Below are 57,671 nucleotides of genomic sequence, written 5' to 3' on the forward strand. Positions count from 1 at the left end.
GAGCATGTGCAGGTTTTGCATGAATATCACTCATGTTGGTACGAGCGTCAGAACTGTAGAATCGCAGCGTTTTTCTTCAGGATCGGGATTCCGGGCATGTCATACCGCGTCATCAGCATTTTCTTGCTGTTCATAAGCTGGGGCGCCGCTGCGCAAGATCCTTCGATCTCATCCTCGATTTCATACAGCCGCGACATTCAGCCGATCTTCACCGAGAAGTGCGTGGCCTGCCATGCGTGCTACGACTCTGCCTGCCAGCTCAATCTGGGCAGTGGCGAGGGCGCCGGGCGTGGCGCGAGCAAAATGCCGGTGTACGACGGCGAGCGCAGTCAGGCGGCGCCGACCACGCGATTGTTCTACGACGCTTTCGGCCAACGCGCCTGGCAGCAGAAAGGCTTTTACTCGGTGCTCGACGCCCAGGGCAGTCAGGCTGCACTGATGGCGCGCATGCTGGAGCTGGGGCACAAGACCCCGCTTGAGCCCAACGCCAAACTGCCGGAAAACATAGTCCTGGGTCTCAACCGCCCGAACATGTGCGCGATGCCCGCGGAATTTGACGGCTATGCAGGGGCTCACCCGAAAGAAGGCATGCCGCTGGCCGTCACTGGCCTGACCGATCAGCAATACCAGACCTTGCAGCGCTGGCTGGCCTCCGGTGCGCCAATCGACGAACAAGGCCTGGCGCCGAGCGCCCAGGAAGCGATGCAGATTGTGCAATGGGAGAATCTGCTCAACCTGCCCGGGGCACGGGAAAGTCTGGTCGGCCGCTGGTTGTTCGAGCACTTGTATCTGGCCCACATCTACTTCAAGGGCGGCGAGCCCGGGCACTTTTTTCAGTGGGTACGCTCGCGTACGCCGCCCGGTCAGCCGATCGACCTGATCGCCACCCGCCGCCCCAATGACGATCCCGGCACGCGGGTGTATTACCGCTTGTGGCCGATACAGGGTGTGATCGTACACAAGACCCACATCACCTATCCGCTGAGCGCGGCGAAGATGGCGCGGGTAAAAAGCCTGTTCTATAGCGGCGACTGGCAGGTCAACGCGCTGCCGGGTTACGGGCCGCAGAGCCGGGCCAATCCGTTTGTCACATTCGAGGCGATTCCGGCGCAGGCGCGCTATCAGTTCATGCTCGACAACGCTGAATACTTCGTCCGCACGTTTATCCGCGGCCCGGTGTGTCGGGGGCAGATCGCGACCGACGTGATTCGCGATAACTTCTGGGCACTGTTCCAGGCGCCGGAACATGACCTGTACATCACCGACCCCAACTATCGCGGCCAGGCCACGCCGTTGCTGGCCATGCCCGGGCAGAACGACGATGTCGGCAGTGTGCTGAGCCTGTGGCGCAACTACCGTGACAAACGTAATGAATACGAGGCGCTGCGTCGCGACAGTTACGCCGACTTGCCGGCGCCGAGCTGGTCGACCCTGTGGGCGGGCAACGACAACGCGTTGCTGAGCATCTTCCGCCACTTTGACAGTGCCTCGGTGACCAAAGGCCTGATTGGTGAAGTGCCGCAAACGATGTGGCTGTTCGACTACCCGCTGCTGGAACGCACCTATTACCAGTTGGCGGTCAACTTCGATGTCTTCGGCAATGTCTCGCATCAGGCGCAAACCCGCCTGTATTTCGACCTGATCCGCAACGGTGCCGAGCAGAACTTCCTGCGCCTGATGCCGGCCGATTCCCGTGAGGACTACCTCAACGATTGGTACCAGAGCGGTGGCCAGTTCAAGATGTGGCTCGATTACGAAGCCATCGACGACGACAAACCGACCGCGCTGAAACTCGATGAGAAGGATCCGAAACACGACTTCGCCATGCAGTTGCTCGCGCGCTACGGCGACCTCAATGCGCGGCCAGACCCGATCAACCGTTGCGCCGGCGCTTATTGCTCGCGGCCGAATATCGATCCGGCGTTGCAAAATGCCGAGCAGGCGCTGAGCCGTCTGACTTCACGCCCGGCGGCCGGTTTGAAGGTCATCGATCAATTGCCGGAAGCGACCATGCTGCGTGTCGAAACGGCCAGTGGCAAACGCGAGGCCTACAGCCTTATGCGCAACCGCGCGCACAGTAACGTGGCGTTTCTGCTGGGTGAGTCCCTGCGCTATCAGCCGGGGCTGGATACGCTGACCATCTATCCGGGTGTGCTCAGCAGTTATCCGAACTTCATTTTCAACGTTCCCGCTGATCAGGTGCCGGCGTTCGTCGATGCGATGGAGAGTGCCAAGGATGCCAACCGTTTCGAAAAAATCGTCGAACGCTGGGGTATTCGTCGCAGTCATCCGCAATTCTGGTTCTATTTCCACGATTTGAGTCAGTACATCCACGAAACCGATCCGGTGGAAGAGGGCGTGCTGGACATGAACCGCTACGAGAATCTTTGATCATTTGAGTAATACCTGCTGTCCCAGTTTTCAAGCAGCATCGCAAAACCCCTGTGGAACTGAGCCTGCTCGCGATTGCCCCGGCCCCTTGAGCATTTCTGGTGCCAGACCTTCCGTCATCGCGAGCTAGTCCACTCCACACGGGTTTTGCGGTGGTTTGAGGGGTTGGACAGGAGTGATCGATGTTGATTTCAGTGCAGGCCTTGCGGGCGCTTGCCGCGTGGACGGTGGTCTGCCATCACTTCATGCAGATTTTTTTCGGCTTCCAGGCGCGCGGGCCGATTGGCCAGTTGTTCATCGACAAGGGCGCGGTGGGGGTCGACATCTTCTTTGTCATCAGCGGTCTGGTAATTTTCCTGTCCACCGAAGACAAGGATCTGCGACCCGGAAAATTCCTTCTGTATCGGCTGTTTCGCATCGTCCCGGCGTACTGGCTGTACACGCTGTTGATGGCGCTGCTGGTGGTGTTCGCCCATCCGTTGTTGCCGGATCAGACGCTGGAATGGCGTCATCTACTGTCATCGTTACTGTTTATCCCGACGCAAAACCCTGGTGGTTACGGCATCTACCCGACGCTAAATGTCGGCTGGACACTCAATTACGAAATGCTTTTCTACGTGCTGTTTGCCTGCGCGCTGGTGTTTCGCTGGCAGGTGCGCCTGCTGGTGGTCGCGACGCTGTTGTTTGCCGCCTGCCAGGCGTTCGGCTTGCTCAACGAGTTTTACCGGGCAGACATCGTCTATGAATTTTTGCTGGGGATCGGCATCGGCGTGCTCTACCGCCGGGGGCTGATCGGGGCGGGGTTATGGCTGCCGCTGTTGGGCATCGTTGGTGCATTAACAGCGATCTATCATCTTCCTCCTGGGCCGAGACTATTGAACTGGGGCGTGCCGAGCGCGGTACTGGTCATGGCGTGCATCGCGCTGGAGCGCTACGTCGAGCGCAGCAAAGCGCTCAAGCTGCTCGGGGATTGTTCATATTCGGTGTATTTGATGCATGTGCTGGTGCTGTCTGCAGGTGGATTTATCGCTCAACGATACGCCATCAACCCGTATCTGATGTTTATCGTATGTGTGCTGGCCATTGGTGCGGGCTCGTGGCTGAGCTACGAATGGGTGGAAAAACGCAGCTATCGTTGGCTCAAGGCGCAAATAGATGAGCGTTCCGTCGAGAATCATTCCCGACAAAAATACTAGGACTTTGTCCGGCGCAATGATTGGCGTAAACTCCGCCACAAGCCTGCGAGGAGTTTCCATGACCGCTATTACCATTACTGACGCCGCCCACGATTACCTGGCCGATCTGCTTTCCAAGCAGAACACCCCGGGCATCGGCATCCGCGTCTTCATCACCCAGCCTGGCACCCAATACGCCGAAACCTGCATTGCCTACTGCAAGCCGGGCGAAGAAAAACCTGAAGACACCGCGCTGGGGCTGAAAAGCTTCACCGCTTATATCGATTCGTTCAGCGAAGCGTTTCTCGATGACGCCGTTGTCGATTACGCCACCGACCGCATGGGCGGCCAACTGACCATCAAGGCGCCAAACGCCAAAGTACCGATGGTCAACGCCGAAAGCCCGGTCAACGAGCGCATCAACTATTACCTGCAAACCGAAATCAACCCGGGGCTGGCCAGCCACGGCGGTCAGGTCAGTCTGATTGATGTGGTTGAAGACGGCATCGCTGTTTTGCAGTTCGGTGGTGGTTGCCAAGGCTGCGGCCAGGCAGACGTGACCCTGAAGGAAGGCATCGAGCGCACCTTGCTTGAGCGTATTCCGGAGCTAAAAGGCGTTCGCGACGTGACTGACCATACGCAGAAAGAAAACGCCTACTACTAAGTCAGGTGTTCACTGCGAGCATAAAAAAACGGCACCCGTGAGTGCCGTTTTTTTTGTGTGAAATTCCAGGACGCCTTCGCGAGCAGGCTCGCTCCCACATTGAAGCCATGTCGTTCACCAACCGTGCTCGCGAAGCGGCCGTCATGGGCGATACAGATGCGCATGCCCGGCGCGATACAGCGATGACTCGCTGAACACCTCACTTCCCAGCACCCGCCCAACCAGAATCAACGCTGTGCGGCGAAAGCCTTTGGCGGCAACCTTCTCGGCGATATCCGCCAGCGTCCCCACCACCCAGTCCTGATCCGGCCAGGTCGCTCGGTGAATCACCGCGATCGGGCAGTCGGCGCCGTAATGCGGCAGCAGTTCAGTCAGGATCTTTTCCAGATGATTGACCCCCAGATGAATCGCCATCGTCGCGCCATGCTGCGCCAGACTGCCCAACTCTTCGCCGGCGGGCATTGCCGTCTTGTCGGCATAGCGGGTCAGGATCACGCTTTGCGACACGTCAGGCAGTGTGAGTTCTGCGCCCAGCAACGCCGCGCATGCCGCGGTCGCTGTCACTCCGGGGATGATTTCAAACGGGATATTCAGTTCACGCAGATAGCGGATCTGCTCGCCAATTGCGCCATACAGACTCGGATCTCCGGAATGCACCCGCGCCACATCCTGACCTTGGGCATGGGCGGTTTTGATCAGATCGATGATCTGCTCCAGATGCAATTCAGCGCTATTGACCAGTGTCTGTGCCTGATGACCGTCGAGCACCGCCGCCGGTACCAGCGAGCCTGCGTAGATGATCACGGGGCAACTGCGAATAAGCCGCTGGCCTTTTACGGTGATCAATTCCGGGTCGCCTGGGCCGGCGCCGATGAAGTAAACGGTCATCGTTGAATCCTTGGGAAATAGGCGCGGCAACGCTTCAGATGAAGATTGCTCATGATTGATGGCGGGGATTATCGGGAATTTACGCGGCGCCGGCCAATGCCAGCGTTGCCTGTGCGTATTTTTGTCGGGAAATCAGGAGCTTTGCCGGTGCCTGAATCAGCTGTTCGGCGAGCGCCAGTGCGGCGCTTTCCGCTACGCCATAACAACCGGTGCGTTCGAAGGCAATCTGCGAATGGTGGCTGAGTTGCGGTTCATAACTGGCCAATTCCTCACTGCTGAAGTACAGCAACGGCAGGGCCAGTTGATTCGCGAGTTCCTGCAGGCCTGGCTCATCGCGCTTCAAGTCGATACTGGCCAAAGCCTTCACCGCATGCAGTTCGATGCGATTGGCTTGCAAGGCTTGATCGAGTAACGCGCGCAGCGTGCTCGCAGGGCAGCCGCGCTGGCAGCCCAGACCGACCACGAAAGTCGGCGCTGCGCTGTCAGTCGTCATGCGTGGTATTGACCGTCGTTCTTGCGGCGGAACAACCAGGCGCTGATCACGCCCAAGGCCAGCCAGAACGCTACGTTGGTCAATTGCGAGGCGATTTTGAACTGCGCTTCCAGTGCTTCTGGAGCGAGCATCGAATGCACTTCCGGTTGCGGCGCGCCGATCACGTGCGGTACAGCGAGGATGGCCACACCGAGGATTTTCATCAGCCAATGACGGCTGAACGCAATCAACGCCAAACCGGCAGCGGTTGAAGCGGCGGTGCTGATCCACCACAACTGCCGCGAAGCCAGATCCGCTGCGGCAGTGCCCGGCAGTTCAGGCGGCAAGCCCAGGGTCGGTGCGAGGACGAACGTCGCGTAACCGGCCAGACCCCACAGCAGACCTTGCGAGGTTTTGGTCGGCGCGCGCAGGGTGTAGAGGCCGGCCAGCATCAGGGCAAAACCCACGGCCACCACCAGATTGCCACCCGTGGTCGAGACCACCCGCTGCCAGCCGTCTTCCGGCTCCCAGGCTTCGGCATCATGGGTGTGCGCGGCAGTGCCGGCGGCGTGTTCGTGAACGGCGGCAACAGGTTCGGATTTTTCATAGGTTTCGGCTTGAAGAATCAGCGGCGACACCCAGAAACTTTGCAGCAGCGTGAGCAGCAGGGCGGCCAGCAGACCGGTGAAACCTGCGGTTTGAGCAATTCGCTTGATCATGTCGGCAGGTCTCAGTGGCACGGGAACGCGGCGCTGTGGCGGGTGTCGTGAGCCGCGTTGTGCACGGCTTCGATGTGCGAGAAACCCGCGAAATAGACGAGGCCTGCGCCCAGGATCGCCGCGAAAATGGCGGCGGTCAGGCGCTGGCTCAGGGTGGCGGTGCTGGAGATTTTGTCCGTGTTGCTGCCGGTGCTGGTGATGATTGACATGGCGCTTCCCTCTGGAATGTCAGCAGGTGAATAGAGCGCATGAAAACCCCTGCGGCGCGGGCACGCAGAGGTTCAAACAGCGCCCGCCCACCGCGGGTTTGTTATGTTCAGCGACGCAGGTGCGCGCTGGGTGTTGCGGGCCGGTCTCCGGGCTCACGAGGGGTTGGCGTCAGGCCGACCTGCAAGCGTCACCTTCCCATGCCGCAATGGCACAGTGGATCTGACGCTTCGCTCGCTTACCGTTGCGGGGGCAGCACCGGACTGACATGGCTCTGAGTAAAGCACATGATTCACCGGTTTCCCGTTTCACCCTGTGAAGGGCACCCGTAACAAGTTGTGTAGGAGAGCATGGTGTGGGGTTTTTAGTCAATTTGCTTTGGGGGCTTATCCGTTGCTGCGGGTGTGGCTGATTACGGTTCCGCCCTTACGGCGGGTCACTTTTGACAAACGCCTCAAAAGTAACCAAAAACGCGGCAAAACCTTGTGGTTTCTTTTTGGCGTTTGAAAAAGGGACTCGCTGTAAGAGCGAAACCGCCAGCGGCAGCACCCGCAGCAACGGATGCCCCGTATCCAAACATTGACCCACCACTGCACCATGCGTAGCCTTGCGCCTTCGAGGTTCTTCGGCATTGCCGAAGCTAAGAAGGGAACGCGGTCAATGCCGCGGCTGCCCCCGCAACTGTGAACGGTGATATTCGCTGCCACGCCACTGCAAGCTCAATCCACAGAGCCCGCGGGAAGGCGCAGCGAATGCCAGGCCCAGCGCCTGAACACCGTCAGCCAGGAGACCTGCCTCGTCACAGATTCTCAATTCAACCGGGCGGGGTGATCCGGTGGCGAACTCTCCAGGCACGCACGCGCGGTGCCGGTTCTCGTCCCGTATGCCCGCCACTTTGCCAAAGGGCATACCGATGAAAACACTGGCCAAACTCCCTGTCACCATCGTTACCGGCTTCCTCGGCTCGGGCAAAACCACGCTGCTGCGGCACATGCTCGACAACGCGCAGGGCCGCCGTATTGCGGTGATCGTCAACGAGTTTGGCGAGTTGGGCATCGACGGTGAAATCCTCAAGCAATGCACCATCGGTTGCACCGAAGAAGAAGCCACCGGCCGCGTCTATGAACTGGCCAACGGCTGCCTGTGCTGCACCGTTCAGGAAGAGTTCTTTCCGGTAATGCGCGAGCTTGTTGCCCGTCGCGGTGACCTCGACCATATCCTCATCGAAACCTCTGGCCTGGCCCTGCCAAAACCGTTGGTACAAGCCTTCCAGTGGCCGGAAATCCGCAGCGCCTGCACGGTTGACGCGGTGATCACCGTGGTCGACAGCCCGGCCGTGGCCGCTGGCACCTTCGCCGCGTTCCCGGATCAAGTCGATGCCCAGCGCAAACTCGACCCGAACCTGGATCACGAATCGCCGCTGCACGAATTGTTCGCCGACCAACTGGCCAGCGCCGACCTCGTCATCCTCAACAAATCCGATCTGATCAGCCCTGAAGACCTGGCGCGCGTACGCCTGGAAGTTGCCGAAGAGCTGCCGCCAGCGGTGAAGATCATCGAAGCCAGCAGTGGTCGCGTGCCGCTGGACGTGCTGATCGGCCTCGGCGCCGGTTCCGAAGAACACATCGACAGCCGTCACAGCCATCACGACCATCACCACGACGGTGATGACGACCACGATGACCACGATCACGACGCCTTCGATTCGATCTCCATCGAACTGCCGCAAGCCGACGAAAGCCTATTGCTCGACGCGCTGACGCAACTGGTGGTCAAGCACGGCATCCTGCGTGTGAAGGGCTTTGCGGCGATCCCGAACAAGCCGATGCGTTTGCTGATTCAAGGCGTGGGTACGCGCTTCGACAAGCATTTCGACCGTCAGTGGGGCGCCGATGAAGCGCGCGTCACGCGTCTGGTGTTGATCGGTCAGGAGCTCGACGCCGCGCAACTCGAAGCGCAACTGCGCGCTGCGCTCAGCGTTTAACCCATGCACCTGCTCAGGACCCAGCCCGGCGGTTTCGTCTCGGATGACAACATCGCGGACCTGGGGCAAACCCCCGCCGAGCTGGTGATTCTGTGCAGCGGCGATTCCAGCCTGGCGCTGCTCGCCGAAGCTGCGCAGCAATTGCCCGAGGATTATCCGAGCCTGCGCCTGGCCAATCCCATGCAGGTGCAGAATCACGCTTCGGTCGACCTCTACGTCGATGAGGTGCTGCGTCACGCCAAAGTCATTCTGATCTCGCTGCACGGCGGTATTGCCTATTGGCGTTACGGCGTCGAGCGTTTGATCGAGTTGTCAGAGCGCGGCGTGCACGTGATTCTGGTGCCGGGTGATGATCGTCCCGATCCGGAGCTCAGTGACCTGAGCACCGTCAACGCCGAGGATCGTGACCGGCTCTGGCAGTTCCTGCGTCAGGGCGGCATGGGCAACGCAGTGGATTTCTTTCATTGCCTGGCCAGCCGTTGGCTCGCCCGCGATTACCCGTGGGGCGAACCACAATCCCTGCCACGCACGGCGATTTACCATCCACAAAAAATCAGCGCTGCACTGAGTGACTGGCAGGCCGATTGGCGGCCCGATCAACCGGTCGCGGCGGTGCTGTTTTACCGCTCGCACTTGCAGGCGGCGAACACCGCGTTCATCGATGTTTTCTGCCAGCGCTTGCAAGCGGCAGGGCTGAACCCTTTACCGATTGCGGTGGCGAGTCTGAAAGAACCCGGCTGTCTGTCGGTGGTCGAGGATTGGCTGGATGAAGTCGAGGCGGGGGTGATTCTCAACACCACCGGTTTTGCTCAGTCGAGTCCCGAAGCGCCGCACTTGCGGCCGTTTCGCCGCAACATCCCGGTGATTCAGGCGATCTGCGCTCAGGACAACGAACCCGGTTGGCGCGAGAGCGAGCAGGGCCTCGGCCCGCGGGATCTGGCGATGCACATTGCCTTGCCGGAACTCGACGGACGCATCATCAGCCGCCCGATCAGCTTCAAGGATCTGGCCTGGCGCAGCGAGCGCAGTCAGTCCGACGTGGTCTGCTATCGGGCGCAACCCGAACGCATGGATTTTGTCGCAGAACTGGCACGACGCTGGATCGATCTGGCGCGCGTACCGAATGCCGAGAAACGCATTGCGCTGATTCTCGCCAACTACCCGACTCGCGACGGGCGCATCGGCAATGGTGTCGGCCTCGACACGCCGGCGGCAGCGCTGAATATCTTGCGGGCGTTGCAGGCCGAGGGTTATCCGCTAACGGCCGAGTTGCCGGACAGCGGCACCGCGCTGATCCAGCAATTGCTCGGTGGCGTCAGCAATGACTTCGACACGATTGATCAGCGCCCGTGCCAGCAAAGTCTGGCGATGGACGATTACCTGACGATGTTCAACGCACTGCCCGAGGCCAATCGCGCGGCAGTGATCGAGCGCTGGGGCCCGCCACAAAACGATCCGATGTGCCGCGACGGGCGCTTGATGATTGCCGGGTTGCGCTTTGGCCTGACGTTCGTCGGCATCCAACCGGCGCGCGGTTATCAGGTCGATCCGAGCGCGGTGTACCACGACCCGGATCTGGTGCCACCGCACGGTTATCTGGCGTTCTATTTCTGGCTGCGCAACACCTATGGCGCCCACGGCGTGATCCACGTCGGCAAACACGGCAACCTTGAATGGCTGCCGGGCAAGGGCGTCGGCCTCTCGGAACACTGTTGGCCGGATGCGCTGCTTGGGCCGTTGCCGAATATCTATCCGTTTATCGTCAACGATCCGGGCGAGGGCGCCCAGGCCAAACGGCGCACGCAAGCGGTGATCATCGATCACCTGATGCCGCCGCTGACCCGCGCCGAAACCTATGGCCCGCTGCGCAATCTGGAACTGTTGGCCGACGAATATTACGAAGCGCAGCTGCTCGATCCACGCCGCGCCCGCGAATTGCAGCGCGATATTTTGCAACTGGTGCGCGATACGCAGATCGACCGCGAATTGCAACTGGATGCCGCGATGGACAGCGATGCCGATGCCGCGATCTGGCTGCCGCGTCTGGACACATATCTGTGTGATTTGAAGGAATCGCAGATCCGCGATGGCTTGCACATTTTTGGCGAATCACCCTCCGGGCGTTTGCGTATCGATACCTTGCTGGCGTTGCTGCGCATTCCGCGCGGCGATGGCAAAGGGGCGCAGTCGAGCCTGTTGCGGGCACTGGCCAAGGCGTTTGAACTGGGCTTTGATCCGCTGGATTGTGCGCTGGCTGAGCCGTGGGTTGGCTCGCGTCCCATCGAACTGCAAACCGTGACCGATGAAGTCTGGCGCACCGCCGGCGACACCCGCGAACGCCTCGAGCTGTTCGCCGCCGAACTGATCTCTGAAACCCTGCACCGTACCTGTGGGAGCGAGCCTGCTCGCGAAGGCGCCGTGTCAGGTGTCATAGATTTAACTGACCCACCGCTTTCGCGAACCGGCTCGCTGCCACAGGGGCCGGGGTGGTCTGATGTGCATCTGATCATCCAGGGCCTGCGCGAAGTCGTCGCCCCGCGCCTCGACGCCTGCGGTCCGGCAGAAATGCGCGGCCTGCTCGATGCCCTCAGCGGCCGTTTCGTCCCGGCCGGTCCGAGCGGTGCGCCGAGTCGCGGCCGTCTCGACGTACTGCCGACAGGGCGCAACTTTTACTCGGTGGACGTGCGCAACCTGCCGACCACCACCGCGTGGCGCATCGGGTTCCAGTCGGCCACGCTGATTCTCGAACGACATTTGCAGGACCACGGCGACCATCTGCGCCAACTCGGCCTGTCGGTATGGGGCACGGCGACGATGCGCACCGGCGGTGATGACATTGCCCAGGCCATGGCGCTGATGGGCGTGCGCCCGGTATGGGCCACAGGCAGCCAGCGAGTCGACGATTTCGAGATCCTGCCGCTGAGCCTTCTGGACCGACCGCGGGTCGATGTGACGCTGCGGGTCTCCGGATTCTTCCGCGATGCGTTTGCCAACCTGATCCGTTTGTTCGACGCCGCCGTGCAAGCGGTGGCGGCACTGGACGAGCCCGACGATCTGAACCCTCTGGCAGCCAAAGTGCGCGCCGAACGCGAGGCCTTGCTGCAAACGGGCGTGGATGAAGAGGCCGCACGGCGCCAGGCCGGTTGGCGAATCTTTGGGGCCAAACCCGGAGCTTATGGCGCCGGTGTGCAAGGCGCCATCGACGGTCGTCTATGGCAGACCCGCGAGGATCTGGCCGAGGTTTACCTGAACTGGGGCGCTTACGCCTATGGCGGTGCCGATGAAGGCACCGCTGCCCGCGAACAGTTCGTCCAGCGCCTGAGTCAGGTGCAAGCGGTGCTGCAGAATCAGGACAACCGCGAGCACGACTTGCTTGATTCCAACGACTATTACCAGTTCCAGGGCGGCATGCTCGCCGCCGTGGAAACCCTGCGCGGTGAAGCGGCGGCCAGTTATCACGGCGATCATAGCCAGCCGGACTTGCCGAAGATCCGCACTTTGAAAGAAGAGTTGAATCGGGTCATCCGCTCGCGTGCGGCCAATCCGAAATGGATCGACGGGGTCAAGCGTCACGGCTACAAAGGTGCGTTTGAACTGGCGGCAACGGTCGACAACCTGTTCGCATTCGATGCCACCACGCAGTTGATCGATGATCATCAATACGCATTGCTGGCTGACGCTTATCTGCTTGATCCGGCCACTCGCGATTTTGTCCGCGAGCATAATCCACATGCACTGCGGGACATGACCGAGCGCATGCTGGAAGCGCAGCAACGCGGGATGTGGCAGGAACCGGGGGCGTATAAAGAGGCGCTGGAAAACTTGTTGCTGGATATAGAGGAAGATGTGTAGCCGTTCAAAAACTACCCTCACCCCAACCCTCTCCCGGAGGGAGAGGGAGCCGACCGAAGTGTCTTGTGCCATGGCCGAGTCGATTATGGATTCGGCAGGGCGTTTCAGGTCGGCGTATTTTCACAACATCCCCCGATCAGACCCCTCTCCCTCTGGGAGAGGGCTAGGGTGAGGGCAACACCACCTGACACACCCAAATGCTCAAGCACACCAACGACTACGAAAGAGAAAAGCCCAAATGACCGACACCCCGCATTTCCCACTCTCCGCCGTGGTCGGCGCCGATGACCTCAAACTCGCCCTGTGTCTCACCGCCATCGACCCGAAAATCGGTGGCGTGCTGATCGAAGGCCCACGCGGCATGGCCAAGTCGACCCTGGCCCGGGGCTTGGCGGACCTGCTCGCCAGCGGTCAGTTCGTCACTTTGCCGCTGGGCGCCACCGAAGAACGTCTGGTCGGCACCCTCGATCTCGACGCCGCCCTCAGCGAGGGTCGCGCGCAGTTTTCCCCCGGCGTGCTGGCCAAGGCTGACGGCGGCGTGCTCTACGTCGACGAAGTCAATCTGCTGCCCGACCACTTGGTGGATCTGCTGCTCGACGTGGCGGCCAGCGGCACCAACGTGGTCGAGCGCGATGGCATCTCCCATCGGCACTCGGCGAAATTCGTCCTGATTGGCACGATGAACCCGGAAGAGGGCGAGTTGCGCCCGCAGTTGCTCGATCGCTTTGGCCTGAACGTCGCGCTCAGCGGCCACACAGCGCCGGCCGAGCGCGGGCAGATCATTCGTCGACGCCTCGACTTCGACAGCGACCCGCAAGCGTTCTGCACGCAGTGGGAAACCGCCCAGCAAGGTTTGCGCGAACGCTGTGAAAACGCTCGTAGCGCGTTGGCCGGCATTCCTCTGGACGATGCTGCACTGGCGCAAATCACCGAGCGCTGTTTTGCCGCCGGTGTCGACGGCTTGCGCGCCGATCTGGTGTGGCTGCGTGCGGCGCGTGCGCACGCAGCATGGCGCGCAGCGGAGGCGATTGGCGAAGAAGACATCGACGCAGTGGCCGAATCTGCCTTGCGTCATCGTCGTCGTGAACAGCCATCCTCAAGCCCTAAACAACCGGCGCAATCCCCGGAAAACGCTGCAGCCAACCCGAGCGAAGGGCAGGGCCAGTGGGGCGACATGCCGGCGCCGGCGCTCGCCACGGGCAGCCGCCGCGAAATCCCGAGCTGGCCAAAAAAGCCCTAGGCATTCGCCCCCGATCCGACGTGGGGGCGAATGCCAGACCTCGTGCCGGTCGGCTCGACAACGGACGCCAGGGCAAACGTCACGCGTCTCGCAGTGGTTCAGTGAACTGGCCGGGAACGCTGCTCAAGGGGCGTCCGCAACGTCGTGAAGACCTGCTGTTCCAACTGCGCACGCGCACGCCCCATGAGTTGTGGCTGGTGATCGTCGATGCCTCGGCGTCGACGCGCCGTCATCAGGCATTGAGCGATGCCAAAGGCCTGCTCGCGCAGCTGTTCGATGACGCCTATCGACAACGTGCGAGGTTGGCATTGCTGACCGCCAGTGGTGCAACACCGAAGTGGCAGGTGCAGGGTTTGAAAGCATCCCGCGATTTGCGCACCTGGCTTGATGGCTTGGGTGCGGGCGGCGGTACGCCGTTAGTCGCGGCATTATCGCAGGCGCAGCAATGGCTGACGGTCCGGCGCAAGCGCTTCCCGGCCGAGCAACAGCGCTTGCTGGTGGTCACGGATGGACGTTTGAAAGCGTGGACAGGTTTGCCGGCGCTGGAATGCCCGGGGCTGTTGATCGACATCGAGCGTGGGCCCATCCGGTTGGGGCGGGCGAAAGATCTGGCCGGGGCGCTGGATGCGGATTATCGGCATATTGATGATCTTATCCCGGCCTGAAGTCCCGCTCTGAATTCACGGATTCAAACCTGTAGGAGCTGCCGAAGGCTGCGATCTTTTGACTTTGATTTTAAAAACAAGATCAAAAGATCGTCCGATCGCGGCCCGAGCCTGCGGCAGCTCCTACATGGGGATTTGGGGTTGTTACAGATTTTGAAATGATTTCGAGCTGTAGGAAAAGTCACTTCAGGCTGTACGCTTCAAGGCCTTTTTTCATTCAGGATTTACATGAACACCCGCTCGGAGCCTCCCAGTCTTCAGATACGAAGAACGTTCCCCTCGCGCCATGGCGCGGTCTTGACGCACTCGCAACATCCGGTTTTCCGATACACGACTATGGTTGATAACGCGGCCCCAGAGCCTTCGCGTTGCGCTTTGCCGTGCCCGGCAGCCTGAATTTACTGAATAGAGATCGAGACGTTTTATGGAATGGTTAGCGGATCCCACGGCCTGGTTAGGCTTGTTGACATTGATCGTGCTGGAACTGGTGCTGGGTATCGACAACCTGGTGTTCATCGCAATTCTTGCGGACAAACTGCCGCCGCATCAGCGTGACCGTGCGCGGATCATCGGTCTGTCGCTGGCATTGATCATGCGCCTGGGCCTGTTGGCGAGTATCTCCTGGCTGGTCACCCTCACGCAGCCGCTGTTCGAGGTGTTCGACAAGAGCTTCTCCGGTCGAGACCTGATCATGCTGTTTGGCGGTGTGTTCCTGTTGTTCAAGGCCACCATGGAGTTGCACGAACGGCTCGAAGGTCATGTCGGCGAGCGTACGAGCAACACGGCGTACGCACTGTTCTGGCCGATCGTTGCGCAGATCGTCGTGCTCGACGCCGTGTTCTCCCTCGACGCGGTGATTACTGCTGTGGGCATGGTCGATGAGCTGGCGGTGATGATGATCGCAGTGATCATCTCCATTGGCCTGATGATCGTTGCGAGCAAGCCGCTGACGCGCTTCGTCAACGCTCACCCGACGGTCATCATGCTGTGTCTGGGCTTCTTGATGATGATCGGTTTTGCCCTGACCGCTGAAGGTCTGGGCTTCCACATCCCGAAAGGCTACTTGTACGCGGCCATCGGTTTCTCGATCCTGATCGAAGTGTTCAACCAGATTGCCCGCGCTCGACGCAAACGCTCGATGCAGGGCCTGCGCCCGATTCGTGAGCGCACCGCCCACGCAGTCATGCGTCTGTTGGGCGGTCGCACACTGGCGGCGGAGGAAGTCGGCGAGGAGATTTCCGATTTGCTGGACAACGGTGATGCGCCAAGCGCCGAGCTGTTCGACCGTCGCGAGCGAGTGATGATCAGCGGTGTGCTGCAACTGGCCGAGCGGCCGATCCGCCAACTGATGACCGTGCGGGCCGACGTCGACAGTATCGACCTGGCAGACGATGCCGAGGCGATTCGTACCAAGTTGATGCACTCGTCCTACTCGCGTCTGCCGCTCATCCGTGATGGCGCTGTGGATGAACCGCTGGGCTTCGTGCACAAAAAGGAATTGCTCAAGGAATACCTGGCGGGTACCGAGCCGAATCTGGAACACCTGGCGCGCAAGACGATCAATCTGCTCGACAGCTATTCGATCCTCAACGCGCTGGAACAGATGCGCGCGGCATCGACCCACATTGCATTCGTGGTCAATGAATTCGGCGATTTTGTCGGCGTGCTGACCATGACCGACATCCTCGAGTCGATTGCCGGTGAGTTGCCCGATGCCAGCGAAATCGAAGGCCCGGACGTGGTCGAGGAGCAGGGCGGGTTTATTGTCAGCGGCGCATTGAACCTGACGCGTGTGCGTCAGCGCACCGGGTTCGGCGCCGAACCCACCGAGGATTATCAGACCATGGCCGGGCTGGTGATGAGTTTGCTTGATCGGTTGCCGATGAAGGGCGATCGCCTGGAATATGCCGGCTGGCAGATGACGGTCAAAGCGGTCGAGGAGCGGCGGGTTACGCGGGTGTTGTTGGTGCGTGAAACTGCGTAAATCTGACTGTCTGCGCTGACTCTATCGCCAGCAGGCTCCCACAGGTCCCCTGAACGACGCAAAACCCTGTAGGCGCAGCGTGCCGCAGCTCCTACATGGGTACCGCGCAGCTTCGAAGTGACCGCCCACGGGGAATGGTGCAAAGCTGTCGCAGGAACTGACGCAACCACGCAACGTCATGTCGCTGCTTGCGCTGCACCGCCGGTGCCTTGGTCTTGCCGATGTGCCGGGCAAAGTCCGCTGCCAGCGTTTCCTCTGTACCAATCCCCTTGAGCTTCTTGACCAGCCTGCCGTGCTTGTAGAACAGCACGGTCGGCGTGCCCGTAACCAGCGGATGGCGCGGCGATTCACGGGTGTTCAGCATGTAGATATCCGCCCGCAGCCGATACGGCGCGGCAATCTTGCGAAACACCGGCCCGGCCGATTCACAGGCGGGGCAGTGCTCGCTAGCGAAATACAGGATCACCGGGCGCCAGGTTTTCAGGGCTTTGCGGTAGACCGGAGCCAGATCTGAACTCGGGATGACGGCGTTCATTGAAATCTCCTTTTCAACGACCTCGAAGGTTCATGACGTTAAAGGAGGTCGAAAGGACCGTCTACTGTCAGAAATTACAGGTGTATCTCTCCCTGCCAAGCGTTTTCCCACGGATAGGCAAGACCAACCCGACGCGAAACGCAGAAATGCGGAATGTTGCGAAAACGCGGCCTTAAACACCCTCTCAGAAGATATCCAAGCCTTTTGACAATGCATGTTTTTCGCCCGCCGGCGCACCAAACGGGAACCCACTACCCGCACCTTGTGGCCTACGGTAGCGCGCCAAAGCGCAACCTGCGTAACGCCCCCTTTTTGCACTTTGTGCATGTGCTTGATTCCAAAAACATTTAAACCCATTGCAGATTCTTCCCGAGTCCTGTGGCACACTTTCTGCTGTCTATTCCGTAGTAACAAACCATCTTCCGGTATAGCGGAATAAACATCATCCTGGAGTGCTTGCCATGCATCGCCGACCTTCCTTGTTCAAAGCGTGTATTTTTGTTCTCGCGGCTTCGTCCTCTGCCATGGGCCTGGCCCAGGCCGCCGATGGCAAGCTCGACAGTGTCCTGGCCCGTGGGAAATTGATTGTGGGCACCGGCAGCACCAATGCGCCGTGGCATTTTCAGGGGGCGGACGGCAAGTTGCAGGGCTTTGATATCGACATCGCCCGGATTGTGGCCAAGGGTTTGTTCAACGACCCGAGCAAGGTCGAGTTCGTTGTGCAGTCGTCCGATGCGCGGATTCCAAACCTGCTGACCGACAAGGTCGACATGAGCTGTCAGTTCATCACTGTCACCGCCAGCCGCGCCCAGCAAGTGGCGTTCACCCTGCCGTATTACCGCGAAGGCGTCGGCCTGCTGCTGCCGAACAACAGCAAGTACAAGGAAATCGAAGACCTGCAGGCCGGCGGGGACGGTGTCACCGTTGCCGTTCTGCAAAACGTCTACGCCGAAGAGCTGGTGCATCAGGCACTGCCCAAAGCCAAGGTTGATCAGTACGACAGCGTCGATCTGATGTATCAGGCAGTCAACTCCGGTCGCGCCGATGCCGCCGCCACTGACCAGTCTTCGGTCAAATACCTGATGGTGCAGAACCCTGGCCGTTATCGCAGCCCGACTTATGCGTGGAGCCCACAGACCTACGCCTGTGCGGTCAAACGCGGCGATCAGGACTGGCTGAACTTCGTCAACACCGCGCTGCATGAAGCCATGACCGGCGTTGAGTTCCCGACTTACGCCGCTTCATTCAAGCAATGGTTCGGCGTTGACCTGCCATCACCCGCGATCGGTTTCCCCGTCGAATTCAAATGATCCCGTGAGAGCGGGGCGATTCAGATCGCCCCGCTCAAGGTACTGCTGACCATGAACTATCAGTTGAACTTTGCCGCCGTGTGGCGCGATTTCGACACCTTGCTGGCGGGGCTCGGTCTGGGCTTGCAGTTGGCACTGGTGTCGATCGCCATCGGCTGCGTGATCGGCCTGCTGATGGCGTTTGCCTTGCTGTCGAAGCATCGCGCCTTGCGGGTGCTGGCATCGGTGTACGTCACGGTGGTCCGTAACACGCCGATTCTGGTGTTGATTCTGTTGATCTACTTCGCGTTGCCAAGTCTTGGGATTCGGCTGGACAAGATTCCCTCGTTCATCATCACGCTGTCGTTGTATGCCGGCGCCTACCTGACCGAAGTGTTCCGGGGCGGTTTGCTGAGCATCCCCAAAGGGCAGCGCGAAGCCGGGTTGGCGATCGGCCTCGGCGAATGGCAGGTCAAGGCCTACGTCACCGTGCCGGTGATGCTGCGTAACGTGCTGCCGGCGCTGTCGAACAACTTTATTTCGCTGTTCAAGGACACTTCGCTGGCCGCCGCGATAGCGGTGCCGGAGCTGACTTATTACGCGCGCAAGATCAACGTCGAAAGCTACCGGGTGATCGAAACCTGGCTGGTGACCACGGCGTTGTATGTCGCGGCCTGTTACCTCATCGCCATGCTGCTGCGTTATCTCGAGCAGCGTCTGGCGATCCGCCGATAGGAGGCTGTGATGTACGAATCCCCCAGTTGGCTGAATGAATTGTGGATTGCCCGCGAAACCTTGTGGCAGGGCTTTCTGACCAGCGTGCAGGTGTCGGCGCTGGCGATATTGTTCGGCACGTTGCTCGGCGTCGTCACCGGCCTGGTGCTGACTTACGGCAGGTTCTGGATGCGTGCGCCGTTCCGGTTTTACGTCGACATCATTCGCGGTACGCCGGTGTTTGTGCTGGTGCTGGCCTGCTTCTATATGGCGCCAGCGGCCGGCTGGCAGATCAGCGCGTTTCAGGCCGGTGCGCTAGGGCTGACGCTGTTCTGCGGCTCGCACGTTGCGGAAATCGTGCGCGGTGCATTGCAAGCGTTGCCGCGCGGGCAGATGGAAGCGGGCAAGGCGATTGGCCTGACGTTTTACCAGTCGCTCGGTTACGTGCTGCTGCCACAAGCGCTGCGGCAGATCCTGCCAACGTGGGTCAACTCGTCCACCGAAATCGTCAAGGCCTCAACCTTGCTCTCGGTCATCGGCGTGGCCGAATTGCTCCTCAGCACCCAACAGATCATCGCCCGGACCTTCATGACTTTGGAGTTCTATCTGTTCGCCGGTTTTCTGTTTTTCGTCATCAACTACGGCATCGAATTACTCGGCCGGCACATTGAAAAGCGGGTGGCCTTGCCATGACTGAAGCTCAACTTTCCAACGCTGCAAACGGCCAGCCGTTGCTGGATATTCGCGGTCTGCACAAGCAATACGGGGCAGTCGAAGTGCTCAAGGGTGTCGATCTGAGCATGCAACGCGGCAACGTCGTGACGCTGATCGGTTCCAGCGGTTCGGGCAAAACCACCTTGCTGCGCTGCGTGAACATGCTCGAAGAGTTTCAGGGCGGGCAGATCCTGCTCGACGGCGAGTCCATCGGTTACGACGAGATCAATGGCAAGCGCGTGCGGCATGGCGAGAAAATCATCGCTCGTCATCGGGCGATGACGGGTATGGCATTCCAGCAATTCAACTTGTTCCCGCATTTGACTGCGTTGCAGAACGTCACCCTGGGCCTGCTCAAGGTGAAGAAAATGCACAAGGACGAAGCCGTGGTGCTGGCCGAGAAATGGCTGGAGCGGGTCGGCCTGCTGGAGCGCCGCAATCACTTTCCCGGTCAGTTGTCTGGCGGCCAGCAACAGCGCGTGGCGATTGCCCGGGCGATTGCGATGAACCCGAGCCTGATGCTGTTCGACGAAGTCACTTCAGCCCTCGACCCCGAACTGGTCGGCGAAGTGCTCAGCGTGATCAAAGGGCTGGCCGAGGACGGCATGACCATGCTGCTGGTAACACACGAGATGCGCTTCGCTTTCGAGGTCTCGGACAAAATCGTATTCATGAATCAGGGGCGAATCGAGGAGCAGGGACCTCCCAAGGAACTGTTCGAACGCCCGCAATCGCCGCGTCTGGCTGAGTTCCTCAAAAGCACGCGGTTTTAATCTTTATCAGGAGAAACACCCATGAGCATTACTCGTTACGGCACCGGCAGCACCGCCGCAGGCGGCCAGCCTCGTCCATTCGCGCGCGCCGTTGAAGCTGACGGCTGGCTGCACGTTTCCGGTCAGGTGCCAGCGGTGGATGGCGAGATCATTGTTGGCGGCATCGTCGAGCAGACCCACCAGACCATGAAGAACCTGATCGCGATTCTCGAAGAGGCCGGGTATGGCCTTGAAGATGTGGTGCGTGCCGGGGTGTGGCTGGATGATCCACGGGATTTCAGCAGTTTCAACAAGGTTTTTGGCGAGTACTTCAAACCGGAGCACGCGCCGGCGCGGGCCTGTGTGCAGGCGAGCATGATGGTTGATTGCAAGGTTGAAATTGACTGCATTGCGTACAAGAAGAAGGTTTGAGTGAAGGCTGCCCCTCACCCTGGCCCTCTCCCGGGGGAGAGGGGACTTATTTGTGTCGATGCAGGATTTGGTGTCAGGCGAAGGCATCTGCATCAATACGGTTAGGCTCCCTCTACCTCCGGGAGAGGGCGGGGGGTGAGGGCTGCGATCCGACTGACACAACAACGCGGGCCAGTTACCATCCCGGCAACTTTTATGGGAACCCAATGACATGACCGAAGACACCATCAAGCGCCGGGCACGCGGTCTGGACCGGGCGTTCGATATTCTCGATTTCCTCAAGGAGATCGGCCAGCCACTGCGTCCGAACGACATCGCCAACGGTATCGGCAGCCCGAAATCCACGGTCTACGAACTCGTCGCGTCCCTGCTGGAGCGACGGATTCTGGAGCCGGTGGGCAAGGACGGTCACGTCTATCTGGGCCGGCAGTTGTACTTTCTCGGGCAGGCGCACTTGCGTCATTTCGACCTCAGTCGAGAGGCCGATCATGCCTTGCAGGAGATCGTCAGCCAGACCCGCGAAACCGCGCAGATGTGCCTGCTCAACGGGCGCAAATACACGGTGGCGTTGATGAAGGAGGGCGAGCGGCATTTCCGTATCTCTTCCGATATCGGCGAAAACGCGCCGATCCCCTGGACCGCGTCCGGGCGTCTGTTGCTCGCGCATCTGAGTGACCAGCAAATCATCGACCTGATCGACGAAGGCGACTACATCCTGCCCGACGGCGAGCGGCTGCCGCTGGAGCGCTTTCTGGCGGAAATTCGTCAGGCCGGCATCGATGGGTTCTTCTCCTTCGACAGCGTCGCCGACACCTTCACCCACTGCTTCGCCGCACCGGTCAAAGACCCTTCCGGCGTAGCCATTTGCACCTTGTGCATCGTCGCCCCACGGGCCGATGCCAAGACCCATTACAACGACTATCGCCGGGTATTGATCGAGAGCGCCAACAGCCTCGCCCGGCGCATCAACGAATAACCGCGGCTGCCTGCGGCCGCGAATGAATGCGAGGAGTTTGACCATGACGACTGCCATCAATACTGCTGTAGAAAAGGGCGACGCTGCCATCGGCGCGCACCTGGTGCGAGACGTCAGCCTGCCGGCGCTGGTGCTGCACCGCGAAGCGCTGGAGCACAACATTCGCTGGATGCAGGCATTCGTCAGCGACAGCGGCGCCGAACTCGCGCCCCACGGCAAAACCAGCATGACCCCGGCCCTGTTCAAGCGTCAGCTCGACGCCGGTGCGTGGGGCATCACTCTTGCCAGCGCCACTCAGACCCGCGCGGCTTACGCCCACGGTGTGCGTCGTGTGCTGATGGCCAACCAATTGGTCGGCACGCCGAACATGGCGCTGATCGCCGATCTGCTGGCGGATCCGTCGTTCGACTTCTATTGCATGGTTGACCACCCGGACAACGTTGCCGATCTCGGCGCTTACTTCGCCTCGCGCGGTGTGAAGCTCAACGTGATGATCGAGTACGGCGTGATCGGTGGTCGATGCGGTTGCCGCAGCGAACAGGAAGTCATTGAGCTGGCCCAGGCAATCAGCGCGCAACCGGCGCTGGCGCTGACCGGCATCGAAGGATATGAGGGCGTGATCCACGGTGATCACGCGGTCAGCGGAATCCGCGAATTTGCCGCGTCATTGGTGCGCCTGGCCGTGCAGTTGCAGGACAGCGGTGGGTTCGCCATCCCCAAACCGATCATCACGGCGTCGGGCTCGGCTTGGTACGACCTGATTGCCGAATCGTTCGAGGCGCAGAACGCTGCTGGCCGCTTCCTCAGCGTGTTGCGACCGGGCAGTTATGTGGCGCACGACCATGGCATCTACAAAGAGGCGCAGTGCTGCGTGCTCGATCGTCGCAGTGATCTGCACGAAGGTCTGCGTCCGGCACTGGAAGTGTGGGCGCACGTGCAGTCGCTGCCGGAGCCGGGGTTTGCGGTGATTGCACTGGGCAAGCGTGACGTGGCGTACGACGCCGGGCTGCCGGTGCCGCTGCTGCGTTACCCGGCCGGTGTAGTGCCGGCGGTGGGCAAGGACGTTGGCGCGTGCAAGGTCACGGCAGTGATGGATCAGCATGCGTTCATGACGGTGGCGCCGGGAGTTGAGCTGCGCGTTGGTGACATCATTTCCTTTGGTACATCGCACCCGTGCCTGACCTTTGATAAATGGCGCGTGGGCTTGCTGGTGGATGAGCAGTTGTCGGTGATCGAAACCATGGAGACGTGTTTCTAGGGCTTCAGACCGAGGCGCCGCCATCGCTGGCAAGCCAGCTCCCACAGGGTGAAGTGTGGATGCACATTTTGTGTACGACCCAAAAACTGTGGGAGCTGGCTTGCCAGCGATGGGGCCAGATCAGACACCATCGATCAACCAGAGACACCACAAAAAAATGACCACTCTCAGCCCCCTGGGCCCCAACACCCCACGCATCGCCCTGATCGGCGAATGCATGATCGAACTCCAGCAGCGCGCCGACGGCAGCCTGCAGCAAAGCTTCGGCGGCGATACCCTCAACACCGCCGTCTACCTGTCGCGCGCCATGGGCGATAAAGCGCAAGTCGACTACGTCACCGCGCTGGGCGATGACAGCTTCAGCGACGCCATGTGTCAGAGTTGGTCGAGCGAAGGCATCGGCCTCGATTTCGTACAGCGCCTGCCCGGACGCTTGCCGGGTCTGTATTGCATCCAGACCGACGCCAACGGCGAGCGACGCTTTCTCTACTGGCGCAACGAGGCGGCCGTCCGCGATTGCTTTACCACTGCCGCAGCCGAGCCGATTCTGGCGGCGTTGCCGGATTACGACGTGCTGTATTTCAGCGGCATCACCCTGGCCGTGCTCGGTGCGCAGGGTCGCGACAGATTGATCCAGACCCTGATCGATGCACGCGAGCGTGATGCGCGGATCGTCTTCGACAACAACTACCGGCCACGTTTATGGGCGTCAGTGGCAGAGGCACGTGCGGCTTATCGCAGCGTGTTGCCGCACATCGATCTGGCCTTGCTGACCGTGGATGACGAGCAGGCGCTGTTTGGCTTCAGTGACTGCGATGCGGTGTTCGAGGCTTACGCGCAGATTGGCACGCCGGAAGTGGTGCTCAAGCGCGGCGCTGAGGCGTGCCTGATTCGGTGTGACGGTGAGGCGTTTGCAGTGCCGGCAGAGAAAGTCGAGAAAGTCGTGGACACCACGGCGGCGGGGGATTCGTTCAGTGCGGCTTATCTGGCGAGTCGTTTGCTGGGTGGAAGTCCAGAGAATGCGGCGGCGGCCGGCCACCGATTGGCAAGCCAGGTCATTCAAGTGCCGGGAGCGTTGATTCCGAGGTAAAAGGTGAATGGCCGCTTGCTGTGCAATCGTTCGCGAGCAGGCTCGCTCCCACAAGGATCAGCGGTGTGCAGGCAACAACCTTGTGGGAGCTGGCTTGCCAGCGAGGAGGCCCTAAAGCCAACCACTCAATCCCGGTAAAACACCTGCACCAGGTGATAGCCGAACTTGCTCTTGATCGGCCCATGCACCGTGCGCAGCGGCTTCTTGAAGATCACCACATCAATCACACCGACCATCTGCCCTGGCCGAACTTCACCCAGATCGCCGCCGCGCTTGCCGGACGGGCACGTCGAGTATTTCTTCGCCAATACATCAAACGCTTCACCCTTGGCGATGCGTTGTTTGAGCTGTTCGGCCTCTTCGGCGGTTTTCACCAGAATGTGGCGGGCTTGGGCTTTCATCGTGCGGTACCTGATAACGGGGTGACGGCGGGGCGCGGATTATGCCTCAACTCAAGGCGTCTCGCTGATCATCGTGCGGATCTTGCTGGCCAGCAGCTCAATCGAAAACGGCTTGGCCACCATGTCCATGCCGTCCTCAAGAAAGCCCTGACGCTCGGCAGCCTTCTGCGCATACCCGGTCATGAACAGCACCTTGAGCTTCGGATGATGCTGGCGTGCGATTTCCGCCAGTTGCCGCCCGTTCATGCCCGGCAGCCCGACGTCGGTGATCAGCAGATCGACGCGCACATTCGACTCCAGCAAAGGCAGGGCGGTCCTGGCGTCCTCGGCCTCGTAGCCGTTGTAGCCCAGCTCCCTGAGCAGATCGAGCACCAGCATGCGCACCGCCGGGTCGTCTTCGACCACCATCACGGTTTCACCGGCGGCGATGGGCGCAGGTTGCTCGACGAGTTCAGCCTCCGGGCTTTCCGGCTCGCTGCCATGCAAGCGCGGCAAGTACAGACGCACGCAAGTACCCTGGCCCGGCAGGCTGTCGAGGCTGACATGGCCGCCCGACTGCTGCGCAAAACCATAGATCATCGACAATCCCAGACCGGTGCCCTGGCCGATGGGCTTGGTGGTGAAAAACGGATCGAATGCCTTGGACAGTACCGAAGGGGTCATGCCGCTGCCGTTGTCGCTGACCGCCAGCATCAGGTAATCGCCGGCCTTGACCGGTTCCAGCGTGGTGATGTCATTGCCATCGAGATAAACGTTGGCCGTTTCGATCAGCAATTCACCGCCATCGGGCATGGCGTCGCGGGCGTTGATCACCAGGTTGAGCAGGGCGTTTTCCAGTTGGCTGACGTCGGTGCTGACAGGCCAGAGGTTTTCTGCCAGGCGTAACGTGAGCGCGATCGGATCGCCCTTGGTGCGACGGATCAGATCTTCCAGCGAATGGATCAGCGCGTTGACGTCGAGGGTTTTGCGATCCAGTGACTGGCGCCGCGAAAACGCCAGCAGGCGGTGCGTCAGCGCAGCGGCACGGTTGGCGGACGACACGGCGGCTTCGGTAAAACGCCCGATCTCGTCGGCCCGACCATTGGCGATATAGCGTTGCATCAGGTCGAGACTGCCGATAATCCCGGTGAGCATATTGTTGAAGTCATGGGCGATGCCGCCGGTGAGCTGACCGACCGCTTCCATTTTCTGTGCATGGCGCAACGCATCTTCGGCGCGCTCGCGTTCGAACATCTCGTTCTGCAAGCGCTCATTGGCCTGGGCCAATTGTTCGGTGCGGGCGCTGACGCGTTCTTCAAGTGTTTCGTTGAGATTGCGCAGCGCCTCTTCGGTTTTCTTGCGCTCGGACTCGTCGATCACAAAGATGTAGAAACCGTTCACCGCGCCATCCGCTCCGTGGCGGGGCAAGTAGTTCATCAGCGCATGCCGGGTGCTGCCGTCGCGATGGGGCGTGTACAGGCTGAACGAGCAGGGCCGTCCGGCCAGCGCCTCGCCGATGTACGGCGAACGCAGGAAATAGGCCTCTTCGCCGATCACCTCGCGAATGGTGCGGCCATACAGCTCTTGCGGCGTCAGACCGTACCAATCGAGATACGCCGCGTTATTCAGGCGAAAGCGTTCTTCGTGGTCGACATAGCTGATCAGGATCGGCATGGCGTTGATGACCAGTTGTAATTCGGTCTGACTCTGGCGCAACGCATGTTCGGTCTGTTTACGCTCGGTCAGATCCAGGGCAGCACCGAGAAAACGCACCGGCCGGCCATGGTGATCCTTGTAGCAGCGGCCGCGAGCGAATACCCAGCGCTGCTCGCCGCCGGGCAACAGCAAGCGGTACTCCTCGGCGTATTCCGTGCCGTGGGTGATGCAATGTTTGATGCTGCGGGCCAGCAGCGCACGGTCTTCGGGATGAACGCCGTTCAGATAATCGCTGATGGGCAATTGCCCGGCGCGGGCCGGATCAATGCCGTGCAACTGGGCAAAGTGCGCGTCGGCAATAAAGCGATCTTCACCGATGTCCCAGTCCCAGGTGCCCACCGCATCGGTGGCGGCGAGCGCCAGTTGCAGTCGCTCTTCGGTGTCGCGCTGAACCCTGAGGCTTTCGTCAGACCGCTGCTGCAACTCCAGAGCGATGCGCCGCCGTTCGTTGGTTTCAATCGCGGTGACGAGGATCCCGGCTACCTGTGCTTTTTCATCACGGATCGGGCTATACGTCAGATCAAGCCAGAACTCCGAATCCTTGCCATCATGTTGCAGGGTGAAGCGCTGTTCACTGTAGGTGCGTACCTGACCTTGTAGGACGGCGCTGTAAATCGGGTCGGTAAAGTCTCGAAGTTCGGGCCATATCTGGTGCGCCGGCTGTCCGAAAGCGTGCGGGTGCTTGCTCCCGGCGAGCAGGGCAAAGCCGTTGTTATAGATCTGCGTCAACTCCGGACCCCACATCAGCAACATCGGCATCGGCGAGTGAATCACGATGTCCACGGCGGTGCGCAGGCTCTGCGGCCAGGTGCCAGCAGCGCCCAGAGGGCTGCGGCTCCAATCGGTACGGGCAATCAGTGCCTGGGCGTCGTTGCTGGTTGGTACAGCGTTCATCGTTGCATCCTGAGCGTCAGTCGGTAGGGCGGCGTCTACTATCCTAATCTGGTAGACGCGCATTGGCTCGCGGCGTCACGGCGCGGGTCCTCTCTGTTCATTGCAAGCTTCGCAGGTGCTTTTAGCCATGGAAATCGATGCACTGCTCAAACAACTGGCGAGTCGTCATGGTTCGGACCTGTACCTCTCCACGGGCGCACCGCCCAGCGCACGTTTTGAAGGCGTGCTTACCCCGTTGAGTGAGCAATCATTCAAACCTGGCGAGGTGGCAACGCTAGCCACCTCCCTCATGGACGCCGAGCAGCGCAGGGAGTTCGACCGGGATCTGGAAATGAACCTGGCAATCTCGCGCCCCGGCATCGGTCGCTTCCGGGTCAACATCTTTAAACAGCGCAACGATGTATCCATTGTGATCCGCAACGTCAAACTCGATATTCCGCGTTTCGAGGATCTCAAACTGCCGCCAGTATTGCTCGAAACCGTGATGCTCAAGCAGGGGCTGGTACTGTTTGTCGGTGCTACCGGTTCGGGAAAATCAACGTCGCTGGCAGCGCTGATCGATCACCGCAACCGCAACAGCAGCGGGCACATCGTCACCATCGAAGACCCGATCGAGTATATCCATCGCCATCAGCGTTCGATCATCAACCAGCGTGAAGTCGGGGTCGACACTCGAAGTTTTCACTCCGCGCTTAAAAATACCTTGCGCCAGGCGCCGGACGTGGTGCTGATCGGTGAAATTCGCGACCGTGAAACCATGGAACACGCGTTGTCATTTGCCGAGACAGGGCATCTGGTTTTGTCGACGTTGCACGCTAATAACGCCAATCAGGCGTTGGATCGAATTATCAATATGTTCGCAGAAGAGCGCCGGTCGCAGTTGCTACAGGCGCTTGGTAACAACTTGAAAGCATGTATTTCGCAGCGTCTTGTGCGCACTGTTGATGGAAACCGCAGAGCTGCCGTAGAGGTGTTGCTGGGTACGCCGACCGTAGCCGATCTGGTCCGACGTTGTGAGTTCGGGGAGCTCAAAGCGATGATGGAAAAATCCGCGGCTATGGGTATGCAGACATTTGACTCAGCCCTGTTTGCGTTGGTATCGACCGGTGCAATCACTGAGGAAGAGGCGTTAAGGAATGCCGATTCGGTCAACAATCTGAAGTTGCGCTTGAAGTTGATTGGAGAGAGCAACATTGATCGAAATTCAACGGCGGGAGAGTGGGGTTTAATGGATTGATATGCTATTCAGTAGGGTCGATATTGATTGTTGGTAATATCGCTTAATATCTTCGAAGTGGACCAGCCTATTCTGGAAGTTGAGTATTGTCAGCCGTGACAATAAACAATTAACTTGATGGGATTTCATAATGGATTTTAAAAAAACAAACAAAATTTTTCAGTCATCAACCAAGGCTCTGGCTGAATTGAATGGCAAGCTGGCCGCGGATGCCACTGAGTATCTTCGGGTAATTGATGAGCTGGAGTTGGCGCTGGAAGAGATTAAAGAAGACCAGGTTATCAATTGGTATGCTCGCGAAATAGCGTTGCAGCCGGGATCCTCAATATATGAAATTTATAATCCCGGCAGACTTTTGCTTAACGACTTTCTGCAAAAGAATTTTGTCATTGGGATGATTAATCGTGTGGGGGCGCGTGAGCATGATGGTCTTGTTCGGGTCGGGCCTGATGGGAAATTCGAAGTCTATGGTCCGGACGGCTGGATTGACGTGCGTGCGCGCACCATCCTTGGCGTTTATGAGGAGTATACGACGCCTTTGAAGTTGATTGCGGATATATCCCGCGCAGCAGGAGGGTATGTATGGCCGGACCTGGATATGACCCTGGATCAATGGTTTCGCTTTCATGAGATTGATCCGCCGAAAAATAACGCAGAAGTCAGGAACTTGATTGCCTTGTTGAAATTTGATCCGGTCGTTGATGATTCCGTCAACTATTGGGAGCACTTTCAGGGGGGTGGGCAGGGATTGTTGAAACTCACGCAGGACGAATTTTCAGAGATCAGGCGGGCGACGGCAAAAATCACTTTAGGCAAGAAACTTCTCACAACTTTGCACAGCATCAACGGGCGGCCACGTATAACGCATGAGAACGCCGCTCGGCAAATAAAAAACCTGGTTACACACACTGGCTCGCTAGTGATCGCCAGAAGATATCTCGAAGAGCTTGAATGGTTTGGCGCAAACGCACAGGAAGAGGTATCTGAGAGCGTGCTTGCCCAACTATTGATAACGGCTATATTGCTCGACCTTGATACATCGATTGACCAGAGTATCCAACGCGGTCGTGTTGCCGGGTTTGATTTATATGCAGCGATAAACGTTGAACGACATGCCTCGTCAGTACTTCAGGACCTGTCGAGCTTTTTGCATACCAAAAAATGGGTAGACGCTGCTCTGGCGCCGCTTGCGGCCCATATGTTACTGACTCGCATTGCACCGGAGTTTCTCGTATCTGGAGTACCGTCGTCAGTTACACTTGGCTCGATTGCGTGGATCAATTTCAGTCGTGGCGTGACGCTGGTTAACGCGGTTAAAACCGGTGCCGCTCAAGTGATGACCTATACCCAGATCATGGCTTACGCCGACTTGCATCCGGTAAGTGACGCGCAGAGACATCTACGGGATCTGACCATGATCGACCCGATTGTCGATTGGGCGCTGCTTAATCAAGTAGTGACGCGTGCCGAGCTTGATAGGACGGAGGAAGCTACTACAAAACGAGCAATTGCGGCATTCGAGCAGCATGCCGAGAAGTTTAGCCAAATAGCCAAAGCCTTCTCGACAGTGCTACCTGACAGGGCAAAAATTGCCCGTGCGGCATTGAGTGTCGCGGCGCCTGGCTGCGACACTCTGGACGAAAAAGCACTTTCCGAAGAAGGAGGCCAGCAGATCATGTCCATGGTTGATTTGCATCAGTCTGGCGATCTGGTTACCGGCAAGTGGGACCGACGCACCGTCCGCTTGATCACGAACGGGGTGCCGCGACCGGCCATCAATTACAACCCTTCGGGCGTTAGCCTTTTTAAGCATTACCCACAATTACTCGCGCTCAAATCCTGTGATGAGGAGATGGATCGTCAGTTGGCGGTGTATCGCAGTGATTTGGATGAGGCCATGTTGACGACCGTAAAAATGGCGTTGGCACTGATGCCCGATACTGATCTGCACGCCTTCATGAATGCAAAGATCCACTTTCTCACCGTGCGTGGATCCGCGATCTATACGGTTACCAAGCGCATCGGCGGGCCATTAAACAAGGAATTTCAAAAAGAAACACTGCAAAGCCGAGACGCTGCAACCGGTCGTTTTGGCGTTGTGATGTTTGCGACTTACAACAATGCTGTCATCTGTTATGAGCTGTTCACCGCGCGCGGAGAGTTTCAAAAAAATGACGCATTGGGTGAGTTGATTGTTCGCCAGCAAACACTGCAGCAGCGCTCAAGGATGAATCGCCCGGCTGACCTGACATCTCAACTGCCTTTTACCTCCCTGCAGTTATTGCCGCTCAATGTGAAGTGTTACACCCATGGTGTTGCGCCAGACGCTTCGATCAGCAGTAGCATGGCCTTTATCGATAACTTTGGTGCGCTGCCCGAGCCGCAAACAACTGCGAACCCCAAGATGGGATTTTATCAGCGTATCAACGATCCTGACGTTGCACGTATCGCGGAGTTTATTGTTACTCATCGACCGTTCCTGAATGCTCGGGAACTCAGAGAGCTAGTTCGTGTACCCACGCCTTTGGAACTCTCCCGAGAAGAAAGCGAACGGCTGATTACTTATTTCATCGACCTGGTGGTGCCGTTCAAGAGATGTATCGAGGACATTACATCCGGTCAACACGACAAAGTGGTAGACGGGATTTATGGTTGTTTGATGGACGGCATCGGGCTGGTGGGAACGGTCGCGGGAGCCAGTTCCAAAGTGTTGAGTATTTCAGCGAAGACCATTTCTACAACGGCAAAAGCTGCGCGTTTTACCATGTTGGCGTTTACCTCGGCGATTTCACTACTCAACCCACTGGACGGCGTGCCGTCTGGCATACAGTTAGGTGGAAAACTGGTACACAAGGGTTTTTTGCGTTTCAACAAAAACTCGCATGCACTTATCGCAAAGGCGAACAAACAGTTGCGCTCACTCAGGCCGCGACAACACCCACATGTTTTGCTTGACAGTAATGGTAACGCACAATTTGCGCTCGGCACCTGGCGCCCCCGCGGCGTAGCGAGCGATGCCGTTGCGATTCTGGCCGTGCGCCGAGACAATAAATGGTACGCCTTGAATCGTCGCGGCAACGTCTGGGGCAAACCTCTGGACGGTTTCAGGCATAACGCTTCATTGCCATTGCCTTACCCGACAAAGACCTTGCCGGAGAGCTATTCGCGAAGCTTCATCGACCAAAGTCTGCCGCGTGCGCGAGCGAAAATTGATAACGCCCTTACAGCCATAAGCCGTCATGACTTCAAACGCGATTGCAGTCGAGTGATGAAAATTTTATTCGGGGACTCGTCATCGGTAGCCTTAGATCGTTTGATTATCTACCTGCGCTTGATCCGCTTCGATTTTGCCGGGTTTTCGCTAAGCAATATTGTGCTTGACGCCATCAAGGAGAACGAAACTATCGCCGCATTCGATGTTAACGCTTATAAACGCTGGAAAAATGAAGGCGCAACCAATGGGGCTGATCAGGCTTTTGTTGAAATATATACAAAAAACCTCAACAAACATTTCATTAGCCTGGGCTTTAATCATGACGTCGTAGCCGATGATCTGATTCACGAGTTATTCCATGCGAGCGCGCAGACGGACGATGTGGGCTACGCGACTGACGCGCAGGCAGACAAGGCCGAAGGACAGCAACTGGATGTGGCAACACTGCTCAATATTGCATCGGGCTGTCTGCCGGTGTCAGAAGGCAGCACGGTTTGTCATGCGCCATCCAAAGCCTTTGAAAATGCAGATTCGCTGGCGATGGCCACTTCACTTCTGAGCCAGCTTTGCACAGACAAAGTGACGTTCGACCGCAATATGGCGGACATCACCAGTGCTCTTGAAGCCAGTGGCGCAAACGCCATTACCGAGCCGGTTATTATCACTCTGAACAAGCCAGCGTGATTATGCAGGCCGCGATCTGACTTCACTGCCAGGCCGAATCAATCCGCCAGTTCAGGCCGATCCCGAAACTGCTCCAGCGCTTCGGGATTGGCCAATGCATCGGTGTTTTTCACCGGCTGGCCGTGCACTACGTTCCTCACGGCCAGTTCCACCACCTTGCCACTGATCGTGCGTGGAATGTCCGTGACGGCAACAATCTTCGCCGGCACATGCCGCGGTGTAGCGCTGGCGCGGATCACCTGGCGAATCTGCGCTTGCAGGCTATCGTCGAGTACCGCGCCGTCCTGCAACCGCACAAACAACACCACCCGCACATCGTCCTGCCATTGCTGCCCGATCGCTACGCTGTCGAGCACTTGCGGGACTTTTTCAACCTGCCGATAAATTTCCGCCGTACCGATGCGCACGCCGCCCGGATTGAGCACGGCGTCGGAGCGGCCGTGAATCATCATTGCGCCGTGGGGCAACTCTTCGGCGTAATCACCTTGCGCCCAGACTCCGGGGAACAGGCTGAAATAGGATTTGCGCAGCTTCTCGCCCTCCGGGTCATTCCACAGGCCGATCGGCATCGCCGGGAAGTGCCGGGTGCACACCAACTCGCCTTTTTCACCGATCACCGGCTGACCTGCGTCGTTCCACACTTCAACCGCCATGCCCAGGCTCTTGCCCATGATCTCGCCGCGCCGCACGGGGGATAGCGGATTGCCGTTAACAAAGCAGGAAACGATATCGGTGCCACCGGACATCGAGGCCAGGCAGACGTCCGGTTTGAAGTCGCGGTAGACGAAATCGTAGCTCTGCGGCGACAAGGCTGAGCCGGTGCAGAGCAGGGTATTCAGGGCGCTCAGATCATGGCTTTCGCGGGGCTTGAGGCCACTGCTTTCCAGGGTTGCGAGGAATTTCGGGCTGGTGCCGAATACGCTGACGCGCTCATCTTCCAGCAGATCCAGCAAACGCTCGGGACCTGGGTGAAAGGGCGAGCCGTCATACAGCACCACGGCGCTGCCGACCGCGAGGGCCGACACCAGCCAGTTCCACATCATCCAGCCGCACGTTGTGTAGTAGAACAAGCGGTCGCCGGGACCGAGGTCGACGTGCAATCCATGTTCCTTCACGTGTTGCAGCAGCACGCCGCCGGTGCTGTGCACGATGCATTTCGGCACGCCGGTGGTGCCGCTGGAATACAGCACGTACAGCGGGTGGGCGAACGGCACCGGGACGAAGAACGGCTCGCCGCCCGGCGTGTAGAAATCATCCCAGCGCGTGACATCGGCGTGCGTTCGATAATCTTCCACGCGAGCCTGCGAGCGCGCGTAAGGCACGATGATCAGCTGTTGCAGCGACGGCAGTTGCTCAAGGATTTCATTGAGCTTGGTCGTCTGGTCGATCTCTTTGCCGGCATAGCGATAGCCGGCGCAGGTGATCAGCACTTTCGGCTCGATCTGGCCGAAGCGGTCGATCACGCCATGGGTGCCGAAGTCCGGTGATGAGCATGACCAGATCGCGCCGAGGCTGGTGGTCGCGAGCATCGCCACCAGGGTCTGCCAGGTGTTTGGCATGCACGCCGCAACCCGGTCGCCGAGGCCAACGCCAGCCGCTTGCAGGCTGGCCTGAAACCCCGCGACCTGGCGGGCCAGCTCAGCCCAGGTCAATTGCTCGCGCTGACCATTTTCCGCCACGCTCACGACCGCCACCGCATCATCGCGTCGGCGCAACAGGTGCTCGGCAAAATTCAGCGTTGCTCCGGGAAACCACTCGGCGCTGGGCATTTTCGCGCCTTCGCGCAGCACGGCGTCGGGCTGGGTATGGAAACTGATGTCGAAGAAATCAACGATGGCCTGCCAGAACACTTCGCGCTGATCGATGCTCCACTGATGCAGGGCAGGGTAGTCGCCAAGGCTCAGCGAATGGCGCTGATTGACGGAGCGTCGGAACGCGTCCATGCGCGATTTGGCGATGCGGCTGGCGTCGGGTTGCCAGAGGATGTCGGACATTGGTTTGCCTCTTGTTTTGTTGTTCATGCACATCACCTGTGGGAGCGAGCCTGTTCGCGAAAGCATTCTGTCAGTGAATGCATACGGGACTGACACACCGCCTTCGCGAGCAGGCTCGCTCCCCCAAGGAGAATGGCTGCGCGAAAACTTACTGCGCCAACCACCCACCATCAATATTCCACGCCGCGCCACGGACCTGGCTGCCAGCCTCGCTGCACAGAAACAACACCAGATCACCCAGATGCTGCGGGGTGACGAATTCCAATGACGGCTGTTTCTCTGCCAGCAAATCATGTTGCGCCTGCTGCGGGTCGATGCCCTTGGCTGCGCGATCATCGATCTGCTTCTGCACCAGCGGCGTCAACACCCAACCCGGGCAGATAGCGTTGCAGGTGACGTTACTGGTCGCAGTTTCCAGGCCGACCACTTTGGTCAGCCCGATCACGCCATGTTTGGCCGCGACATAAGCCGCTTTGCCCGTCGAGCCAACCTGGCCGTGGACCGAGGCAATGTTGATGATTCGCCCCCAGCCCTTGGCGCGCATGCCCGGCAAGCTCAGGCGAGTGCTGTGGAACACCGAAGAAAGATTGATGGCGATGATCGAATCCCAGCGCTCGATCGGAAATTCTTCCACCGCCGCGACGTGCTGGATACCGGCGTTATTGACCAGAATGTCGACGCCGCCGAACTCGTGCTCGGCGTACGCGATCATCTCGGTGATTTGCGCCGGGTCGCTGACGTCGGCCGGATGATGGCCGACCTTGCCGCCGTACTGCGCCACTTCGGCAATCACTTTGGCGGCATCACCGAAACCATTGAGAATCACGTTGGCCCCAGCCTTGGCCAGCGCAAGGGCAATGCCCAGGCCGATGCCGCTGGTGGAGCCGGTAACCAGTGCGGTTTTGCCCGAAAGAGTCGTCATCAATACCTCACACAATGCCAGTGGCGTAGAAAGTGCCGATCACCACGAAAACCGCCAGGGTCTTGATCAGCGTAATACAGAAAATGTCTTTATAGGCTTCGCGGTGGGTCAGACCGGTAACCGCCAGCAGCGTGATCACCGCGCCGTTATGCGGCAGGGTGTCCATGCCGCCGCTGGCCATCGCGGCCACGCGGTGCAGCACTTCCAGCGGAATGTTCGCCGCGTTCGCCGCGCTGATGAACTGCTCCGACATCGCCGCCAGGGCAATGCTCATACCGCCGGAGGCCGAACCGGTAATACCGGCGAGCAAGGTCACGGTGATCGCTTCGTTGACCAGCGGATTGGGGATTTGCTTGAGCCAGTCGGCCAGCACCAGAAACCCCGGCAGCGAGGCGATCACCGCGCCGAAACCGTATTCGGAGGCGGTGTTCATGGCGGCCAGCAGCGCGCCGCTGACCGCGCTTTTACTGCCCTCGGCCAGTTTGCTGCGAATCGCTTTAAAGCCGAACACCAGCACCATGAGGATGCCGATCAGCAACGCCGCTTGTACCGCCCAGATCGCCGTCAGTTTGGCGATTTCAGTGGTGACCGGCGTGGCCATGCCCGGCAGCGCGAGGCTGTGGGTCTTGCCGTACCACTGCGGAATCCACTGGGTGAACAGCAGGTTCATGATGCCCACTGCCAGCAGCGGCGACAGCGCAAGCCACGGGTTTGGCAGCTTCAGGTCTTCGGCCGTTTCCGGCTCGTTGCGCAGCTCGGTGCCATAACCTTCACCGGCACGCTGGGCCTTGTTGCGCTGACGCTGCAGGAACAGCATGCCGGCGCAAAACACGAAAATCGTGCCGATCACACCCAGCCACGGCGCTGCCCACGCGGTGGTATTGAAGAAGGTGCTGGGAATAATGTTCTGGATCTGCGGCGTGCCGGGCAGGGCATCCATGGTGAACGAAAACGCGCCGAGGGCGATGGTCGCCGGGATCAGACGCTTGGGGATATTGCTCTGGCGAAACATCTCCGCGGCAAACGGATAAACCGCAAACACCACGACGAACAGCGAAACGCCACCGTAGGTGAGCACGGCGCAAACCAGCACGATGACCAGCATGGCCTGCTTGGTGCCAAGCAGGCGAATCGCTGCAGCGACGATAGAACGCGAAAATCCGGACAGCTCAATCAACTTGCCGAACACGGCGCCGAGCAGGAAGACGGGAAAGTACAGTTTGATGAAACCGACCATTTTTTCCATGAACACCCCGGTGAAGGCAGGGGCGACGGCGGAAGGGTCGGTCAACAGGACCGCACCGAGGGCGGCAATCGGGGCAAAAAGGATAACGCTGTAGCCACGGTAGGCGGCGAGCATCAACAGCGCGAGGGCTGCCAAGGCAATGATCACACTCATGGTGTGTCTCTCCAGAATTGTTATTTTTGTGGTTGAAACAGGTGTGGGAGAGGCTTTAGCGAGTTTTGTGCCATATAGATAACTTGTTGAAATATATGGAAATTATTTTGAGTCGCGGGCATTAAATGAATGTTTTGTCTCTATTTTGAGATGTTTTTTTGAATCAGCGGACGTCATCGCTGGCAAGCCAGCTCCCACAGGACTGCGATAAACCTGTGGGAGCTGGCTTGCCAGCGATGCTTTTGTTCTTGTCTTTATTTCGAGATGCATGTCTCTCTATTGAGACTCGGTAATCCCCAGCGCCACCATCTTCTTGTACAACGTCGACCGCCCAAGCCCCAGCCGAGCCGCTGCCTCCGGCACCTTGCCCCCACATTGCACAAGCGCAGACTGGATCAATTGCCGGTCAAACCGTTCGCGAGCCTGGGCGAAAGTTTCCACGGCCAACGGTTCAACAACCGGCGCGCAGGTGCGCTCCACTGGCGTAAACGTACCGATTGCCGCACGAATGTCGACCTCTGAAAGCATCAAGTCATCGCTGAGCAGCGCCGCCCGTTCCAGCACGTTGCGCAGCTCGCGAATGTTGCCCGGCCAGGCATGCTGCGCGAGCAACGCCAAGGCTTCGCGGTGCAGGTCGTGCTGGCTGCGCAGCTCTTCGAGAATGGCTTCGCTGAGCGCTGGCAGGTCATCGAGCCTGTCCCGTAACGGCGGCACATTGATGGGCAATACGTTGAGTCGGTAATACAAGTCAGCGCGGAATTCACCGCGTTTGATTGCTGCTTGCAAGTCCGTCGATGTCGCGGCAATCACCCGGACATCGCTCTGGATCACTTCATTGGAGCCCACCGGCTCGAACTCTTTCTCTTGCAGCACGCGCAGCAGTTTGCTTTGCAGCGGCAACGGCATGTCGCCAATTTCATCGAGGAACAACGTGCCACCCTGGGCAATCTGCAGTTTGCCGGTGCGGCCCTTGCGGTCAGCTCCGGTGAAGGCGCCCGGTGCCGTGCCGAAAAACTCCGCTTCGAGCAGCGCCTCGGGGATCGCCGCACTGTTGATGCTGACAAACGCCTTGTGCGCCCGTGGCGAAGCACTGTGGATTGCTTGGGCCAACAGCTCTTTGCCGGTGCCCGTTTCGCCGAGCAACAGAACCGGCGAGTCGGTACTGGCGCTGCGGCGAGCGCGACGTTTGACTTCGAGGCTGGCGGCACTGGTGCCAATGAAGTGCGCAAAGTTGTACTTGGTCTGCCGCGCACGCAGCAATGAACGGGTCGAGGCCAGTTCTTCCTGCATGCTCAGGTAGCGCTTGAGCATCGGCGACAGGGTGCGCAACTCATCAAACAGGGCGAAACCGATTGCGCCGATCACCGTGCCGGCATCGTCGTGAATCGGCAGGCGCATCACCACCAACGGCTCTTTCGGCGTGTCCTGCATGTCCAGCAGAATCGGCCGGCCGCTGCGCACCACTTCACGCAACAGGCTGCCGGGGATCACGCTTTCGCAAGGCTTGCCGATCGCACCTGCAGCGGACTCCAGGCCGAAACGTCTGGCGTAGCGTTCGTTCATCCAGACGATGTTGGCGTCGCGATCGACAATCACCGTGCCTTCGCTCGATTGCTCGATGATCTCGAACAGCGAGCGGATCGCCAGGGTGCGAACCCGTTGGTAGTCCTTGAGGCTTTCGGTGGTGTTCATGAAGGCTGATCCTGAATGTGTGTTACCAGCGATAGCCTCTTCGCGAGCAGGCTCGCTCCCACAGGGGCATGCATTTCAACTGTGGGAGCTAGCTTGCTCGCGAATGCCGCGACGCGGTTTCAAACCGGGCGCCAATTATGCCTAGCCCGGATGCGCGGCCGCCAACAGCTCTTTGGTATACGGGTGCTGCGGCGAATCGAATACCTCATGGCTCGCGCCACGTTCGACGACTTTACCGTCCTTGATCACGATCATGTCGTGTGCCAGAGCGCGGACGACGGCCAGGTCATGGCTGATAAACAGATAAGTCAGACCATGTTTTTCCTGCAGATCACGGAGCAGGGCGACCACTTGTTTCTGCACCGTGCGATCGAGTGCCGAGGTCGGTTCGTCGAGCAGAATCAGCGCCGGTTTCAGCACCAGCGCCCGGGCGATGGCGATACGTTGACGCTGGCCACCGGAAAACTCGTGGGGATAGCGATGACGGCTGTCCGGGTCGAGTCCGACTTCCTTGAGTACGCGGATCACTTGTTCATCGCATTCGTCAGCGGTGGATTCGCAATGCACTTCCAGGCCTTCGCTGATGATCTGCGCTACCGACATCCGAGGGCTGAGGCTGCCGAACGGATCCTGAAACACCACCTGCATCTGCCGACGCCACGGCCGCAGTTGTTTCTGATTAAGGCCATCGAGCGCTGTGCCTTGAAATCGAATGCTGCCTTGCGAATCGAGCAAACGCAGAATTGCCTGACCCAGCGTCGACTTGCCCGAACCGGATTCGCCAACAATGCCCAGGGTCTTGCCGCGTTGAATGTTCAGGCTGATGCCGTCCACTGCGCGCAGGTACTGTTTGCGCTGAAACAGCCCGCCACCGACGACGAATTCCACCTGCAGATCATCGACCTCCAGGACGTTTTCGCGCTCATCCCGGGGCAATGCTTCGCCATCTGGCTCGGCGTTGAGCAGCACGCAGCTGTAAGGATGCTTCGGCTCGGTGAACAGCGTTTCGCAGGGCGCCTGCTCGACAATCTCGCCGGCCTTCATCACGCAGACGCGCTGGGCGATGCTGCGCACCAGATTGAGGTCGTGGCTGATCAGCAGCAGCGACATGCCCAACCGCTGTTGCAGGGATTTGAGCAGCAGCAGGATCTTGCGCTGCACGGTGACATCGAGGGCGGTGGTTGGCTCGTCGGCGATCAGCAACTCCGGTTCGCAGGCCAGCGCCATGGCAATCATCACCCGTTGTCGTTGGCCGCCAGACAACTGATGCGGGTAGGCCTTGAGCCGCTCTTTGGGTTTCTGGATGCCCACCAGTCCGAGCAGCTCGATGATGCGTTTTTGCGCCTCTTTGCCACCGAGGCCGCGGTGCAGCAACAGCGTCTCGCCGATCTGCTTTTCGATGGTGTGCAGCGGATTGAGCGAGGTCATCGGCTCCTGAAAGATCATCGCAATGCGATTGCCGCGCAGTTCACGCAAGACCTTCGGCTCGGCGCCGAGCAGTTCCTGCCCGCGATAGCGAATGCTGCCGCTGGTGTGCGCGTCGCTTTCGGGGAGCAATTGCAGGATCGAATGCGCGGTTACCGATTTGCCCGAGCCGGACTCGCCGACCAGTGCCAGACATTCACCGGGGCGGATATCCAGGCACAAGTCGCGCACCACGGTCTGACCATGGAAGGCGACGTTCAGATTACGCATTTCAATCAGGTTGTCAGTCATGGTCACGCTTCAGGATCGAGGGTCGAACGCGTCACGTAACGCTTCGCCGATGAACACTAATAAGGAAAGGATCAGCGCCAGCGTGAAAAACGCCGTCAGTCCGAGCCACGGTGCCTGCAAGTTCTGCTTGCCCTGGCCAATCAATTCGCCCAGCGAAGCACTGCCGGCCGGCATGCCGAAACCCAGGAAGTCCAGTGCGGTGAGGGTGGAAATCGCTCCGGTCAGAATGAATGGCAGGTAGCTCAACGTCGCATTCATGGCGTTGGGCAGGATGTGCCGGACAATCACTTTGCGGTCAGTCAACCCCAAGGCGCGCGCGGCTTTGACGTATTCCAGATTGCGTCCGCGCAGGAACTCGGCACGCACCACGTCCACCAATGCCAGCCATGAAAACAGCGCCATGATCCCCAGCAGCCACCAGAAATTCGGTTCGACGAAACCGGAGAGGATGATCAGCAGATAGAGCACCGGCAACCCGGACCACACCTCCAGCAAACGTTGCCCGAGCAGATCGACCCAGCCGCCGTAATAGCCTTGCAGCGCGCCGGCCGCGATGCCGATCAGCGCGCTGACAAACGTCAGCATCAGTGCAAACAGAATCGAAACCCGCGCGCCGAAGATCACCCGCGCCAACACATCCCGCGACTGGTCATCGGTGCCGAGCCAGTTGACTGCCGTGGGTGGGCTGGGCGCCGGTTTGTCGAGGTCGTAATTGGGTGTGTCGTCACTGAACGGGATGGGCGGGAACAGCAGCCAGCCACCGTCCTTGCGGATCAGGTTCTGCACGTATTCGCTGCGGTAATCGGCCTGGAAGGGTAGCTGCCCGCCGAACTCCTGTTCGGTGTGCCGTTTGAATACCGGGAAGTACCACTGGTCCTGATAGCTGACCATCAGCGGTTTGTCGTTGGCGATCAGTTCACCGCCTAACGTCACGACAAACAGTGCGATAAACAACCACAACGACCACCAGCCCCGGCGGTTTTTCTTGAAACGCTCGAAGCGGCGACGCCCCAGAGGCGAGAGCTTGAACATCAGGCGTTCCTCGCGGCGAAGTCGATGCGCGGATCGACGAGGGTGTAACACAGATCGCCAATCAGTTTTATCAGCAAACCGAACAGGGTGAAGATGAACAGCGAGCCGAACACGACCGGATAGTCCCGGGAGACCGCCGCTTCGTAGCTCATGCGGCCGAGGCCGTCGAGGGAGAAGATCACTTCGATCAGCAGGGATCCGGCGAAGAACACACTGATAAAGGCTTGAGGAATGCCCGACACCACCAGCAACATCGCGTTGCGGAACACGTGGCCATACAGCACACGACGCTCGCTCAAGCCTTTGGCCCGCGCCGTGACCACGTATTGGCGGGTGATTTCGTTGAGGAACGAGTTCTTGGTAAGAATCGTCAATGTCGCGAATCCACCGATCACCAGCGCGGTGACCGGCAACACCAGATGCCAGAAGTAGTCGGCGATCTTGCCAAGGGTCGACAACGATTCGAAGTTATCCGAGACCAGACCTCGCACCGGAAACCAGTTCAGCGAGGTGCCGCCGGCAAACACCACGATCAGGAACATCGCAAACAGAAACGCCGGCATCGCGTAGCCAATAATGATTGCCGTGCTGCTCCAGATATCGAAATGGCTGCCGTGATGCACGGCCTTGCGGATGCCCAGCGGAATCGACACCAGATAAGTGATCAGCGTGGCCCACAGCCCGAGCGAGATGGTCACCGGCATTTTTTCCAGTATCAGATCGGTGACCGTCGCGCCACGAAAGAAGCTTTTACCGAAGTCCAGTTGCGCGTAGTTCTTCAGCATCAACCACAGGCGTTCATGGGCCGGTTTGTCGAAACCGTACTGTTTTTCGATGTCCTTGATCAGTTGCGGGTCGAGACCACGGCTGGCGCGTGATGTACCGCTCATGGTCTCGCCCGAACCACCGCCGACATTCGTCCCGCCAATGCCCTGCAAGTGCGCGATCGCCTGCTCGACCGGGCCGCCCGGCGCGGCTTGAATGATGACGAAATTGACTAGCAGAATGATCACCAGTGTCGGAATGATCAGCAGCAGACGCCGCAGTATGTAACCCCACATCAGCGAGGTCCTCCGGGTCTGCCGCGCGTGATTTTCTCGGCGGTCATCTGTTGATTGGTCAGCGGCGTACGGCTGATTTCCCACCAGCTCTCGATGGCTTCGTCATTGCTCGCCTGAACCGACGGAATGCCGAAACGGTTCCACCAGACCGTCGAACTGCCCGGCGGGTAGTAGTTGGGAATCCAGTAGTAGTTCCATTGCAGCACGCGGTCCAGCGCATGGGCGTAATGCAGCATGTCGGGTTTGGTCGAGGCGCGGATCAGGCCGTTGATCAGCGTGTCGACTGCCGGGTTTTTCAAAACCATGTAATTGTTGGCGCCAGGGTCGTTGGCGGCCGCCGAGCCGAAATAGTTGAGAAGTTCGCCACCCGGCGACGTAGTGACCGGATAGCCGGTGACGATCATGTCGTAGTCGCGGCTCATCAAGCGATTGACGTACTGCGAGGCGTCGATGCGGCGGATGTTAAGGTCAATGCCGATCTGTTTCAGCGTGCGCTTGTAGGGCAATAACAGTCGATCGATGCCGTTCTGGCTGACCAGAAAGGTAAAACTCAGCGGCTCGCCTTCGGCATTCACCAGTTGATCGCCGTCAGGTTTCCAGCCGGCCTGCTCAAGCAAAGCGAGGGCTTGCAATTGCTTGTCGCGGATCAGGCCGCTGCCATCGGTTTTCGGCGCCTCGAAGACTTTTGTGAAGACCTCGTCGGGAATCTGTCCACGCAAGGGTTCAAGGATTTTCAGCTCTTGTGCATCGGGTAACTCCCGCGCCGCCAGTTCTGAGTTGGAAAAATAACTTTGCTGGCGGATGTACAGGTTGCGCATCATCTGCCGGTTGCTCCACTCGAAATCCCACAACATGGCCAGTGCCTGACGCACGCGTCGATCCTGGAACGTCGGTTTCTGCAGGTTGAACACAAATCCCTGGGCCGATTGCGGCGCCTCGGTGGCCAGATGGGCTTTTTGCAGACGCCCGTCCCTCAGGGCAGGGCTGTCATAACCAATTGAGTAGCCAGTGGCTGAAAACTCGCGGTTGTAGTCATAGGCGCCACCGCGCAGTACCTGGCGTGCGACGTCGGTGTCGCCGAAATACTCGATGCTGAAATGGTCAAAGTTATACAAGCCGCGGCTGACCGGCAGATCCTTGCCCCACCAATCGGGATTGCGCTCGAACGTGATACTCCGTCCCGAGTCAACCTTGCCGACCCGATAAGGGCCGCTGCCCAGTGGCGGTTCATAACCACCACCGCCGGCAAAATCGCGACGCTTCCACCAATGTTCGGGAAACACCGGCAGGGTCGCGATATCCAGTGGCAAGGTACGGTTTTCATTGCTTTTGAAATCGAAGCGCACGATCAGCGGTGCTTCGACTTCGACGCCTTTGATGTCGGCGAACTGCGTGCGATAGCGCAAGCTGCCTTGGGTCATCAACAAATCGTAGGTGTAACGCACGTCTTCGGCGGTGATCGGCTTACCGTCGGCGAAGCGGGCCTTGGGATTGATGAAAAATCGTAGCGACAGGCCGTCGTCCGAGCGCTCCATTTTTTGCGCGACCAGGCCGTAGACGGTGTAGGGCTCGTCCATCGAACGCTGTGCCAGCGGTGAGTACAGCATGCCGTCGATCTGGCTGACGCCTATGCCTTTGTCTATATAAGGAAGGATATGGTCGAAGTGACCGATTTCGAGCGCCGAGCGGCGCATCGTTCCGCCCTTTGGGGCCTGCGGGTTGGCGTAGTCGAAGTGACTGAAGCCTGCGGGGTACTTGGCGGGTTCGCCATACACGGTCAACGCATGTTGCGGTGCAGCGTTCACACCAGCGGCGCCCGACAGCAGGGCGAGGGCGGTAAGCATCAATGTTGGGAAAACCAGTCGCATTGTCAGCCTTGGAACCGGGTAATCGATAAGCGCAAGTTGTACGCGAGAGGCGCGTCAGTCGCCAGCCGTATGTGTAACTGAAACACAACGGCCCACCAAAAGGCGGGCCGTTGTATAGCAATCAGACGAAGGATCAGTCCTGACGGCTGGTGACTTCCAGCAGGTGATAACCGAACTGGGTTTTCACCGGGCCTTGCACGACATTGATCGGCGCGCTGAAGACTACGGTATCGAATTCCTTGACCATCTGGCCAGGACCGAACGAACCCAGATCACCGCCCTGACGGCTGGATGGGCAGGTGGAATTGGCCTTCGCGACTTCGGCGAAATCAGCGCCGCCTTCGATCTGGGCCTTGAGTTCGTTGCACTTGTCTTCGCTGGCAACAAGGATGTGGCGGGCAGTGGCTTTAGCCATGGGGAAACTCTCCAATCTATTTCAGTAAAGTGTGGAGCCTACCGGAATCAGTGGCCGAATTCTCGGCAAAGTTCCGTGGGATTGGCGACTATCTGATCACAGATTCGCTGCCTTCAGGCGCTCGGCATGTTCTACGTAGAGACTAATCGGGTCGAGCTGACCGGGTAACCCGTTGGCAGGACGGCGCAGGGTGCTCAGGTGGTCCAGGGGATAGTCAGACCGGATCACTTGCCCCAGGTGGGAGCGGTAGCGTCCTACGAAACCGTCATTCTGTTGTCCCTCTGTTATGAAATATTGCGACAGCGCCCGGTGAACGCTTTGAGTCGGATCGAGGGTGGGCAGGTCGCTTGCAGGCAGCACTCCGCTCCAGGAGTAATAGTGCACGCCATTGACTTTTCCGGGACCGTCGCCGCCCCAAGTGCTGGGCAAGCCCTGTGAAAATTTGTCGTTGAAAGCGCCAACCCCCTCAGTGGTCAGTGCATTGAGCGCCGCCAACGCGTTTTGCGGCAGGTTGACGCTACCGCTGAGCAATGAAAGGAAATCACCAAACAGCGTTGCAATGTTGTGCGCGACCAGTTCCGGCAATTGCCCCGGAACCAGAGCTTTGCGCAGGAAGTCAGCCAGTTCCGAACCGTGGTTTGGACCACTGACCGACGTCACCGAAGCGACGGCGTGCGGAGCAAGCGCCGCTGCATATCTTGCAGTCAGTGCGCCCTGGCTGTGGCCGATGAGGTTGACTTTGCTGGCACCTGTGCCTCGCAGGACACGATCAATCTGCGCCAGCAACTGCTCGCCCCTCATTTCATTATTGTGGGTAGCGGAGAGGTGGGGAACAAAGACCCTGTGTTCAGCGGTTTTCAGCGCCTCCTTGACGTCATGAAACAGTTCGAAATGGCCAATACGCTCGAATCCGAACAGACCGTGTACCAGAAGGATGGGATAACGGGTTACAGCATTCCGTTGCATGTTCTTACCTTTCTTCGCAGAAGTTCATTGGGGAATCTGGGGGCCACTCTAAAACACACAACTCGTTGAAGAGGTACGAAGAGGCCTCAATTAACCGTTGAATCTGGACTAGTAGTCGTAGGAGTTTTCAGCAGCAGTTGAAGCCTAAATCGGAAGCTCTGGCCGTCCCCCGCAGGAAGCAGCTCGATTTTGTGTAAGTTGCCTACCGGCTCCATAGCTTTTGCGCCATGGATGCGGCGAATTCGGCTGATAGCGAGAGCGCCTGCAAACGCGTTCAATGTTGACTGTCGACGCCGTCAATGAAGACAGCGTTTTGTCCAAGGAATGGAATTGCGAATGAACACGCATGAGATCGAGTTTTGCTACCGGATGCGCCACCCAGCCAGCGCCAGCAAGACAGTTGAATTGTTGCCAGCAGTAACGCTCGATGCGCTGGAGGGCACCGTCCTCGACCCCTCGCAAAGCAAGGTCGTCGTCCGTATCGCCCCGTATCCAGGCATGGCCAGTGGTGATCAACTGCTGTTGAGCTGGGACGGCCTGGATATCGAGGGTTACGCCTATCAGCATGAAATGGTGCGCTTCGTCAGCGAAGCTCAGGTTGGCAAAGACGTCATTTTCGTTATCAAGGGCATGCACGTCGCGGCGTTGGATGGCGGCTCGCTGGAGGTCCGCTGGACACTCGTCAGCGCAGCATTGACCGAGCCCGCATTGTCTGCGCGCCTGCAATTGTCCGTGGGGGATACGCGGGCGCAATTGCTTGCGCCGCATGTCGAGGGTGCAAGTGGCGGGACGCTGGACCCGGCGCGTGTCGCTGAAGGCGTACTCATCACGCTTCAGCCATACGCTCGCATGGCAGCAGGTGACCAGGTTTTGTTGATGTGGTCTGGCGACGCATCCCCGCTGTCGTTCAGTGATCGATTGAAGGTCGAGTCCTTCGCAGTCTCCGATGTCCTGTCATTTTGGGTCGCGCCCGAATACATCGCAGCACATCTTGGTGGCGAGGTCTCGGTACGCTACCGAATCGAGCAGGCGGGTGGAGTGGTGCGCGAATCCGAGCCCGCGCGAATACTCGTCACGCCGTTGCTGCTCGGTGAGCTGGATGCGCCCGATGTACTGGAAGCTGAGGATGGTGTGCTACTGACGGAGGATTCGATTGATGGCGTCACTGTGGTGATCGGCAATGCCCAAACGCAAGAGGGTGAGTTGGTCTACCTCAAGTGCGACGGTGCATATTTCAATCATCGGGATGACCGTGAAATCACCCGGGAAACCGCAGGCAAACCGCTGATTTTCATCGTTCCACAGCGCTTCTGGCGTGAGCATCTTGGGTCGACTGTCTCTGTTGCCTACACCGTCGAGCGTCTGGACGACGTCAGTCAGGCGTCTGCGGTAACGCTGGTGCGGGTCGAGGCGTAGTCGCGACGCGCTTCGCCCTCCGGTTGTTTAAAAAAAACCGGAGGGCAGGTCTTGATATCAGCCTCTGGCCTGCGCGCCAAGGCGCTGAGCCGCATTGAGCAGCAGTTGCTCGGTTGCGCTGAAACCCAGGCAGCCATCGGTGATCGAGACACCGTATTGCAGCGATGCGCTCAGTGGCTGACAGCCTTCGAACAGATGCGACTCCAGCATCATGCCAATCAACGAGCGATCGCCCTGCAAGCGCTGTTCAAGCACTTCGTTGAACACGCCTGGTTGGCGCAATGGATCCTTGCCGCTGTTGGCGTGACTGCAGTCGACCATAATCCGGCTCGGGATCTTCAGGCGGATCAGTTCGGCGTGAATCCGTGCCACGCTCTCGCGATCATGATTCGGCCCCTGATGGCCTCCGCGCAACACCAGATGGGTGTCAACGTTGCCGGGTGTCTGAATGATGGCCGGGTGTCCCTGGCTGTCGACGCCGAAATGTCGATGGGGATGGGCTGCCGAACGCATGGCGTCAACGGCAACGGTCGCACCACCGTCGGTGCCGTTCTTGAAGCCCACCGGCATGCTCAAGCCGCTGGCCATTTCGCGATGGATTTGCGATTCAGTGGTGCGTGCACCGATGGCAACCCAGCTCAGCAGATCGTCGAAGTAGCCGGCGGCCATCGGTTGCAACAGTTCGGTCGCCACCGGCAAACCCAGTCGGATCATTTCCAGCATCAGCTCGCGGGACAGTGCCAGGCCACCGGCCATGTCATCACTGCCATCCAGATGCGGGTCGTAGGCCAGACCTTTCCAGCCGACAGTGGTGCGCGGTTTTTCGACGTAGGCACGCATCACCAGAAGCATTTCGTCGCTGACCTGTTCAGCCAGCCGAGCGAGCTTGCCAGCGTATTCAAGGGCGGACTGAGGGTCGTGGATTGAGCAAGGTCCGACAATTACCAGCAGGCGCTGGTCTTCGCCGTTGAGGATCGCGCGAACCGCCTGGCGGTGGGCGGCGACTTGGCGGCTCAAGGCATGGCTCAATGGCAATTGCTGCTTGAGTTGCAACGAGCTCGGCAGACGCAAGGTCAGGGCTTCGTTGGCGCAAGTATGGGTGGACAATGGCAGTGCAGAAATGGACGAGTTCATATTCGGTCTTCCTGGGCAGGCGGCGGGTGCTTCCCGCTTGCTCGGCCCTACTGGGGTGTTCGACAATTGGCCGTATTGGCTACGTGTTCGGGTTTGCCACCTGTAGGTGACCGATCGGAGGCGGCAGGCTGTCCCGAGCGGAGGCTGGTAAATCGCCAGGCGCTAAAGCTGTCGTAACGGTAATAAGTGGCGTAGTTCATTTGATGAATCCTCAAAGTGTCTGGTGTGTGGCTGAAAAGTTTGTGGCCTGAAAAAACAAAACCCCCGGTCGGGAAGCCGACCGGGGGTTGAGAAATCTCTGGTAGGCGACCCGTTTACTTGGGCGCCGTGTGGGTATCAGGCGCGCCAGTGGCTAAACCAATACCCAAAATAAAAGCTTACCGGAGCGCAAACGTCATTCGCCCGGGCAGCCGCAACCGAGCGCAGGGCGCTGGCGGTGTGAAGCTGTGAGAGGGCGTTGAACATGGTCTGTCTCCAATGAATGCGCCGAGCTTACTAGAGGCCAATACACCTCAGCAATCAGAAAATGCTATCGAGCTGCCAATGAAACACCTATTGCTTGAGTGCAGCATGCGTTGTGACACACTCCACTTTTACCCGCAGATGGCGGGGGCGGGTGAGTCCGGTGATGGAGGCAATATGAGATTTCGTATGTGTCGGGCGACACCTGAAGACTTGGTTTTTGCCCGCGCTCTCACCTGTCAGAACATGCTGCATTACTACATTCATCATGAGCTGTTGTGGCAGGACGAGGCGTTCGACGTGGCATGGTCGGGGCGTGAAAACTGGCTGATAGTGCTTGATGGTGTGCCGGCAGGTTTTTTCAGTCTGAGCCGGGATGCGCGGGCGCTGTATATTCGTGAACTGCAAATGGCTGAAGCCTTTCAGGGGCAGGGCGCAGGATCCTGGGCGATCGACCAGATCATCGGCATGGCCCGGCATGAAAGGCGCCCGGCGTTACGCCTGACAGTGTTCGAAAATAACCCGGCAAAAAAATTGTATGAGAGAAAAGGACTACACGTACAAGGCGAGGACGAGTGTTTCCTGCGAATGCAGCTCGATATCAGTACGCCTGTGCTCTGAAACCCACGGCCGGCAAGCCCTGAATGATCGTTTGAAACTTTTTAAATGACGCTTGCCGCTAGGTCTGCCGGGCACTTTTTGCTAAGGTGTCCGGCATCCCAATATGACCATATCGCGAGGTGTCTGCTTGATTAGGGTGCTGGTGGTCGATGACCATGATCTCGTTCGTACGGGCATTACACGGATGCTGGCCGATATTGATGGCCTGCAGGTGGTTGGCCAGGCCGAGTCCGGGGAAGAATCCCTGATCAAGGCCCGAGAGTTGAAACCCGATGTGGTCCTGATGGACGTCAAGATGCCAGGCATCGGCGGACTGGAGGCCACGCGCAAACTGCTGCGCAGTCATCCGGACATCAAGGTGGTCGCGGTTACGGTGTGTGAAGAGGATCCTTTTCCTACACGGTTGCTGCAGGCTGGTGCTGCGGGATATCTGACCAAGGGCGCCGGGTTGCCGGAAATGGTACAGGCCATTCGCCTGGTCTTTGCCGGGCAGCGCTATATCAGCCCGCAGATTGCCCAGCAATTGGCGATCAAGTCCTTCCAGCCGTCCAATGATTCACCTTTCGATGCCTTGTCCGAGCGCGAAATCCAGATCGCATTGATGATTGTCGGCTGTCAGAAGGTTCAGATCATTTCCGACAAATTGTGCCTCTCACCGAAAACCGTGAACACCTATCGCTACCGTATTTTCGAGAAGCTTTCGATCAGCAGCGACGTCGAGTTGACACTTTTGGCGGTTCGTCACGGCATGGTTGATGCCAGCCTCTGACATGACAGAAACATTCGACTCCAGTGCCTTTCTGTCGACCGTCAGCGGGCGCCCCGGCGTGTACCGCATGTTCGACAGCGATGCGCGCCTGTTGTATGTCGGCAAGGCCAAGAACCTCAAGAAGCGACTGGCCAGCTATTTTCGCAAAACCGGCCTGGCGCCGAAGACGGCTGCACTGGTTGGACGCATTGCTCAGGTCGAAACGACCATCACCGCCAATGAAACCGAGGCGCTGCTACTAGAGCAGACGCTGATCAAGGAATGGCGGCCGCCGTACAACATTCTGTTGCGCGACGACAAATCCTATCCATATGTCTTTTTGTCCGATGGCCAATTCCCGCGTTTGAGCATTCATCGTGGGGCAAAGAAGGCCAAGGGCAAGTATTTCGGGCCTTATCCAAGTGCTGGCGCCATTCGTGAAAGTCTGAGCCTGCTGCAGAAAACGTTCTTCGTCCGCCAGTGTGAAGACAGTTACTACAAGAACCGCACCCGCCCGTGCCTGCAATATCAGATCAAGCGTTGCAAGGCGCCTTGCGTCGGGCTGGTCGAGCCTGATGTTTATGCTGACGACGTCCGTCATTCGGTGATGTTCCTCGAAGGGCGCAGTCATGCGCTGACCAACGAGCTGTCCAGCGCCATGGAAGAGGCGGCGATCAACCTCGAATTCGAGCGCGCCGCCGAGTTGCGTGATCAGATCGCTCTGCTGCGCCGCGTGCAGGATCAACAAAGCATGGAGGGTGGCACGGGCGATATTGATGTCATCGCAGCCTTCGTCAATCCGGGCGGCGCCTGCGTGCATTTGATCAGCGTTCGTGGCGGACGCGTGCTGGGCAGCAAAAATTTCTTCCCGCAGGTCGGGATTGATGAAGACGTTTCTGAAGTCATGGCGGCGTTTCTCGGTCATTACTTCATCAGCAGCCCGGAGCGCGACCTGCCCAGCGAGCTGATCGTCAACGTGATGCACGAAGACTTTCCGACGGTGATCGAGGCGATCCATGAATTGCGCGGTCGCGAACTGGCCATCAGTCATCGGGTACGAGGCACTCGCGCGCGTTGGCAGCAATTGGCTGTAACTAACGCCGAGCAGGCTTTGGGTGCGCGTCTGGCCAATCGTCAGCACACCGCGGCGCGGTTTGACGCTTTGGCTGAAGTGTTGAATCTGGACGAGCCACCGCAACGTCTGGAGTGTTACGACATCAGTCACTCCAGTGGTGAGGCGACGGTCGCATCCTGTGTTGTCTTTGGCCCGGAAGGCGCGATCAAATCGGATTACCGCCGTTACAACATTGAAGGTGTCACGGCTGGCGATGATTACGCCGCCATGCACCAGGCCCTGACGCGACGTTTCAGCAAACTCAAGGACGGCGAGGGCAAGTTGCCGGACATTCTGCTGGTCGACGGTGGCAAGGGTCAGCTATCGATGGCCCGCGACGTGCTCAATGAATTGGCCGTGCCGGATTTGATCCTGCTCGGTGTCGCCAAGGGCGCGACGCGCAAGGCGGGTTTCGAAACGTTGTATCTGAATGATGCGGCGCATGAATTCACCTTGCGCGGTGACTCGCCGGCACTGCACCTGATTCAGCAGATTCGCGATGAAGCGCACCGTTTTGCAATTACAGGGCACCGAGCACGTCGCGGCAAAACTCGCCGTACGTCAACGCTGGAAGGCGTTGCCGGAGTAGGGCCGACTCGACGTCGCGACTTGTTGAAACATTTTGGTGGATTGCAAGAGCTGACTCGTGCAAGCATCGAAGAGATAGCGAAAGCCCCGGGGATCAGTAAAAAGCTCGCAGAGTCGATTTATGCGAACCTGCATAGCGAGTAGAATGCCCCTTCACCTCGTAGCCAGTTGTGCCGATGAATATCCCTAATCTGATTACCGTTCTACGCGTCCTGCTCATCCCGATCTTCATTTTACTGTTCTATCTGCCATATGAGTGGAGCTACATGGCCTCCGCCTCGGTGTTTGCCTTTGCGGCAGCAACGGACTGGCTGGATGGTTATCTGGCGCGTCGCCTGGAGCAAAGCACTCCGTTCGGAGCGTTTCTTGATCCGGTCGCTGACAAACTCATGGTCGCCGTTGCGCTGGTGCTGCTGGTTCAAGAGCACGGCAACCTCTGGCTCACGCTCCCGGCGGCGGTGATTATCGGTCGCGAGATCGTTGTTTCGGCGTTGCGCGAATGGATGGCCGAACTCGGTGCGCGTGCGCACGTGGCTGTATCGAATCTCGGCAAATGGAAAACCGCGGCGCAAATGCTCGCACTGGTGATTCTGTTGGCTCATCCGAAGGACTTCAATTTCTGGGTTGTCTTGGGTTACACCTTGCTGCTGGTGTCGGCAGGCCTGACTTTGTGGTCGATGGTTCAATACCTGCGCGCCGCCTGGCCACATCTGAAGACCGATGTGGAAAAGAAATAAAACTTTTTTGAATCAAGGGGTTGACGGAGCTTCTTAATTCTATAGAATGCGCATCACCAAGCGGGAATAGCTCAGTTGGTAGAGCACGACCTTGCCAAGGTCGGGGTCGCGAGTTCGAGTCTCGTTTCCCGCTCCAATTTGTACGTGTTTGTTGTTGTGCTACTGACAGCAGATGCTTTGAGGCCGAGTAGCAAAATGGTTATGCAGTGGATTGCAAATCCACCTACGCCGGTTCGATTCCGACCTCGGCCTCCACTATAAACAAGCTCCGTAGATCCATGATTTACGGAGCTTTTTTATTTGCAGTGCGTTGCAAGATTTAGTCTTTAAAACGTTCACTGCAAACTTGCTTCACCGGGAAGTGATGTATATATTTCCCGCTCGGCTGCTGAAGCCTGCATGCTGTCAGGATTGAGAGCATGCCGCTGGAACAGCAACACAGCGCTACCGCCCGAATGGCGAAACTGGTAGACGCATGGGACTTAAAATCCCCCGCTCGTAAGGGCGTGCCGGTTCGATTCCGGCTTCGGGCACCATTTCTGCTTCTCATGTCTTCTCAAGACTTATCAAAAAGCCCCGCTGGCTAAGACCCGGCGGGGCTTTTTCTTTTCCATCAGTTATCAAGCGTTCTCACCACTTCTCATTATTTTTAGTACATCATTCAGTCCTTCCCCAGTTCGACTGCCATGGTGATGTACTAATGCCTCTCACTGATACCGCTGTGCGCCAGGCCAAACCGGCCGAAAAGAGCTTCACTCTGACCGACGCCAGTGGACTGTCCCTATTCGTTGCCCCAAACGGCACGAAGTCTTGGCACTTCAGGTTTTCATGGCACGGCAGCCAGCCGCGCATGTCCCTGGGTACCTATCCTGAAATCTCCCTGAAAGAAGCCCGCGAACTCCGAGATCAAGCTCGCTCGCTTGTAGCGAAGGGCACTGATCCTCGCTCGCACCGCAGAAAAGAGAAAAAAGCCGCCGCTGATTCTTCGGTCAAAACATTTGAGGTTGTTGCGAACGAGTGGTACGCGTTCAAGTTGCCGCGCTGGGCCGAGGCCAAGAAGGGCGCTGCAAAACAGGCGCAGCTCTATCTGGATAAAGATTTGTTGCCCTCCTTGGGAAAAATCCCGATCGCCGAAGTCTCGCGCAAGGATGTACTAGCGACTCTGCGGATCATTGAAAAGCGCGGGGCACTGAACGTCGCTCGCAAATGCCGCACGTGGCTCAACGAGATATTTCGATACGGCATTGCGTCTGAGTATCTGGACGTGAACCCCGCCGCCGATCTGGACATCGTCGCCGCCAAGGAGCCGCCGGAAAAGCACAACCCGATGCTTCGGCAGCATGAGCTGAAAGAGTTTCTTGCTGAACTGAAGCGCGCCGACCTGAAGGATTACACCCGCAGCGCAATTCGTCTGCTGCTGCTCACGGGGGTGCGCACGATCGAACTGAGAAGCGCAACGATTGATCAATTCGATTTCGACGCCGCGCTGTGGACTGTTCCGGCCGGTACCGTCAAACAACTGAAAAAGGTCATCAGGGTAAAAGGAGAGGGGGTTGTACCGCCTTATTTCGTGCCGCTGTCGCGGCAGGCGATGGAAGAGGCGCGCAAGCTGCACCAGATGACTGGCCGCTACAAACTGCTGATTGCTGGACGGAGCGATCCGAGCAAGCCGATCAGCGACGGCACAGTCAACATGGCTTTGAGGCGCATGGGATATGAAGGCAGGCTGACCGGGCACGGAATCCGCGCCACGATTTCGACGGCCTTGAACGAGAAGGGATACAACGAGGACTGGATTGAGGCGCAGCTTTCGCACGCTGGCTCAAGCAAGATCCGGAAGACCTACAACCACGCAGAGTACGTGGAGCAGCGGAGGGGAATGATGCAGGACTGGGCCGACTACCTCGATTCACTTGAGGAGGAAGGCTGACAGGGCCTGGCTGCTGCCTTGCCGCTCGCCCATTGGTCGACTTCGGACTTTACCCAGCCGACAGCTGCAGCCCCCAGCTTTACCTGCTTAGGGAACTTTCCACTGACGGCCATCCTGTAGATGGTGGCCGTGCTGAGCCCGCAGATTCGTTTCACCTCGGGCAATTTGATGTATTGGATCGGCGATTCGTGCTGATCGTTGGTGTGAGCTGTATTCATTGTGATGCTCCATGCCGCGCGTGGCGGCAGAAGGTGGTTAATCCCAATCCTTGCTCAAGGCCGGTCGGGTTGCGGGGATGGTTTCGAGGGTGTTCAGGTCGAGCAGGGTGAAATAGCCGCGATCTGGCATCCACCCGGCGGTGTCGATGTGGATGACGTTGCCGAGCGTGGCGGGAGTTCGGGTAGGGGTGTGGCCTACCACGACGGCGCGCACACCTTCGACGCCATGTGTTTCCTGATGCTCGAATCGGCTCCGCGACCACATGCAGCTGTTCTGCACCAGCTTCAGCCGCTTGCTGCTCTCGGGCGATTCCAGTTCGGTGGGTAGCTGATCCCAAGAGGGGAAGGGGCAATCGGCGTGCACGATGCCGATGAGGCCAAGAGCCGTCTCGACCTCGATGGCGATTGGCAGCTCGGCGAAGTGCACCGCGAACTCTTTCTGCTCGAACAGCGACAGGCCGGCGAACCATGAGCCGCCGTTGTACATCCAGTTGTCGGCGTCACAGGTATCGAACCGAACCACGTAGTCGTCATGGTTGCCGCGCACCGGGTGGAACCATGGTTTGTCCAGCCAGGTGAGCACGTCGCGGCATTCCGGCCCGCGGTCAACCAGATCGCCGACGCTGAACAAACGATCCACCGAAGGGTTGAAGTCGGCCGCATCCAGCGCGGCTTGTAGCCGGGTGAAATGCCCGTGAATGTCGCCGACCGCGAAATCCCGGCCAGCCGTGTTTGCGGCGAAGCGCTTCACGCGCGACACCTCGATAGTTTTGGGCATGCAGAATTCCTTGCCCGCCATTCACTGACAGGCTTATAGGGGAATGGATTAGTAGCCTTTTGCCTTGATTCCTCAGGCTTCAGGATGGGTGTAAAAATGAGTGCTCATTTCAATGAGTCTTCGGAGGACGCGTGTCACACAATCTGGATGTGCCGATAACCCACAAGTACCGAGGCCATATCATTTTTCTGAAGTTCCACTGGAGCCGGCCGAACGATAAAGCGCCTGCTTCTGCGAAGATCATCGACCCGGCATCAATCGATGGGTTGGGTGATGTCGCAGCCGAGCTGTTAGGACCATGGCCCGATTATCCGACCGCACTGGATGATGCAATGGCCACTGCTGAGCGATGGGTCGACAGTCAGCTGCCTTGACTCAAGCTGCTAGCTGCTCCAGCGGTTGTTGACGCAGCGCAGCCTGTACTGCCTCAACCACCCGGCGCAGATAGTTGAATTCGTGATTTTCCTCGACCGCCTTGTCGCTAACCGGGTAGTGCCACTCATCACCAAACAGTTCAGTCAGTAGCCTGTCGTGATGCCAGCACTCGTTCGGCGACTCGACGCTTCGCAGAACCTCTATGTCGTGCCAGAGTTCACGCGCCTCATCCTTGCTCAGCTCATCCAGTTCCCAGTCGTGTCGGTCGGTCTGTTGCCGGCGGCGCTGGACGATGCACTTTTTCGCGAAGGCGTGAAGGGCATTCCCGCTGAACCGCGTGCTACTGATACCGCGATCGAGGCAGTTCAGGACGTAGTGCCAATCGCAGTCGGCGACAAACTCCGCGACGGTGCACGGGCCCATACCACCCCAGTAGGCGTTCCAGCTGTCGTCCCAGCAGTTGATCGTGATCTTGCCCTGGGCGGTCTGATAGCTCGGGTCGGATTCAGTAGGGCAGTCGCGGCGGCCGAAGTCCTCGAGGAACACGGTAATCGCGTCGAGTCGCGGCGCGCCGGTGATCACCAGCTTCGTCACAGTCGAGCGCTCAACCTTCAGCGGCTCGGCCGGTTTGTTTTCTGTGGACATGGGGCGTCCTATGCCGGGTCATGCCCGGGCGGTGGAGTGGTTAGCGGGAAAGCTCTTTGGCGCGCTTCTTCGACCAGGCCAGAACATCCAGCACAACGCTCTTGCTGAACATGCTGCGCTGGCGGTAATAGTCGACCGAGTCCCGGGCGACGCTGAAGCAAACGCCCTCGGGAAATTTCAGTTTCCGAAGTTCGTCGAGCACGTTCTTTTCGATGAATTCATGAGGTGTCATAGCGGCACCCATTCGTTCTTGGCGTTGTAATGGCCGCGCCATTCGCCAAGCTTGAACACCAGAGTGCCGGGAGTGCACAGCCAGGCCGATTCGATGGGGCCGCCTTTCAGTCGGAAGCTGGACTTAAAGGCCCGCAGAGCGCGCCGACGAATGCGTGAGCGCGACAGGTCAATCCGCTTGATGCGGAGGGGGGGGGGTAGACATTGATTGCCTCCAGGTGCGCGCCTGCCTCGCCGGCTGGCGTGATTCGTTGAAGTGGGGTATCAAGGGCATCCGGCATAGGGCTGGATCAAAGGAGTGAGGAACTTGGTTTCCCAAACGGCATTCGATAAATTTTCAGGCTTTCTTGAAGCCTTTAAGGGCGAATCAGATCGCGGCGCGGCCGTACTAACGCTTTGTGTATTGGAAGAGGTTCTCAAAGAGGCAATAAAGCGTCGCCTGCCTGATCCGCCAAATAGTAAATACAAGGATGCAGTCGACAACTTCTCGCCTAAAGGGAGGCTATCAGCGTCAACTGTGAACGCTTACATGCTCGGCGTTCTGAGCAAGCACCATTTGGACAATTTCGGGTTACTGATCGACGTTCGAAATAAGTTTGCTCATCAAGCCCTTTCCGACTTGTCTTTTGATGAAAAAAACATCAAAAACTGGGTTCGTGATCTTAAGCTGGACGACAAAGGTCCAAAGCTAGAAGGACGAAATCGTTTTTTGATTGCGGCAACTGAAATTTATTTCAATTTGGCTGGCGTGCGGATAGACAAGTTGTCTGCTGAAAGCAAGCCACGCTTCCAGATTGACCTTTTGCCAGTGACAGGGAAGTAAGCATCCCTGTCACGCCGGAACGTCTTATCTCGGATCAAACGCGCCCAAAGACAGCGCAGCGGCATCGCCGATCTTGTCCTGAAGCACCGACTTGAATTCCTGCGCGATCTCTTCGCGCTGGACCTCTTCACCAACCCAGCGCAGCTTCAGCACCGGTTGTGCGCCGCTGGTGATTACCGACACACGCAGTTGAATCTGCTGCTCGGTCAGGCCTTCGAACGGGATCACGTTGAACAGCAGGGTGGTTGGCAGCGTCTCTTTGCTGCGGGCTTCGATCTGATCGAGCGTGCTGCGGCTGGCACTGGTTTCACCGACGGTGTGGTCAGACTCAGAAGCGGCCTTGATGGTGATGGTGCGCACAGCGGCGATAGCCTTGGCGATAGTCATCGTTTGCCCGGTGTCGTCGGCGGCGTTGAGGAACTGGTGCCAGTCTTCAATCCAGTCGCTGAGGTCTTTTTGCGACATCGCGCGCCCGCCGATTGCTTGCGCAGCCTTGTAACCGGCAGATGGCTTCAATCTCAAAACTGCCCGGTCATCGGCGTGGCCGGGTGCAACGTCGGTACCCAGGTTGAAGATCAGAGTGCAGGTCATTTCGTCCTGGTCGATGAAGCCTCGGGCACCTGCCACCGCCCGGTCAGCAACGTACGTGCTGAAGTCGGC

General features: G+C 58.7%; 49 protein-coding genes, 3 tRNA genes and 2 riboswitches (1 of these 54 cut by a window edge). Of the genes, 29 read left to right on the top strand and 23 right to left on the bottom strand.

Annotated features, from left to right (window positions below):
- Nucleotides 1-96: 96 nt before the first annotated feature.
- The 3 genes from IEQ42_RS20550 to nfuA all read left to right on the top strand — a co-directional run bounded on the left by IEQ42_RS20550 (nt 97) and on the right by nfuA (nt 4,230).
- Nucleotides 97-2,391: a fatty acid cis/trans isomerase gene (locus tag IEQ42_RS20550; RefSeq protein WP_210704945.1), complete on the top strand. Its 2,295-nt coding sequence runs from the start codon at nt 97-99 to the stop codon at nt 2,389-2,391.
- 182 nt (nt 2,392-2,573) lie between these two features.
- The gene (locus IEQ42_RS20555) at nt 2,574-3,587 is read left to right on the top strand and encodes an acyltransferase family protein (protein ID WP_210704946.1); all 1,014 of its coding nucleotides are present in this window, start codon (nt 2,574-2,576) and stop codon (nt 3,585-3,587) included.
- A gap of 58 nt (nt 3,588-3,645) precedes the next feature.
- On the top strand, nt 3,646-4,230 hold the full coding sequence (nfuA, locus tag IEQ42_RS20560) for a Fe-S biogenesis protein NfuA (protein ID WP_042559410.1): 585 nt from the start codon (nt 3,646-3,648) through the stop codon (nt 4,228-4,230).
- Between the two features lie 141 nt (nt 4,231-4,371).
- Here the strand turns inward: nfuA and cobM are convergent, their stop codons facing one another.
- From cobM to IEQ42_RS20580, 4 genes are all read right to left on the bottom strand, one after another.
- A complete protein-coding gene (gene cobM, locus IEQ42_RS20565) occupies nt 4,372-5,118 on the bottom strand; it encodes a precorrin-4 C(11)-methyltransferase (protein ID WP_210623380.1) in 747 nt (248 codons plus the stop codon).
- A 79-nt stretch (nt 5,119-5,197) separates the two neighbouring features.
- A complete protein-coding gene (locus tag IEQ42_RS20570) occupies nt 5,198-5,611 on the bottom strand; it encodes a cobalamin biosynthesis protein (RefSeq protein ID WP_047301526.1) in 414 nt (137 codons plus the stop codon).
- On the bottom strand, nt 5,608-6,309 hold the full coding sequence (locus tag IEQ42_RS20575; protein ID WP_210704947.1) for a CbtA family protein: 702 nt from the start codon (nt 6,307-6,309) through the stop codon (nt 5,608-5,610). The genes IEQ42_RS20570 and IEQ42_RS20575 overlap by 4 nt, the downstream gene beginning before the upstream one ends.
- A gap of 11 nt (nt 6,310-6,320) precedes the next feature.
- Nucleotides 6,321-6,518 (bottom strand): CbtB domain-containing protein, encoded by a 198-nt coding sequence (locus IEQ42_RS20580; protein WP_210704948.1) that lies wholly within the window; start codon nt 6,516-6,518, stop codon nt 6,321-6,323.
- A gap of 121 nt (nt 6,519-6,639) precedes the next feature.
- Nucleotides 6,640-6,861, bottom strand: a riboswitch (cobalamin riboswitch).
- Nucleotides 6,862-7,117: 256 nt separating this feature from the next.
- Nucleotides 7,118-7,329, top strand: a riboswitch (cobalamin riboswitch).
- 100 nt (nt 7,330-7,429) lie between these two features.
- Here IEQ42_RS20580 and cobW point away from each other — a divergent pair.
- From cobW to IEQ42_RS20605, 5 genes are all read left to right on the top strand, one after another.
- Entirely contained in the window at nt 7,430-8,500 is a 1,071-nt protein-coding gene (cobW, locus tag IEQ42_RS20585; RefSeq protein ID WP_047301522.1) for a cobalamin biosynthesis protein CobW, read from the top strand.
- Nucleotides 8,501-8,503: 3 nt separating this feature from the next.
- Nucleotides 8,504-12,352, top strand: a complete 3,849-nt coding sequence (gene cobN, locus IEQ42_RS20590; RefSeq protein ID WP_210704949.1) for a cobaltochelatase subunit CobN — start codon at nt 8,504-8,506, stop codon at nt 12,350-12,352.
- 238 nt (nt 12,353-12,590) lie between these two features.
- Nucleotides 12,591-13,592, top strand: a complete 1,002-nt coding sequence (locus tag IEQ42_RS20595) for a magnesium chelatase ATPase subunit I (protein ID WP_210704950.1) — start codon at nt 12,591-12,593, stop codon at nt 13,590-13,592.
- Between the two features lie 20 nt (nt 13,593-13,612).
- Entirely contained in the window at nt 13,613-14,257 is a 645-nt protein-coding gene (locus IEQ42_RS20600) for a vWA domain-containing protein (RefSeq protein WP_232392224.1), read from the top strand.
- Nucleotides 14,258-14,681: 424 nt separating this feature from the next.
- Nucleotides 14,682-16,241 (top strand): TerC family protein, encoded by a 1,560-nt coding sequence (locus tag IEQ42_RS20605; protein WP_115147004.1) that lies wholly within the window; start codon nt 14,682-14,684, stop codon nt 16,239-16,241.
- 91 nt (nt 16,242-16,332) lie between these two features.
- Here the strand turns inward: IEQ42_RS20605 and IEQ42_RS20610 are convergent, their stop codons facing one another.
- Nucleotides 16,333-16,776: a thioredoxin family protein gene (locus IEQ42_RS20610; RefSeq protein WP_210704953.1), complete on the bottom strand. Its 444-nt coding sequence runs from the start codon at nt 16,774-16,776 to the stop codon at nt 16,333-16,335.
- A 461-nt stretch (nt 16,777-17,237) separates the two neighbouring features.
- On the opposite strand from IEQ42_RS20610, the gene IEQ42_RS20615 reads away from it, so the two are divergent.
- From IEQ42_RS20615 to IEQ42_RS20650, 8 genes are all read left to right on the top strand, one after another.
- A complete protein-coding gene (locus IEQ42_RS20615; protein WP_042559395.1) occupies nt 17,238-18,086 on the top strand; it encodes a transporter substrate-binding domain-containing protein in 849 nt (282 codons plus the stop codon).
- A gap of 51 nt (nt 18,087-18,137) precedes the next feature.
- Nucleotides 18,138-18,800, top strand: a complete 663-nt coding sequence (locus tag IEQ42_RS20620) for an amino acid ABC transporter permease (protein WP_024012746.1) — start codon at nt 18,138-18,140, stop codon at nt 18,798-18,800.
- 9 nt (nt 18,801-18,809) lie between these two features.
- Nucleotides 18,810-19,472, top strand: coding sequence for an amino acid ABC transporter permease (locus IEQ42_RS20625; RefSeq protein ID WP_042559394.1), 663 nt, complete (start codon nt 18,810-18,812; stop codon nt 19,470-19,472).
- Nucleotides 19,469-20,266 (top strand): amino acid ABC transporter ATP-binding protein, encoded by a 798-nt coding sequence (locus tag IEQ42_RS20630; RefSeq protein ID WP_210704954.1) that lies wholly within the window; start codon nt 19,469-19,471, stop codon nt 20,264-20,266. The genes IEQ42_RS20625 and IEQ42_RS20630 overlap by 4 nt, the downstream gene beginning before the upstream one ends.
- A 21-nt stretch (nt 20,267-20,287) precedes the next feature.
- Nucleotides 20,288-20,677 carry a RidA family protein gene (locus IEQ42_RS20635; RefSeq protein WP_016984340.1) on the top strand — a complete coding sequence of 130 codons (390 nt, stop codon included), beginning with the start codon at nt 20,288-20,290 and terminating at the stop codon, nt 20,675-20,677.
- A gap of 211 nt (nt 20,678-20,888) precedes the next feature.
- Nucleotides 20,889-21,653, top strand: a complete 765-nt coding sequence (locus IEQ42_RS20640) for an IclR family transcriptional regulator (RefSeq protein ID WP_047301511.1) — start codon at nt 20,889-20,891, stop codon at nt 21,651-21,653.
- Nucleotides 21,654-21,696: 43 nt separating this feature from the next.
- Nucleotides 21,697-22,911: an amino acid deaminase gene (locus IEQ42_RS20645; RefSeq protein ID WP_210704955.1), complete on the top strand. Its 1,215-nt coding sequence runs from the start codon at nt 21,697-21,699 to the stop codon at nt 22,909-22,911.
- Between the two features lie 157 nt (nt 22,912-23,068).
- Entirely contained in the window at nt 23,069-24,001 is a 933-nt protein-coding gene (locus tag IEQ42_RS20650; protein ID WP_210704956.1) for a sugar kinase, read from the top strand.
- Nucleotides 24,002-24,126: 125 nt separating this feature from the next.
- Here the strand turns inward: IEQ42_RS20650 and IEQ42_RS20655 are convergent, their stop codons facing one another.
- Nucleotides 24,127-24,402, bottom strand: coding sequence for a peptidylprolyl isomerase (locus tag IEQ42_RS20655; protein WP_210704957.1), 276 nt, complete (start codon nt 24,400-24,402; stop codon nt 24,127-24,129).
- Between the two features lie 51 nt (nt 24,403-24,453).
- On the bottom strand, nt 24,454-26,991 hold the full coding sequence (locus IEQ42_RS20660) for a PAS domain-containing hybrid sensor histidine kinase/response regulator (protein ID WP_210704958.1): 2,538 nt from the start codon (nt 26,989-26,991) through the stop codon (nt 24,454-24,456).
- 127 nt (nt 26,992-27,118) lie between these two features.
- On the opposite strand from IEQ42_RS20660, the gene IEQ42_RS20665 reads away from it, so the two are divergent.
- Both IEQ42_RS20665 and IEQ42_RS20670 read left to right on the top strand, forming a co-directional pair.
- A complete protein-coding gene (locus IEQ42_RS20665) occupies nt 27,119-28,228 on the top strand; it encodes a PilT/PilU family type 4a pilus ATPase (RefSeq protein ID WP_210704959.1) in 1,110 nt (369 codons plus the stop codon).
- Between the two features lie 130 nt (nt 28,229-28,358).
- Nucleotides 28,359-32,126 carry a hypothetical protein gene (locus IEQ42_RS20670; RefSeq protein WP_210704960.1) on the top strand — a complete coding sequence of 1,256 codons (3,768 nt, stop codon included), beginning with the start codon at nt 28,359-28,361 and terminating at the stop codon, nt 32,124-32,126.
- A gap of 38 nt (nt 32,127-32,164) precedes the next feature.
- On the opposite strand, the gene IEQ42_RS20675 is transcribed toward IEQ42_RS20670, so the two are convergent.
- From IEQ42_RS20675 to IEQ42_RS20720, 10 genes are all read right to left on the bottom strand, one after another.
- Nucleotides 32,165-34,120: an acetoacetate--CoA ligase gene (locus IEQ42_RS20675; RefSeq protein WP_210705028.1), complete on the bottom strand. Its 1,956-nt coding sequence runs from the start codon at nt 34,118-34,120 to the stop codon at nt 32,165-32,167.
- Nucleotides 34,121-34,268: 148 nt separating this feature from the next.
- Nucleotides 34,269-35,042, bottom strand: coding sequence for a 3-hydroxybutyrate dehydrogenase (gene hbdH / locus IEQ42_RS20680; RefSeq protein WP_210704961.1), 774 nt, complete (start codon nt 35,040-35,042; stop codon nt 34,269-34,271).
- Between the two features lie 7 nt (nt 35,043-35,049).
- Nucleotides 35,050-36,441, bottom strand: a complete 1,392-nt coding sequence (locus IEQ42_RS20685) for a GntP family permease (protein WP_042559384.1) — start codon at nt 36,439-36,441, stop codon at nt 35,050-35,052.
- A 276-nt stretch (nt 36,442-36,717) separates the two neighbouring features.
- Nucleotides 36,718-38,133 (bottom strand): sigma-54 interaction domain-containing protein, encoded by a 1,416-nt coding sequence (locus tag IEQ42_RS20690; protein WP_210704962.1) that lies wholly within the window; start codon nt 38,131-38,133, stop codon nt 36,718-36,720.
- Between the two features lie 141 nt (nt 38,134-38,274).
- Entirely contained in the window at nt 38,275-39,849 is a 1,575-nt protein-coding gene (locus IEQ42_RS20695; protein ID WP_210704963.1) for an ABC transporter ATP-binding protein, read from the bottom strand.
- 9 nt (nt 39,850-39,858) lie between these two features.
- Nucleotides 39,859-40,881 carry an ABC transporter permease gene (locus tag IEQ42_RS20700; protein WP_210704964.1) on the bottom strand — a complete coding sequence of 341 codons (1,023 nt, stop codon included), beginning with the start codon at nt 40,879-40,881 and terminating at the stop codon, nt 39,859-39,861.
- Nucleotides 40,881-41,942: a microcin C ABC transporter permease YejB gene (locus tag IEQ42_RS20705; protein ID WP_150602444.1), complete on the bottom strand. Its 1,062-nt coding sequence runs from the start codon at nt 41,940-41,942 to the stop codon at nt 40,881-40,883. Before IEQ42_RS20705 ends, IEQ42_RS20700 begins: the two co-directional genes overlap by 1 nt.
- Nucleotides 41,942-43,810 carry an extracellular solute-binding protein gene (locus tag IEQ42_RS20710; RefSeq protein WP_210704965.1) on the bottom strand — a complete coding sequence of 623 codons (1,869 nt, stop codon included), beginning with the start codon at nt 43,808-43,810 and terminating at the stop codon, nt 41,942-41,944. Before IEQ42_RS20710 ends, IEQ42_RS20705 begins: the two co-directional genes overlap by 1 nt.
- A gap of 133 nt (nt 43,811-43,943) precedes the next feature.
- A complete protein-coding gene (locus IEQ42_RS20715; protein WP_003445034.1) occupies nt 43,944-44,225 on the bottom strand; it encodes a peptidylprolyl isomerase in 282 nt (93 codons plus the stop codon).
- 96 nt (nt 44,226-44,321) lie between these two features.
- Nucleotides 44,322-45,191 carry an esterase/lipase family protein gene (locus IEQ42_RS20720; protein ID WP_210704967.1) on the bottom strand — a complete coding sequence of 290 codons (870 nt, stop codon included), beginning with the start codon at nt 45,189-45,191 and terminating at the stop codon, nt 44,322-44,324.
- A 336-nt stretch (nt 45,192-45,527) separates the two neighbouring features.
- On the opposite strand from IEQ42_RS20720, the gene IEQ42_RS20725 reads away from it, so the two are divergent.
- On the top strand, nt 45,528-46,607 hold the full coding sequence (locus IEQ42_RS20725; protein WP_210704969.1) for a hypothetical protein: 1,080 nt from the start codon (nt 45,528-45,530) through the stop codon (nt 46,605-46,607).
- A 57-nt stretch (nt 46,608-46,664) separates the two neighbouring features.
- Here IEQ42_RS20725 and IEQ42_RS20730 read toward each other — a convergent pair whose 3' ends face one another.
- Complete coding sequence (locus tag IEQ42_RS20730; protein WP_210704971.1) at nt 46,665-47,741, bottom strand: 3-deoxy-7-phosphoheptulonate synthase; 1,077 nt, start codon at nt 47,739-47,741, stop codon at nt 46,665-46,667.
- A 639-nt stretch (nt 47,742-48,380) separates the two neighbouring features.
- Between IEQ42_RS20730 and IEQ42_RS20735 the strand changes: the two genes are divergently transcribed.
- The 8 genes from IEQ42_RS20735 to IEQ42_RS20770 all read left to right on the top strand — a co-directional run bounded on the left by IEQ42_RS20735 (nt 48,381) and on the right by IEQ42_RS20770 (nt 53,941).
- A complete protein-coding gene (locus IEQ42_RS20735) occupies nt 48,381-48,824 on the top strand; it encodes a GNAT family N-acetyltransferase (RefSeq protein WP_210705029.1) in 444 nt (147 codons plus the stop codon).
- A gap of 127 nt (nt 48,825-48,951) precedes the next feature.
- Entirely contained in the window at nt 48,952-49,593 is a 642-nt protein-coding gene (gacA, locus tag IEQ42_RS20740) for a response regulator transcription factor GacA (RefSeq protein WP_016984198.1), read from the top strand.
- A gap of 1 nt (nt 49,594) precedes the next feature.
- On the top strand, nt 49,595-51,418 hold the full coding sequence (uvrC, locus tag IEQ42_RS20745) for an excinuclease ABC subunit UvrC (protein WP_210623922.1): 1,824 nt from the start codon (nt 49,595-49,597) through the stop codon (nt 51,416-51,418).
- 32 nt (nt 51,419-51,450) lie between these two features.
- The gene (gene pgsA, locus IEQ42_RS20750) at nt 51,451-52,011 is read left to right on the top strand and encodes a CDP-diacylglycerol--glycerol-3-phosphate 3-phosphatidyltransferase (RefSeq protein WP_210704972.1); all 561 of its coding nucleotides are present in this window, start codon (nt 51,451-51,453) and stop codon (nt 52,009-52,011) included.
- Between the two features lie 60 nt (nt 52,012-52,071).
- Nucleotides 52,072-52,147, top strand: a tRNA-Gly gene (locus IEQ42_RS20755).
- A 45-nt stretch (nt 52,148-52,192) separates the two neighbouring features.
- Nucleotides 52,193-52,266 (top strand) — tRNA-Cys (locus tag IEQ42_RS20760).
- A 194-nt stretch (nt 52,267-52,460) separates the two neighbouring features.
- Nucleotides 52,461-52,547, top strand: a tRNA-Leu gene (locus IEQ42_RS20765).
- Between the two features lie 164 nt (nt 52,548-52,711).
- Nucleotides 52,712-53,941 carry a tyrosine-type recombinase/integrase gene (locus IEQ42_RS20770; RefSeq protein WP_210704973.1) on the top strand — a complete coding sequence of 410 codons (1,230 nt, stop codon included), beginning with the start codon at nt 52,712-52,714 and terminating at the stop codon, nt 53,939-53,941.
- On the opposite strand, the gene IEQ42_RS20775 is transcribed toward IEQ42_RS20770, so the two are convergent.
- Both IEQ42_RS20775 and IEQ42_RS20780 read right to left on the bottom strand, forming a co-directional pair.
- Nucleotides 53,911-54,159 carry a helix-turn-helix transcriptional regulator gene (locus IEQ42_RS20775; RefSeq protein WP_210704974.1) on the bottom strand — a complete coding sequence of 83 codons (249 nt, stop codon included), beginning with the start codon at nt 54,157-54,159 and terminating at the stop codon, nt 53,911-53,913. The genes IEQ42_RS20770 and IEQ42_RS20775 overlap by 31 nt on opposite strands.
- Nucleotides 54,160-54,196: 37 nt before the next feature.
- The gene (locus IEQ42_RS20780) at nt 54,197-54,937 is read right to left on the bottom strand and encodes a metallophosphoesterase (RefSeq protein WP_210704975.1); all 741 of its coding nucleotides are present in this window, start codon (nt 54,935-54,937) and stop codon (nt 54,197-54,199) included.
- A gap of 131 nt (nt 54,938-55,068) precedes the next feature.
- Here IEQ42_RS20780 and IEQ42_RS20785 point away from each other — a divergent pair, with 131 nt between their 5' ends.
- Entirely contained in the window at nt 55,069-55,311 is a 243-nt protein-coding gene (locus tag IEQ42_RS20785) for a hypothetical protein (RefSeq protein WP_210704976.1), read from the top strand.
- Between the two features lies 1 nt (nt 55,312).
- Here the strand turns inward: IEQ42_RS20785 and IEQ42_RS20790 are convergent, their stop codons facing one another.
- The gene (locus IEQ42_RS20790) at nt 55,313-55,957 is read right to left on the bottom strand and encodes a phiTE_072 family protein (RefSeq protein ID WP_210704977.1); all 645 of its coding nucleotides are present in this window, start codon (nt 55,955-55,957) and stop codon (nt 55,313-55,315) included.
- A gap of 40 nt (nt 55,958-55,997) precedes the next feature.
- Entirely contained in the window at nt 55,998-56,189 is a 192-nt protein-coding gene (locus IEQ42_RS20795) for a hypothetical protein (RefSeq protein WP_210704978.1), read from the bottom strand.
- A 306-nt stretch (nt 56,190-56,495) separates the two neighbouring features.
- On the opposite strand from IEQ42_RS20795, the gene IEQ42_RS20800 reads away from it, so the two are divergent.
- Nucleotides 56,496-57,011: a hypothetical protein gene (locus IEQ42_RS20800; RefSeq protein WP_210704979.1), complete on the top strand. Its 516-nt coding sequence runs from the start codon at nt 56,496-56,498 to the stop codon at nt 57,009-57,011.
- 24 nt (nt 57,012-57,035) lie between these two features.
- Here IEQ42_RS20800 and IEQ42_RS20805 read toward each other — a convergent pair whose 3' ends face one another.
- Nucleotides 57,036-57,671, bottom strand: the 3' portion of a protein-coding gene (locus IEQ42_RS20805; protein ID WP_210704981.1) for a YfdQ family protein. 180 nt of this gene lie beyond the right edge of the window; the window shows 636 of its 816 coding nt (coding positions 181-816); the start codon falls outside the window, past its right edge — the gene reads right to left on this strand; its stop codon occupies nt 57,036-57,038.

It is taken from the genome of Pseudomonas iridis (assembly GCF_017980685.1).
In the GTDB taxonomy this organism is placed as follows: Bacteria; Pseudomonadota; Gammaproteobacteria; order Pseudomonadales; family Pseudomonadaceae; genus Aquipseudomonas; species Aquipseudomonas iridis.

Coding starts and splice junctions, on each gene's coding strand:
- IEQ42_RS20700 (WP_210704964.1), bottom strand. CDS start 40,881: ATGTTCAAGCTCTCGCCTCTGGGGCGTCGCCGCTTCGAGCGTTTCAAG.
- IEQ42_RS20720 (WP_210704967.1), bottom strand. CDS start 45,191: ATGCAACGGAATGCTGTAACCCGTTATCCCATCCTTCTGGTACACGGT.
- IEQ42_RS20780 (WP_210704975.1), bottom strand. CDS start 54,937: ATGCCCAAAACTATCGAGGTGTCGCGCGTGAAGCGCTTCGCCGCAAAC.
- IEQ42_RS20635 (WP_016984340.1), top strand. CDS start 20,288: ATGAGCATTACTCGTTACGGCACCGGCAGCACCGCCGCAGGCGGCCAG.
- IEQ42_RS20595 (WP_210704950.1), top strand. CDS start 12,591: ATGACCGACACCCCGCATTTCCCACTCTCCGCCGTGGTCGGCGCCGAT.
- cobM (WP_210623380.1), bottom strand. CDS start 5,118: ATGACCGTTTACTTCATCGGCGCCGGCCCAGGCGACCCGGAATTGATC.
- IEQ42_RS20675 (WP_210705028.1), bottom strand. CDS start 34,120: ATGTCCGACATCCTCTGGCAACCCGACGCCAGCCGCATCGCCAAATCG.
- pgsA (WP_210704972.1), top strand. CDS start 51,451: ATGAATATCCCTAATCTGATTACCGTTCTACGCGTCCTGCTCATCCCG.
- IEQ42_RS20735 (WP_210705029.1), top strand. CDS start 48,381: ATGAGATTTCGTATGTGTCGGGCGACACCTGAAGACTTGGTTTTTGCC.
- IEQ42_RS20645 (WP_210704955.1), top strand. CDS start 21,697: ATGACGACTGCCATCAATACTGCTGTAGAAAAGGGCGACGCTGCCATC.
- IEQ42_RS20695 (WP_210704963.1), bottom strand. CDS start 39,849: ATGACTGACAACCTGATTGAAATGCGTAATCTGAACGTCGCCTTCCAT.
- IEQ42_RS20670 (WP_210704960.1), top strand. CDS start 28,359: ATGGATTTTAAAAAAACAAACAAAATTTTTCAGTCATCAACCAAGGCT.
- IEQ42_RS20725 (WP_210704969.1), top strand. CDS start 45,528: ATGAACACGCATGAGATCGAGTTTTGCTACCGGATGCGCCACCCAGCC.
- cobW (WP_047301522.1), top strand. CDS start 7,430: ATGAAAACACTGGCCAAACTCCCTGTCACCATCGTTACCGGCTTCCTC.
- IEQ42_RS20555 (WP_210704946.1), top strand. CDS start 2,574: ATGTTGATTTCAGTGCAGGCCTTGCGGGCGCTTGCCGCGTGGACGGTG.
- IEQ42_RS20610 (WP_210704953.1), bottom strand. CDS start 16,776: ATGAACGCCGTCATCCCGAGTTCAGATCTGGCTCCGGTCTACCGCAAA.
- IEQ42_RS20685 (WP_042559384.1), bottom strand. CDS start 36,441: ATGAGTGTGATCATTGCCTTGGCAGCCCTCGCGCTGTTGATGCTCGCC.
- IEQ42_RS20575 (WP_210704947.1), bottom strand. CDS start 6,309: ATGATCAAGCGAATTGCTCAAACCGCAGGTTTCACCGGTCTGCTGGCC.
- IEQ42_RS20690 (WP_210704962.1), bottom strand. CDS start 38,133: ATGAACACCACCGAAAGCCTCAAGGACTACCAACGGGTTCGCACCCTG.
- IEQ42_RS20730 (WP_210704971.1), bottom strand. CDS start 47,741: ATGAACTCGTCCATTTCTGCACTGCCATTGTCCACCCATACTTGCGCC.
- IEQ42_RS20655 (WP_210704957.1), bottom strand. CDS start 24,402: ATGAAAGCCCAAGCCCGCCACATTCTGGTGAAAACCGCCGAAGAGGCC.
- IEQ42_RS20710 (WP_210704965.1), bottom strand. CDS start 43,810: ATGCGACTGGTTTTCCCAACATTGATGCTTACCGCCCTCGCCCTGCTG.
- IEQ42_RS20605 (WP_115147004.1), top strand. CDS start 14,682: ATGGAATGGTTAGCGGATCCCACGGCCTGGTTAGGCTTGTTGACATTG.
- IEQ42_RS20795 (WP_210704978.1), bottom strand. CDS start 56,189: ATGACACCTCATGAATTCATCGAAAAGAACGTGCTCGACGAACTTCGG.
- IEQ42_RS20665 (WP_210704959.1), top strand. CDS start 27,119: ATGGAAATCGATGCACTGCTCAAACAACTGGCGAGTCGTCATGGTTCG.
- IEQ42_RS20570 (WP_047301526.1), bottom strand. CDS start 5,611: ATGACGACTGACAGCGCAGCGCCGACTTTCGTGGTCGGTCTGGGCTGC.
- IEQ42_RS20650 (WP_210704956.1), top strand. CDS start 23,069: ATGACCACTCTCAGCCCCCTGGGCCCCAACACCCCACGCATCGCCCTG.
- cobN (WP_210704949.1), top strand. CDS start 8,504: ATGCACCTGCTCAGGACCCAGCCCGGCGGTTTCGTCTCGGATGACAAC.
- IEQ42_RS20640 (WP_047301511.1), top strand. CDS start 20,889: ATGACCGAAGACACCATCAAGCGCCGGGCACGCGGTCTGGACCGGGCG.
- IEQ42_RS20625 (WP_042559394.1), top strand. CDS start 18,810: ATGTACGAATCCCCCAGTTGGCTGAATGAATTGTGGATTGCCCGCGAA.
- IEQ42_RS20705 (WP_150602444.1), bottom strand. CDS start 41,942: ATGTGGGGTTACATACTGCGGCGTCTGCTGCTGATCATTCCGACACTG.
- IEQ42_RS20770 (WP_210704973.1), top strand. CDS start 52,712: ATGCCTCTCACTGATACCGCTGTGCGCCAGGCCAAACCGGCCGAAAAG.
- hbdH (WP_210704961.1), bottom strand. CDS start 35,042: ATGACGACTCTTTCGGGCAAAACCGCACTGGTTACCGGCTCCACCAGC.
- IEQ42_RS20630 (WP_210704954.1), top strand. CDS start 19,469: ATGACTGAAGCTCAACTTTCCAACGCTGCAAACGGCCAGCCGTTGCTG.
- IEQ42_RS20775 (WP_210704974.1), bottom strand. CDS start 54,159: ATGAATACAGCTCACACCAACGATCAGCACGAATCGCCGATCCAATAC.
- IEQ42_RS20715 (WP_003445034.1), bottom strand. CDS start 44,225: ATGGCTAAAGCCACTGCCCGCCACATCCTTGTTGCCAGCGAAGACAAG.
- IEQ42_RS20660 (WP_210704958.1), bottom strand. CDS start 26,991: ATGAACGCTGTACCAACCAGCAACGACGCCCAGGCACTGATTGCCCGT.
- IEQ42_RS20620 (WP_024012746.1), top strand. CDS start 18,138: ATGAACTATCAGTTGAACTTTGCCGCCGTGTGGCGCGATTTCGACACC.
- IEQ42_RS20580 (WP_210704948.1), bottom strand. CDS start 6,518: ATGTCAATCATCACCAGCACCGGCAGCAACACGGACAAAATCTCCAGC.
- nfuA (WP_042559410.1), top strand. CDS start 3,646: ATGACCGCTATTACCATTACTGACGCCGCCCACGATTACCTGGCCGAT.
- uvrC (WP_210623922.1), top strand. CDS start 49,595: ATGACAGAAACATTCGACTCCAGTGCCTTTCTGTCGACCGTCAGCGGG.
- IEQ42_RS20790 (WP_210704977.1), bottom strand. CDS start 55,957: ATGTCCACAGAAAACAAACCGGCCGAGCCGCTGAAGGTTGAGCGCTCG.
- IEQ42_RS20550 (WP_210704945.1), top strand. CDS start 97: ATGTCATACCGCGTCATCAGCATTTTCTTGCTGTTCATAAGCTGGGGC.
- IEQ42_RS20615 (WP_042559395.1), top strand. CDS start 17,238: ATGCATCGCCGACCTTCCTTGTTCAAAGCGTGTATTTTTGTTCTCGCG.